Origin of the sequence: Litchfieldella xinjiangensis (genome assembly GCF_000759345.1) — a bacterium.
GTDB lineage: Bacteria > Pseudomonadota > Gammaproteobacteria > Pseudomonadales > Halomonadaceae > Litchfieldella_A > Litchfieldella_A xinjiangensis.
Genome location: NZ_JPZL01000003.1, coordinates 456,376 through 513,227, shown reverse-complemented (window position 1 = coordinate 513,227; position 56,852 = coordinate 456,376). Strand labels below are relative to the sequence as shown.

The 56,852-nt window shown below is 61.7% G+C and carries 56 protein-coding genes (2 of these 56 only partly in view); 29 read left to right on the top strand and 27 right to left on the bottom strand.

The window, feature by feature from the left end:
- Positions 1-689 carry the end of a deoxyribodipyrimidine photo-lyase gene (gene phrB, locus JH15_RS14625; RefSeq protein WP_043531559.1) on the top strand. The gene continues 718 nt to the left of window position 1, outside the view, so only the last 689 of its 1,407 coding nucleotides appear in the window; the start codon falls outside the window, past its left edge; its stop codon occupies positions 687-689.
- A gap of 27 nt (positions 690-716) precedes the next feature.
- Here phrB and JH15_RS14620 read toward each other — a convergent pair whose 3' ends face one another.
- Complete coding sequence (locus JH15_RS14620; RefSeq protein WP_043531558.1) at positions 717-2,543, bottom strand: putative bifunctional diguanylate cyclase/phosphodiesterase; 1,827 nt, start codon at positions 2,541-2,543, stop codon at positions 717-719.
- A 228-nt stretch (positions 2,544-2,771) separates the two neighbouring features.
- Between JH15_RS14620 and fabA the strand changes: the two genes are divergently transcribed.
- Positions 2,772-3,287: a 3-hydroxyacyl-[acyl-carrier-protein] dehydratase FabA gene (gene fabA, locus JH15_RS14615; RefSeq protein ID WP_043531557.1), complete on the top strand. Its 516-nt coding sequence runs from the start codon at positions 2,772-2,774 to the stop codon at positions 3,285-3,287.
- Positions 3,288-3,300: 13 nt separating this feature from the next.
- Positions 3,301-4,518, top strand: a complete 1,218-nt coding sequence (gene fabB / locus JH15_RS14610; RefSeq protein ID WP_043531556.1) for a beta-ketoacyl-ACP synthase I — start codon at positions 3,301-3,303, stop codon at positions 4,516-4,518.
- A gap of 89 nt (positions 4,519-4,607) precedes the next feature.
- Here the strand turns inward: fabB and JH15_RS14605 are convergent, their stop codons facing one another.
- Positions 4,608-4,973, bottom strand: coding sequence for a hypothetical protein (locus JH15_RS14605; RefSeq protein ID WP_043531555.1), 366 nt, complete (start codon positions 4,971-4,973; stop codon positions 4,608-4,610).
- Positions 4,974-5,159: 186 nt separating this feature from the next.
- Here JH15_RS14605 and JH15_RS14600 point away from each other — a divergent pair, with 186 nt between their 5' ends.
- The 8 genes from JH15_RS14600 (at position 5,160) to JH15_RS14565 (ending at position 13,209) form a co-directional block, all read left to right on the top strand.
- Positions 5,160-6,191 carry a LacI family DNA-binding transcriptional regulator gene (locus JH15_RS14600; RefSeq protein WP_052384140.1) on the top strand — a complete coding sequence of 344 codons (1,032 nt, stop codon included), beginning with the start codon at positions 5,160-5,162 and terminating at the stop codon, positions 6,189-6,191.
- Between the two features lie 20 nt (positions 6,192-6,211).
- Positions 6,212-7,195: a sugar kinase gene (locus JH15_RS14595; RefSeq protein ID WP_043531553.1), complete on the top strand. Its 984-nt coding sequence runs from the start codon at positions 6,212-6,214 to the stop codon at positions 7,193-7,195.
- Positions 7,196-7,239: 44 nt separating this feature from the next.
- Positions 7,240-8,223 carry a 2-hydroxyacid dehydrogenase gene (locus JH15_RS14590; RefSeq protein ID WP_043531551.1) on the top strand — a complete coding sequence of 328 codons (984 nt, stop codon included), beginning with the start codon at positions 7,240-7,242 and terminating at the stop codon, positions 8,221-8,223.
- A 109-nt stretch (positions 8,224-8,332) separates the two neighbouring features.
- Positions 8,333-9,406, top strand: coding sequence for a LacI family DNA-binding transcriptional regulator (locus JH15_RS14585; protein WP_043531549.1), 1,074 nt, complete (start codon positions 8,333-8,335; stop codon positions 9,404-9,406).
- A 73-nt stretch (positions 9,407-9,479) separates the two neighbouring features.
- Positions 9,480-10,499: a TRAP transporter substrate-binding protein gene (locus JH15_RS14580; RefSeq protein ID WP_043531547.1), complete on the top strand. Its 1,020-nt coding sequence runs from the start codon at positions 9,480-9,482 to the stop codon at positions 10,497-10,499.
- Between the two features lie 55 nt (positions 10,500-10,554).
- Entirely contained in the window at positions 10,555-11,172 is a 618-nt protein-coding gene (locus JH15_RS14575) for a TRAP transporter small permease (RefSeq protein ID WP_081949049.1), read from the top strand.
- On the top strand, positions 11,169-12,476 hold the full coding sequence (locus JH15_RS14570; RefSeq protein WP_043531546.1) for a TRAP transporter large permease: 1,308 nt from the start codon (positions 11,169-11,171) through the stop codon (positions 12,474-12,476). The genes JH15_RS14575 and JH15_RS14570 overlap by 4 nt, the downstream gene beginning before the upstream one ends.
- Positions 12,477-12,537: 61 nt before the next feature.
- Positions 12,538-13,209 carry an HAD family hydrolase gene (locus JH15_RS14565; protein ID WP_043531545.1) on the top strand — a complete coding sequence of 224 codons (672 nt, stop codon included), beginning with the start codon at positions 12,538-12,540 and terminating at the stop codon, positions 13,207-13,209.
- Between the two features lie 68 nt (positions 13,210-13,277).
- Here the strand turns inward: JH15_RS14565 and JH15_RS14560 are convergent, their stop codons facing one another.
- The 9 genes from JH15_RS14560 to JH15_RS14520 all read right to left on the bottom strand — a co-directional run bounded on the left by JH15_RS14560 (position 13,278) and on the right by JH15_RS14520 (position 22,365).
- Positions 13,278-13,571 (bottom strand): hypothetical protein, encoded by a 294-nt coding sequence (locus JH15_RS14560; protein ID WP_197053328.1) that lies wholly within the window; start codon positions 13,569-13,571, stop codon positions 13,278-13,280.
- 126 nt (positions 13,572-13,697) lie between these two features.
- Entirely contained in the window at positions 13,698-14,873 is a 1,176-nt protein-coding gene (gene uxuA / locus JH15_RS14555) for a mannonate dehydratase (protein WP_043531543.1), read from the bottom strand.
- A gap of 12 nt (positions 14,874-14,885) precedes the next feature.
- Positions 14,886-16,358 carry a mannitol dehydrogenase family protein gene (locus tag JH15_RS14550; protein WP_043531542.1) on the bottom strand — a complete coding sequence of 491 codons (1,473 nt, stop codon included), beginning with the start codon at positions 16,356-16,358 and terminating at the stop codon, positions 14,886-14,888.
- A gap of 45 nt (positions 16,359-16,403) precedes the next feature.
- Positions 16,404-17,684: a TRAP transporter large permease gene (locus JH15_RS14545; RefSeq protein WP_043531540.1), complete on the bottom strand. Its 1,281-nt coding sequence runs from the start codon at positions 17,682-17,684 to the stop codon at positions 16,404-16,406.
- Positions 17,675-18,271 (bottom strand): TRAP transporter small permease, encoded by a 597-nt coding sequence (locus tag JH15_RS14540; protein WP_043531538.1) that lies wholly within the window; start codon positions 18,269-18,271, stop codon positions 17,675-17,677. The genes JH15_RS14545 and JH15_RS14540 overlap by 10 nt, the downstream gene beginning before the upstream one ends.
- An 80-nt stretch (positions 18,272-18,351) precedes the next feature.
- Positions 18,352-19,317, bottom strand: a complete 966-nt coding sequence (locus tag JH15_RS14535) for a TRAP transporter substrate-binding protein (protein WP_043531536.1) — start codon at positions 19,315-19,317, stop codon at positions 18,352-18,354.
- A 67-nt stretch (positions 19,318-19,384) separates the two neighbouring features.
- Positions 19,385-20,407, bottom strand: coding sequence for a Zn-dependent oxidoreductase (locus tag JH15_RS14530; protein WP_043531534.1), 1,023 nt, complete (start codon positions 20,405-20,407; stop codon positions 19,385-19,387).
- Between the two features lie 12 nt (positions 20,408-20,419).
- Positions 20,420-21,631 carry a D-mannonate dehydratase ManD gene (gene manD / locus JH15_RS14525; protein WP_043531533.1) on the bottom strand — a complete coding sequence of 404 codons (1,212 nt, stop codon included), beginning with the start codon at positions 21,629-21,631 and terminating at the stop codon, positions 20,420-20,422.
- A complete protein-coding gene (locus JH15_RS14520) occupies positions 21,631-22,365 on the bottom strand; it encodes a GntR family transcriptional regulator (protein WP_043531531.1) in 735 nt (244 codons plus the stop codon). The genes manD and JH15_RS14520 overlap by 1 nt, the downstream gene beginning before the upstream one ends.
- Positions 22,366-22,642: 277 nt before the next feature.
- On the opposite strand from JH15_RS14520, the gene JH15_RS14515 reads away from it, so the two are divergent.
- The 3 genes from JH15_RS14515 (at position 22,643) to JH15_RS14505 (ending at position 24,857) form a co-directional block, all read left to right on the top strand.
- Complete coding sequence (locus JH15_RS14515; RefSeq protein ID WP_043531529.1) at positions 22,643-23,320, top strand: HAD family hydrolase; 678 nt, start codon at positions 22,643-22,645, stop codon at positions 23,318-23,320.
- Between the two features lie 118 nt (positions 23,321-23,438).
- Positions 23,439-23,813 (top strand): translation initiation factor Sui1, encoded by a 375-nt coding sequence (locus JH15_RS14510; protein WP_043531527.1) that lies wholly within the window; start codon positions 23,439-23,441, stop codon positions 23,811-23,813.
- A 45-nt stretch (positions 23,814-23,858) separates the two neighbouring features.
- Positions 23,859-24,857 (top strand): aldo/keto reductase, encoded by a 999-nt coding sequence (locus tag JH15_RS14505; protein WP_043531525.1) that lies wholly within the window; start codon positions 23,859-23,861, stop codon positions 24,855-24,857.
- 61 nt (positions 24,858-24,918) lie between these two features.
- Here the strand turns inward: JH15_RS14505 and JH15_RS14500 are convergent, their stop codons facing one another.
- Entirely contained in the window at positions 24,919-25,764 is an 846-nt protein-coding gene (locus JH15_RS14500; RefSeq protein ID WP_043531523.1) for an NAD-dependent protein deacetylase, read from the bottom strand.
- 113 nt (positions 25,765-25,877) lie between these two features.
- Between JH15_RS14500 and JH15_RS14495 the strand changes: the two genes are divergently transcribed.
- Positions 25,878-26,789: a nuclease-related domain-containing protein gene (locus JH15_RS14495; protein WP_043531521.1), complete on the top strand. Its 912-nt coding sequence runs from the start codon at positions 25,878-25,880 to the stop codon at positions 26,787-26,789.
- An 11-nt stretch (positions 26,790-26,800) separates the two neighbouring features.
- On the opposite strand, the gene JH15_RS14490 is transcribed toward JH15_RS14495, so the two are convergent.
- The gene (locus tag JH15_RS14490) at positions 26,801-27,550 is read right to left on the bottom strand and encodes a ribonuclease T2 family protein (RefSeq protein WP_081949048.1); all 750 of its coding nucleotides are present in this window, start codon (positions 27,548-27,550) and stop codon (positions 26,801-26,803) included.
- 119 nt (positions 27,551-27,669) lie between these two features.
- On the opposite strand from JH15_RS14490, the gene JH15_RS14485 reads away from it, so the two are divergent.
- Positions 27,670-28,476 carry an ATP-grasp domain-containing protein gene (locus tag JH15_RS14485; RefSeq protein WP_043531760.1) on the top strand — a complete coding sequence of 269 codons (807 nt, stop codon included), beginning with the start codon at positions 27,670-27,672 and terminating at the stop codon, positions 28,474-28,476.
- A gap of 13 nt (positions 28,477-28,489) precedes the next feature.
- Here the strand turns inward: JH15_RS14485 and JH15_RS14480 are convergent, their stop codons facing one another.
- Positions 28,490-29,827: a deoxyguanosinetriphosphate triphosphohydrolase gene (locus tag JH15_RS14480; RefSeq protein WP_043531518.1), complete on the bottom strand. Its 1,338-nt coding sequence runs from the start codon at positions 29,825-29,827 to the stop codon at positions 28,490-28,492.
- 146 nt (positions 29,828-29,973) lie between these two features.
- On the opposite strand from JH15_RS14480, the gene JH15_RS14475 reads away from it, so the two are divergent.
- Positions 29,974-30,153 (top strand): hypothetical protein, encoded by a 180-nt coding sequence (locus JH15_RS14475; RefSeq protein ID WP_043531516.1) that lies wholly within the window; start codon positions 29,974-29,976, stop codon positions 30,151-30,153.
- A 9-nt stretch (positions 30,154-30,162) separates the two neighbouring features.
- Entirely contained in the window at positions 30,163-30,555 is a 393-nt protein-coding gene (locus tag JH15_RS14470) for a nucleoside-diphosphate sugar epimerase/dehydratase (RefSeq protein WP_043531515.1), read from the top strand.
- 59 nt (positions 30,556-30,614) lie between these two features.
- Here the strand turns inward: JH15_RS14470 and JH15_RS14465 are convergent, their stop codons facing one another.
- The 10 genes from JH15_RS14465 to glnA form a co-directional block, all read right to left on the bottom strand.
- A complete protein-coding gene (locus JH15_RS14465) occupies positions 30,615-31,160 on the bottom strand; it encodes a hypothetical protein (RefSeq protein WP_231566448.1) in 546 nt (181 codons plus the stop codon).
- A gap of 86 nt (positions 31,161-31,246) precedes the next feature.
- Positions 31,247-32,416, bottom strand: a complete 1,170-nt coding sequence (locus JH15_RS14460; RefSeq protein ID WP_043531511.1) for a zinc-dependent alcohol dehydrogenase — start codon at positions 32,414-32,416, stop codon at positions 31,247-31,249.
- Positions 32,417-32,567: 151 nt separating this feature from the next.
- Complete coding sequence (glsB, locus tag JH15_RS14455) at positions 32,568-33,524, bottom strand: glutaminase B (protein WP_231566447.1); 957 nt, start codon at positions 33,522-33,524, stop codon at positions 32,568-32,570.
- Between the two features lie 118 nt (positions 33,525-33,642).
- Positions 33,643-35,040: a copper-containing nitrite reductase gene (gene nirK / locus JH15_RS14450; protein WP_081949047.1), complete on the bottom strand. Its 1,398-nt coding sequence runs from the start codon at positions 35,038-35,040 to the stop codon at positions 33,643-33,645.
- Positions 35,041-35,231: 191 nt separating this feature from the next.
- On the bottom strand, positions 35,232-35,513 hold the full coding sequence (locus JH15_RS18655; protein ID WP_422730563.1) for a tripartite tricarboxylate transporter permease: 282 nt from the start codon (positions 35,511-35,513) through the stop codon (positions 35,232-35,234).
- A 5-nt stretch (positions 35,514-35,518) separates the two neighbouring features.
- Positions 35,519-35,671, bottom strand: coding sequence for a tripartite tricarboxylate transporter permease (locus JH15_RS18650; protein ID WP_422730562.1), 153 nt, complete (start codon positions 35,669-35,671; stop codon positions 35,519-35,521).
- Between the two features lie 77 nt (positions 35,672-35,748).
- Complete coding sequence (gene glnG / locus JH15_RS14445) at positions 35,749-37,158, bottom strand: nitrogen regulation protein NR(I) (RefSeq protein WP_043531508.1); 1,410 nt, start codon at positions 37,156-37,158, stop codon at positions 35,749-35,751.
- 61 nt (positions 37,159-37,219) lie between these two features.
- Positions 37,220-38,263 (bottom strand): nitrogen regulation protein NR(II), encoded by a 1,044-nt coding sequence (gene glnL, locus JH15_RS14440; RefSeq protein ID WP_043531506.1) that lies wholly within the window; start codon positions 38,261-38,263, stop codon positions 37,220-37,222.
- A 194-nt stretch (positions 38,264-38,457) separates the two neighbouring features.
- Entirely contained in the window at positions 38,458-39,030 is a 573-nt protein-coding gene (locus tag JH15_RS14435) for a DUF4124 domain-containing protein (RefSeq protein WP_043531504.1), read from the bottom strand.
- A gap of 126 nt (positions 39,031-39,156) precedes the next feature.
- Positions 39,157-40,563, bottom strand: a complete 1,407-nt coding sequence (glnA, locus tag JH15_RS14430) for a glutamate--ammonia ligase (RefSeq protein WP_043531501.1) — start codon at positions 40,561-40,563, stop codon at positions 39,157-39,159.
- A 582-nt stretch (positions 40,564-41,145) separates the two neighbouring features.
- Here glnA and JH15_RS14425 point away from each other — a divergent pair.
- The 3 genes from JH15_RS14425 (at position 41,146) to typA (ending at position 44,778) form a co-directional block, all read left to right on the top strand.
- Complete coding sequence (locus JH15_RS14425; RefSeq protein WP_043531499.1) at positions 41,146-41,706, top strand: glycosyltransferase family protein; 561 nt, start codon at positions 41,146-41,148, stop codon at positions 41,704-41,706.
- 97 nt (positions 41,707-41,803) lie between these two features.
- Positions 41,804-42,793 carry a polysaccharide deacetylase family protein gene (locus JH15_RS14420; protein WP_043531497.1) on the top strand — a complete coding sequence of 330 codons (990 nt, stop codon included), beginning with the start codon at positions 41,804-41,806 and terminating at the stop codon, positions 42,791-42,793.
- Positions 42,794-42,948: 155 nt separating this feature from the next.
- On the top strand, positions 42,949-44,778 hold the full coding sequence (typA, locus tag JH15_RS14415; protein ID WP_043531495.1) for a translational GTPase TypA: 1,830 nt from the start codon (positions 42,949-42,951) through the stop codon (positions 44,776-44,778).
- A gap of 92 nt (positions 44,779-44,870) precedes the next feature.
- Here the strand turns inward: typA and JH15_RS17860 are convergent, their stop codons facing one another.
- Complete coding sequence (locus JH15_RS17860) at positions 44,871-45,656, bottom strand: hypothetical protein (RefSeq protein WP_081949046.1); 786 nt, start codon at positions 45,654-45,656, stop codon at positions 44,871-44,873.
- Positions 45,657-45,873: 217 nt separating this feature from the next.
- Complete coding sequence (locus JH15_RS14405; protein ID WP_081949045.1) at positions 45,874-46,887, bottom strand: PRC-barrel domain-containing protein; 1,014 nt, start codon at positions 46,885-46,887, stop codon at positions 45,874-45,876.
- 302 nt (positions 46,888-47,189) lie between these two features.
- Here JH15_RS14405 and JH15_RS14400 point away from each other — a divergent pair, with 302 nt between their 5' ends.
- The 5 genes from JH15_RS14400 (at position 47,190) to JH15_RS14380 (ending at position 51,634) form a co-directional block, all read left to right on the top strand.
- Positions 47,190-47,510, top strand: coding sequence for a hypothetical protein (locus JH15_RS14400; protein ID WP_043531491.1), 321 nt, complete (start codon positions 47,190-47,192; stop codon positions 47,508-47,510).
- Positions 47,511-47,792: 282 nt separating this feature from the next.
- A complete protein-coding gene (locus tag JH15_RS14395) occupies positions 47,793-48,563 on the top strand; it encodes an ABC transporter ATP-binding protein (RefSeq protein WP_043531489.1) in 771 nt (256 codons plus the stop codon).
- Between the two features lie 63 nt (positions 48,564-48,626).
- Entirely contained in the window at positions 48,627-49,331 is a 705-nt protein-coding gene (locus JH15_RS14390) for an ABC transporter ATP-binding protein (protein WP_043531487.1), read from the top strand.
- Positions 49,332-49,358: 27 nt separating this feature from the next.
- On the top strand, positions 49,359-50,363 hold the full coding sequence (locus JH15_RS14385) for a branched-chain amino acid ABC transporter permease (RefSeq protein WP_043531485.1): 1,005 nt from the start codon (positions 49,359-49,361) through the stop codon (positions 50,361-50,363).
- Positions 50,363-51,634, top strand: a complete 1,272-nt coding sequence (locus JH15_RS14380) for a branched-chain amino acid ABC transporter permease (RefSeq protein WP_043531483.1) — start codon at positions 50,363-50,365, stop codon at positions 51,632-51,634. The genes JH15_RS14385 and JH15_RS14380 overlap by 1 nt, the downstream gene beginning before the upstream one ends.
- Positions 51,635-51,747: 113 nt before the next feature.
- On the opposite strand, the gene JH15_RS14375 is transcribed toward JH15_RS14380, so the two are convergent.
- Complete coding sequence (locus JH15_RS14375) at positions 51,748-52,947, bottom strand: ABC transporter substrate-binding protein (protein ID WP_043531481.1); 1,200 nt, start codon at positions 52,945-52,947, stop codon at positions 51,748-51,750.
- Positions 52,948-53,184: 237 nt separating this feature from the next.
- On the opposite strand from JH15_RS14375, the gene JH15_RS14370 reads away from it, so the two are divergent.
- The 3 genes from JH15_RS14370 to JH15_RS18375 form a co-directional block, all read left to right on the top strand.
- Positions 53,185-53,943, top strand: a complete 759-nt coding sequence (locus JH15_RS14370) for a dienelactone hydrolase family protein (protein ID WP_081949044.1) — start codon at positions 53,185-53,187, stop codon at positions 53,941-53,943.
- Entirely contained in the window at positions 53,943-54,980 is a 1,038-nt protein-coding gene (locus tag JH15_RS14365; RefSeq protein WP_043531479.1) for a C45 family autoproteolytic acyltransferase/hydrolase, read from the top strand. The genes JH15_RS14370 and JH15_RS14365 overlap by 1 nt, the downstream gene beginning before the upstream one ends.
- Before the next feature lie 92 nt (positions 54,981-55,072).
- Positions 55,073-56,852 carry the 5' portion of a methyl-accepting chemotaxis protein gene (locus tag JH15_RS18375; protein ID WP_052384137.1) on the top strand. The gene runs 308 nt beyond the window's last position, so only the first 1,780 of its 2,088 coding nucleotides appear in the window; the start codon lies at positions 55,073-55,075; the stop codon falls past the right edge of the window.

Sequence of the window (56,852 nt, the reverse complement as noted above, 5' to 3'; positions counted from 1 at the left end):
CCTACCTGGCGCTTGGCATGATCTCTGCGCGCCAGTGTCTACAGGCCGTATTGGCCGAGAATCAGGGCGGGCTGGCCGAAGGCGACGCAGGCTTGGTGGCCTGGGTCAATGAGTTGATATGGCGAGAGTTCTACCTGCATCTGGTAGTGGGCTTCCCCGATCTCTGTCGGGGCCGGCCTTTTCAGACGCACACGGAAGGCCTGGCATGGCGTGACGATGACGCTGCATTTCATGCCTGGTGTGAAGGCCGTACCGGCTACCCGCTCGTCGATGCCGCCATGCGCCAACTGGTCGCGACCGGCTGGATGCACAATCGTCTGAGAATGGTCACGGCCATGTTCCTGTCGAAACACCTGCTGATCGATTGGCGACGCGGCGAAGGCTTCTTCATGCACCATCTGGTCGATGGGGATTTCGCGGCCAACAACGGCGGCTGGCAATGGGCTGCCTCGACCGGGACCGATGCAGCCCCCTACTTCCGCATCTTCAATCCCGTGACCCAGTCGAAACGCTTCGACCCGGATGGCACGTTCATCGGCCACTATGTGGAAACCCTGCAAGACGTACCGGGGCGCCTGCGGCACGATCCGTCACAGGAGGTTCGACGACGTACTGGCTATCCACCTCCGATCGTCGACCACAAGGCTGCTCGCGCTCGTGCGCTAGAGGCGTTCAAATCTCTGGGATGAGGCTGGGCAGAGAAGGACGGCCGAGCCTCAGACGGGCTGCGGTTCCATCAAACGTGCCTCGAGCTCGGATGCCGGTTCGGGGCGCGAGAACAAGAACCCCTGAACCAGCGGACACCCGTTGCGCTTCAGGAAGTCGCGCTGGGCAGGTGTCTCGACACCCTCCGCGATGACGACCAGCGACAACCCCCGGGCCATGGCCAGAACCGCACTGACGATCGCGGCATCGGCGCTGTCTTCGGGCAGGGCACGAATGAACGCTCGGTCGAGCTTGAGCTTGTCCACCGGTAAGCGCTTGAGGTAACTGAGCGACGAGTAACCGGTACCGAAGTCGTCGATGGCAATTTCGTGGCCCAGCTTACGCAGGGCTTCCAGGCGCGGGTAGATATCCCCGGCACGCTCGTCGAGTAGCACCGACTCGGTGAGTTCGAGCCCCAGCATGTTCGGCGGCACGCGATGCTGGGCCAGGCAAGCCGCCAGGCGCGATTCGAGATCGCCCTGAATCAACTGCAGCGCGGAAATGTTGACCCACACCGGCACCCGGGGCATGCCTGCAGCGCGCCAGGTAGCAAGCTGAGCCACGGCCCGATCGACGACCCAACTGCCCAGCGACGACATCAAGCCGTGCCGCTCGGCCAGGGGAATGAAATCGGCTGGTGAGATCATGCCATGCTCGGGGTGACGCCAGCGCAGCAGCGCCTCCATCCCGACCAGGGCGCCGTCGTTCAGGGCATGCTGTGTCTGATAATGCAGCTCCAACTGGGTCCCCTTGGCCAGGGCTGCCCTTAGGTCATTGACCAAGCCCAGTTGGCGGTCCCCAGCCACATCCAAAGAGGGGCGAAAGCGCTGATCGTGATTTCGGCCATGGCGCTTGGCGCTGTAAAGCGCCGATTCCATGCGCTGGAACAACACGCCCGAGTCGTTGCCATCTTCCGGCGCCCGACAACTGCCGATCGTCAGGCCCAGACGCAGCGAGTGCCCGTCAATCTCGAAGGGCTCACTGAGATGATCGCGCAAGCCGCTGACCCATTTTTCATGATCGTTGAAGGTCGTCGTGCGAATCACCATGAACTCGTCACCGCCTAGCCGACCCACGACCCCGCCGGCAACATGCCCGGCCAACCGCTGCCCGAACCGCGCCAGCAACCGGTCGCCGCAATCCACGCCCATGGCGTCGTTGATGGCCTTGAATCCATCGATATCGATCAACGCCATGTCGAGTCCTTCACCGGCACGCAGGTGGCGAAGACGAGAGGTCATGAGGTCATGCAATCGGCGTCGATTGGGTAGCCCGGTCAAGGGGTCCTCGAAGCCGATGCGACGCAAGTCCTGCTCGCGCGCCTTGTGTCGGGAGATATCAGTGAACAGGGCAACGTAATGGCTCAGCCGCCCCTTGTCGTCGGGACACGCCTGGACGCGCAGCCACTCGGGGAACTGATCGCCATGCTTGCGCTGGTTCCATATCTCGCCTTCCCAGCGACCGGTGGCTTGCAGCGTCTGCCAGTAGCGATCGTAGAACGCCTTGTCGTGGCGTCCCGCCGAGAGGATGGACGGATCCTGCCCCTTCACTTCATCAATGGTGTAGCCGGTGATTTGCGTGAAGGCGGGATTAACGGCCACGATACGGTTTTGCGCATCGCTGATCACCACCCCGTCGTCCGATAGCTTGAGCGCCTCCTCGGACAGAAGGCGGCGCCGACTTTCGTGACGGATCTGCTGCCAGGCATCGGCAAGCCCGATTCCGACGAAACACAACGCTACGAACCTCAGCCACAGGCTGGGCAGCCAGCCGATCGCCGCCAACGCGGCGAGGCCTGCCCATACCAGCGGGCGATTAAGGGAAAATGGAGGCCACATGCGTTCTCATCGGGTCGGTGAAATGTCATGATTCGAAACAGTTATCGGCATCATGCCCCGTGGCTTGAGCCTGGCGCAACTTGCACATGCCACCAGACACGACCATCTTCATGAGACGCCGGGGCGGCAACGGGCTGGCCCCGGCGTGCAATCGCCGCGGGGTGCCAGTAGAATGCACACACCGTGGTAACACACGCGGCACAAGACAATGCGACTCGGAATGATTCTGTGACCAAGCAACACTCGTTTAGCCTCGAAGAATTGCTGGCCTGCAGCCAGGGCGAACTTTTCGGCCCGGGCAACGCTCAGCTGCCAGCTCCCAACATGTTGATGCTGGATCGCATCACACGGATTCATGAGGAAGGCGGTGCCCACGGCAAGGGCGAGCTCATCGCCGAGCTCGACATTCACCCGGACCTATGGTTCTTCGACTGCCACTTCCCCGGCGACCCGGTGATGCCCGGCTGTCTAGGGCTGGATGCCATGTGGCAGTTGGTGGGCTTCTACCTGGGCTGGCTAGGTCATCCGGGTCGAGGACGCGCGCTGGGCTGCGGAGACGTCAAGTTCTCCGGCCAGATCCTGCCCGATGCCAAGAAGGTCACGTACCATATCCACGTCAAGCGTATCATTACGCGGCGCTTGATCCTGGGTATCGCCGACGGGACCGTGACCGTGGACGGGCGTGCCATCTACCAGGCCAACGACCTGCGTGTCGGCCTGTTCACCTCCACCGCGAATTTCTGACCAGGAGGCTTCCATGCGACGAGTGGTTGTCACCGGCCTAGGCATCGTTTCGTGCCTCGGCAACGACCAACACCAGGTCACCGATGCACTCAAGGCTGGCCGTTCCGGCATCCGTTTCAAGGACGACTATGCCGAACTCGGTTTCCGCAGCCAGGTAGCCGGGGTCGTCGATATCGATCTGGATACCCTGATCGACCGCAAGCTGCGGCGCTTCATGGGTGATGCTGCCGCCTATGCCTATGTCAGCATGGCCCAGGCCGTCGAAGATGCCGGCTTGAGCCTGGAGCAGATCTCCAGCGAAAGAATCGGCCTGATCGCCGGCTCGGGTGGCGCCTCGAGCGCCAACCAGGTCGAGGCGGCCGATGTCCTGCGCGACAAGGGCCTGCGCCGTGTAGGACCGTATCGGGTTACCCGTACCATGGGCAGCACCGTCTCTGCATGTCTGGCTACGCCGTTCAAGATCAAGGGTGTGAATTACTCGATCTCCTCGGCCTGTGCCACGTCCGCACACTGCATTGGCAGTGCGGTGGAGCAGATCCAGCTCGGCAAGCAGGACGTCGTCTTTGCTGGCGGCGGTGAGGAAGAGCATTGGACCCTGTCCTGCCTTTTCGACGCCATGGGTGCGCTTTCGACCGGTTACAACGATCGGCCCGACCAGGCATCCCGGCCCTATGACCAGGCACGTGACGGCTTCGTCATCGCCGGCGGCGGCGGTATGTTGGTCCTCGAGGAGCTCGAGCATGCGCGAGCTCGTGGTGCCAAGATCTATGCCGAGGTCGTCGGTTATGGCGCCACGTCCGACGGTTATGACATGGTCGCACCTTCCGGTGAAGGCGCTGCTCGCTGCATGCGCCAGGCCATGGCCACGGTCGATGGCAAGATCGATTACATCAATACCCACGGCACATCGACGCCGGTAGGCGATGTCGCCGAACTGAGTGCCGTACGCGAGGTATTCGGCGATCGTACTCCGGCCATGAGCTCTACCAAGTCATTGACCGGCCACTCCCTGGGGGCAACCGGGGTGCAGGAAGCGATCTACTCGCTGCTGATGCTAGAGCATGACTTCATTGCCGCCTCGGCCAATGTCGAGACGCTGGACGATAAGGCTGCAGGGTTCGATATCGTCACCGAGCGACGCGATAATGCCGGTATCCAGCGTGTACTCTCGAACAGCTTCGGTTTCGGTGGCACCAATGCCTGCCTGGTGCTCGAGAAATATCGCGACTGAGCGCCTGTCACGACCACGCTGTAACGTCAACGACCCCCGCCATGTGCGGGGGTCGTGCATTCAGGATCAGCGCATGGGCCTGACCAGGGCTACTGATCCTGCTTCTGTTGTTGTTCCTGGCTCTTGTCGTCCTCGCCTTCCTTCATGGCCGAGTCGGGACTCCCGGTGCCCCCCGTACCTGCCTGCATTTCCTCTTTGGACTTCGGCTTTTGCTCGCTCTCTTTCGCGTCGCTGCCCTTGTCCGCTTCGGCTGCCTGGGGCACGGCAGGCGTGGCAGGCTCCTGAGAGGCGCTGCCGGCGTTACCCTGCCCTTCACCCGAGCCTTGTTCCTGCTGGCTACCTTGAGCCTGCCCGCCTGAGGACTGGCCGCTCTGTGCCCGGGTGTCCTGAGCCTGGACTCCGAGAGGCAAGAGCAGCATGCAGGCTAGCAGTGGCATGGTGAGCTTGGATGGCATCGTATTTCATCTCCTTGACCAATAAACGTGTATCAACACCTACAAGGTAGCCGAGTCGGGCTCTGCCGTGCGGTATCGGACGCCGTTTCATGCTTACGGTAGCGACTTATGTCTAACCCGGCTTGCTTGAGCGATAGGGATGTGACCACTAGGATGGGAACGGTTCCATCAAGGAATATGCAGACCATGTCCGCGCCCAGGCTCCGCCCTTCTACGATTCTTGAGGTTGCCCAGGAGGCAGGTGTCTCGAAGACCAGCGTATCGCGCTATTTCGGGCACGAGCGGGATCGCCTGTCACATGATATGCAGGTGCGTATCGCCCTCGCCGCCAACCGGCTGGGCTATCGACCCAACCCCATGGCACGCAGCCTCAAGGCTGGCCAGTCGCAGCTGATCGGTATGCTGGTGGCCGACATACGCAATCCTTTTTCGGTGGCGGTGATGCATGGTGTCGAACAGGCCTGCCGTGAAAGAGGCTTTTCGCTGATGGTAGGCAATACCGATAACGATCCTGCACAGGAGCGAGCCCATTTGAGCCTGCTGGCGTCCTATCGTGTCGCCGGCCTGGTGATCAATGTCTCTGGCCAGCCGAGCCAGGAACTCCAGGCCTTCGCCGCCCAGGGCACGCCACTGGTATTGCTCGATCGCCTCCTGGGCGAGGTCGAAGCCGATGTCGTGGGCCTCGACAATGCTTGCGCCATCGACATCGCTGTCGATCATCTTCATGAGCAGGGCTACCGCCAATTGCTCTACCTCGGTGAGCCCCCGCAACAAGCCAGCTCTCGACAGCTACGCTTGAAACATTTCCAGCACCGATTGTCCCGCGACCCCGACCTCGACGGTGAAGCGCATAGCCTGACACTGCAGAGGGGAGAGAATACGCTGTACGAGGTACTGCGTCGTTTCCTCGACAAGGCCGATCGTCCAATGGCGGTACTCTGTGCCAACGGCAACGTGACGCTGGAGGCTGTTCGGGCTCTGCAACGGCTGGATACGCCGCTGGGCGAGGTGGGGCTGATGGGTATCGACGAGCTGGAGTGGTGCAGCCTGGTCGCACCGGGTATCACCACCTTGGCCCAGCCCACCGAGGCCATCGGGCGCACCGCTGTGGAGAATCTTATGGAGCGATTGAACGGACACCCCCCCATGCCACCACGCCGGACCCATTATTCGCCACAACTCGTGCCTCGCGGCTCAACCCGTCAACGCGCCTCATGACCATTTCAAGGAGAGAACTTATGAGAGATACCGCGTCCGCCCCAGAGATCCTCGCTTTCGGCGAGGCCATGACCCTGTTCGTGGCCGATGCGCCGGGCGCCATGCCGGATATCGAGCATTTCCAGCGCGGCATTGCCGGTGCCGACACCAACGTGGCCATTGGCCTGGCCCGCCTCGGCTTTCATGTCGGCTGGCTGAGCCGCGTCGGCAACGACAGCTTTGGCGACTACATTCACCGTACCCTCGAGACGGAGGGACTGGACTGTCGTTATCTGACCCACGATGAGGAGCACTCCACGGGGCTGGTATTCAAGGAGCGCGCCTCCGGTGGCGCCGACCCCCGCGTGGAGTACTTCCGGAAGGGAAGCGCCGCCAGCCATCTTTCACCCGACGACGCCGCTTCTGTGGATTTCTCGAGCATGCGGCATCTCCATGCCACCGGCATCCCGCCGGCCGTCTCGGCCTCATGTCGTGAGCTTTCGTGGCACATGCTTGACCAGGCTCGACAGCACGGCGCGAGCATCTCCTTCGATCCCAATCTGCGACCCAGCCTGTGGGCCAGTGAAGAGGAAATGCGCGAGACGATCAACGCCATGGCCGCCAAGGCCGACTGGGTGCTGCCTGGCCTGGCGGAGGGCCGCCTGCTGACGGGTCGCGAAGATCCCCATGATATTGCCGACTTCTATCTCGAGCGCGGCGCCAAGGCCGTGATCATCAAGCTGGGCCCCGAAGGCAGCTACTATCGCGGCACCATGAACGGCCACGAGGAGAGCTTCACCGTGCATGGCTTCGAGGTCGACGAGGTGGTGGATACCGTGGGCGCCGGGGACGGTTTCGCGGTAGGCGTTATCAGCGCCCTGCTCGATGGCCTTTCCCCCCGTGAGGCGGTGCGTCGCGGCAACCTGATCGGTGCCGAGGCCGTGCAGGCCCTTGGTGACATGGAAGGCTTGCCGAGTCGGCAACGACTTTCCGAACTCGAGGACGACCTGCCCCCCATGGGGTAAGCCCAGCGCATCGCACCCAGACCAGCCCCGACCGGAGCCCGACCATGAAGAAACGTATCGTCGCCTTTCGCCGCCTCAAGCAAGAGCAGCTAGACCAACTGACCGAGGACTTTCACGTCGACTATTTCGAGAAGCTCGACAGTGCAGACGATCCCGCGTTCCGCGAGGCGCTCGCCGAGGCTCACGGCCTGGTCGGTGCCAGCTTGAAGATTACCCCCCAACTGCTCGACGAGGCTCCTCACCTGGAAGCCATCGCCAGCATCTCGGTCGGCTACGATAATTATCCCGTCGATGAGCTGACCCGGCGCGGCATCCTGCTATGCAATACCCCCGATGTGCTCACCGAAACCACTGCCGACACGGGGTTCCTACTGATTATCGCGACGGCACGGCGCGCCGTGGAGCTCGCCGAATTCGTCAAGCGCGGCGATTGGCAAGAGAGCATCGGTGAAGCCCAGTTCGGCACCGACGTGCATGGCAAGACCCTGGGCATGATCGGCTTCGGCCGTATCGGCGCCGCCATTGCCCGCCGAGGTGCCCTGGGCTTCGGTATGAAAATCCTGTATTCCAACGCCTCGCCCAAGCCGCAGCTCGAGCAGGAGCTGGGAGCGACACGCCGGGAAATGGATGAGTTACTCGCTGAATCCGACTTCGTCTGTGTCACCGTGCCGCTCTCGGCCGAGACAGAGCATTTGATCGGCAAGCGCGAGTTCGCGCTGATGAAACCCTCGGCCATCTTCGTCAATATCGCCCGCGGCAAGGTCGTCGACGAGCCCGCCCTGGTCGCAGCACTGGAGAGCGGCGAGATCCGCGCCGCCGGCCTCGATGTCTTCGAGCAAGAGCCGCTATCGTTGGAGTCGCCCCTGCCCCATATGGCCAATGTCGTTGCCCTGCCCCATATCGGCTCGGCCACCCATGAAACCCGCGATGCCATGGCCCAGCGAGCGGTAGACAACATCGCCCTCGCACTCAAGGGCGAGCGTCCGATCAGCCTGGTCAACGAGGCGGCCTACCAATCGCGAGACTAACCTCAGGACCTTGGCCCGTCACCCTCTTCGACTAAAGGGGAGTTGGTGACGGGCATCGTCTCTTCTAGATTTAGATCAATCCAAAAACGCATTTTTCGACAGGTTCGCCATGACCGATGCCTTTCACGACGCCGGCCCACGCCGCGATTCCAGCAGTGTCACGCTGCAGGATATCGCTGCCCATGCCGGGGTCTCGCGCTCGACGGTATCGCTGGTATTGCGTGAAAGTCCGCTCGTGGCCGAGCGTACCCGTGAGCGTGTGCGGCATTCAATCAAAGCCCTGGGGTATGTCTATAACCGCGGGGCAGCGGCACTGCGTGCCAGCCGTACTTCGACACTCGGCGTGGTCGTATACGACATCGCCAACCCATTCTTCGGTGCCATGGTGGCTGGGATCGATGCTGCCTTGAATCGTGAAGGCTATGTGTCTTTTCTGGCCAATAGCGAGGATTCGCCGGATCGGCAACAACGTTTCCTGGAGCGCATGCGCGAGCACCGTGTCGACGGCATCCTGTTGTGCCCGGCGCAGGGCACCGACCCAAGCCTGATCGAGACCTTGCAGCACTGGAACCTGCCCTGCGTCCAAGTGCTGCGCCATGTCGGCTCGCTCCCGTTCGACTATGCCGGCACCGATTTCCGTCTGGGGGTAAGCCTGGCGATCGATCATCTCGTAGAGCAGGGCCATCGGCGCATTGCGTTCATCGGCGGGCATGCCGAGCACTCGGCTACGCAGGAACGCTGGCAGGGCTATCGAGAGGTTCTCGCCCAGCATGGGTTGGACTACCAGCGCCTGTTGCGCTCGACCGTGACCCGCCGTGACGGCTTCGAGGCGATACGACACTTGCTGAAGGAGCACCCCGCGCCCACTGCCGTAGTGTGCCATAACGACATGGTCGCCTTCGGCGCCATGCTGGGTCTACAGCGACTGGGACTGACCCCAGGTCAGGACTGTGCGGTGATCGGCACCGACGACGTCGAGGAAGCAGCCCTTAGCGCGCCGGCACTGACCAGTATCGCTACGCACCCCTACGCCATAGGACAGGAAGCCGCACGCCTGGCGCTGCGACGTATCAAGAACCCCAACGGGGCGAGGGAACAAGTCGTGCTATCGCCCCAACTTCGGGTACGCGAATCGTGCGGTGCCAGCGCGCACTGCGGCGAGGTGCTACTACCCGTATCGTAAAGCGGCCCCGGCCGCTAAAACGCCAGCCAAGACACCCCGCTATCAGGGTGCCCGATAACAAGAGGTGATATATATGACTCATAAATGGATCGATCCAAACGATGCCCAGCACCGCCCGACCTTGGGCCGAGGCCTGCTGGCCGGCGCCGTATTCACCGCCGCGCTGGGTCTGGCCGGCACGGCCCAGGCCGTTGACCTGCGCTTCGGGCATGGCGGTACCGAAGACACCGCCTACCATCTGGGCGCAACCAAGTTCCAAGAGTTGCTCGACGAGAAGAGTGATGGCGAGATCGGTGTCGAGATTCTCGGCAACTCGGTGCTCGGCCATGAAACCGAGATGTTCGAACAGCAGATGGCCGGGGCGCTGGATATCTCGATCATCAATCCGGGTCTGATCACGGACTTTTCATCCACTGCCAACGTGTTCTCGATTCCGTTCCTGTACCGCGACGAAGACCACTGGCGCACCGTGCTCGATGGCGAGGTCGGCCGTGAGATCGCTGACCGTATCACCGAGGAGACCGATGTTCGCATCCTGGCCTTTTATGGCGGCGGCAAGCGCCAGATCGTCAGTACCGAGCCTCTCGAGAGCCTCGACGATCTGGAAGGCATGAAACTCCGCACCAACCCGACCAAACCGCTGATCACCGCCTGGGAGGCCTTGGGTGCCGATCCCACGGTCATGGAGTGGAGCGAGATCTATACCGGGCTTCAAGTGGGGGCCATCGATGGCCTGCTCAACGAAGCTGAGTGGATTCACCGCATGCGCTTTCATGAGGTGGCGCCGCATATCGGCTTGTCCGAACATGACATCACCGTGCGTCTGCTGACCATGTCGCAGATGAGCTGGGATCGCCTCTCCGAAGACCAGCAGGAGATGGTCATGGCAGCCGCCGAGGAATCCGCCAGCTATGCACGGGACATTCAGCTCGAGCAGGATGCCGAAGCGCTGGACCTGCTAGTGGAGGAAGGCGCCACGCTGCATGAACTGGATCGCGAACGTATGCAGGAACAGGTTCGTAAACCGCTCCAGGGTGTGATCGAGGAGATGGGCCTTAGCGACCTGCACCAGAAGATCGTCAACGCCGAGTAAGTGCGAGGCGCCCGGCTCGGGCGCCCTGCTGCCCGTCTTCTATAGGAAACCCGACATGTCCCGTTTGCTCGATGCCCTGGCATGGCTCAACCGCGTCCTCGAGCGCGTGCTGCATGTCTTGCTGCTGGCGCTTGTTTTCGGCTTCACGCTATTCATCATCTATCAGGTCATGAGCCGAAATATGCCGTTCATGCCCCGTCTCTATTGGACGGAGGAGTTCAGCCGCTTCGCGTTCCAGTGGATGGTCATGCTGGGCGCTGCCGTCGGCGTGCTGCATGCCGATCATTTCGTGCTCGAAGCCTTTCCACGTGGTTCCCGGGCCGACCTCGCGACACGCGTCATTCGCGACCTGGCCTGCCTGACCCTGGGGATCATCTTCGTCTACCACGGCAAGGAGTTCGCACTCTCCGGCTTACGTCGTAACGCCACCGCATCAGGCCTGTCGATGGTCTATGTCTATTCGGCATTCATGGTGAGTGGCGTATTCATCGTCCTGTTCAGCCTCCAGCGCCTGCTTCATGCCGTCCTGCATGGATGGGACGCCATGGAAGAAGCCCTCAATACGCCACAGGAAATCGATACGCTCGACACGGGTGATAGCGAGCCGACCCTTCTCGATAGTCGCTACCCGAGCGCCGACACCACCCATCATGATCAAGGACGCCGCCCATGATGCCTTCGGATTGGATGTTCCTGTTGCCCTGGTTGCTCTTCGGCCTGCTGGGGATACTGATCGTGGCTGGCGTGCCAATCGCCATGTCCCTGATTCTGACTGCCTTCGGCATCATCGTGCTCGATCCCCGGCTGACCTACTGGGTCATGTTCCAGCGCATGTACAACGGCATGGACTCGTTCGTCCTGCTGGCCGTGCCACTGTTTCTGCTGGCCGGCAACCTGATGAATGCCGCTCGTATCACCGATCGTCTGATTACCCTGTGCATGTTGCTGGTCGGCCACTTCAAGGGCGCCCTGGCCCATGTCAACGTCATGGTCAGCATGTTGTTCGCTGGCGTCTCGGGCTCCTCGACTGCCGACAGTGCCGGCGTTGGCACGGTGCTGATACCCGCCATGAAGCGCGAGGGGTATCCCACCCACTTTGCAGTCGCGGTGACGGCTGCGTCGTCGGTGATGGGGATCATTATCCCCCCCTCGATCAACATGATCGTATGGGGCGCGCTGACCAATACCTCGATCGCCGGCCTGTTCCTGGGCGGTATCCTTCCCGGCATCATGATCGGCGTGGCCCAGCTCGCCCTGAACATGGGTTATGTGCGGCGATACCAAGTGCCGGTCAGGCCGCGTGCGTCATTACGTGAGATCCTGCATTCGGGCAAGGACGGCATGATGGCGGCAGGCATTCCGGTGGTCATCATCGGCGGCATTACCCTGGGCATCGTCACACCCACCGAGGCGGCCATGATTGCGGTGCTCTACGCCCTCGCACTGGGATTCATCGTCTACCGGGAGCTCAAGTTGCGTGACGTGCTGGACGCATCAACCGCGACCGTCCGGCTCTGCTCGCTGTCGCTGTTCAGCTTGGTGGGCGCGGCCATTTTCGGTTACCTGATCAGCTTCTATCAGATTCCGCCTAAACTGATGGCCGGAGTGAACATTTCCGACCCCATCGTCCTGCTGTTGATCATGACTGCCGTGATGCTGGTTATCGGCACGTTCATGGATTCGCTACCGGCCATGGCCATCATGGCGCCGATATTTCAGCCCTTGGCAATGCAGGCCGGCATCCATCCAGTGCAGTTCGGGGTGATCGGTGTCATGGCGCTGGGCTTGGGCCTGATTACGCCACCGTACGGTCTATGTTTGATGATCTCAGCCAAGATCGGCGGAATCCCGCTACTCAAGGCATTAGGCACCACGATGCTTTACCTGGGCATCATGCTCGCGGTCATTCTGCTATTGATCGTCTACCCCGAACTGATACTGGCAATACCGCGTCTGCTGGTACCGGACTTTATCTGACCTGTCGTCGCGCCACGCCTTGGGTATCCTGGCGTGACGCGACTTTGATACCGAGGCCCCTATGTCAGCACCGCTGTGTCTGCTCTTCGATTCCGACGGCACCTTGGTCGACAGCGAGATTCTTCTCGCCGAGGTCATGGCCGAAATCCTGCCCCGCTACAGCCTGCCCTTCACAGCCGCCCAGTACATGGACGAGTTTCGTGGCGTGCGTTTCCTTGCCATCGTGCTCGAGCTGGAAAGCCGCTATCAGGCCCTCAGCGATCCACAACGCGATGCCATGGAGGCCGCCATGCGCGACCTGATGGAGATGAGGATGCGAGAGCATCTGCTACCCATCGACGGCATGGGCGACGCATTGGACCAGTTACAGGCCTACCCGCGCGCGGTGGTGTCCAACGGCCCGGAACGCAAGATTCGTTGCGCCATGGAGAGCGTCGGCTTCGCGCATCATTTCGGCGACAACCTCTTCAGCGCCTATACCCTCGGTGTCTGGAAGCCGGACCCCACCCTCTATCTCAAGGCCGCCGAAGGCATGGGCTTCCCGCCGGAGCGCTGTGTGGTCATCGACGATGCCGCCGTGGGTGTGGCGGCCGGGCTCGAGGCGGGCATGCAGGTCATTCACCTGAACCACTTTCCCGATAGCGAAACCACCCCCGAGGGGGCTATCGCACTACGCTACGCGCAAGACCTGCCGGATGCAGTGGCCCGTCTCGCCGCGCGGCTTACTGCCTGAACGCACGGAGCCGCCCCAGGGCGGCTCCTCATTTCACGTGCCTAGTACTGCCGTGCTCGATGATAAGGTCACTCATCGTCCGTTTTAGGCTCTGAGTCGTCTGCATTATCAGGACTGTCGTCCTGCGCCCCGTCAGGGCCATCCTCATCACCATAGGTCCCATCAATAGTGGTACCGGTGGCGCCCCCGTCGGTAATCGCCGCAGCTCCACCGCCTTCCTGGAAGTCGGTATCCCTTTGCTCATGCGCTGAACCGTCCTGCTGATGTTCCTCCTCGTCATCCGCGAAGGACAGCGGGCTGACCATCAGGCCCAACGAAATGCCGAACACGCCTAACACATGGGTAAATTGCTTCGATGTCATGATCGATACCTCCAAAAGTGTGGATTTCAATGGCTCACGCCCTCGCTTTCCTTACACCCTAGCAGGTATTGATCGATTCCCCCGGGTATCGTCATTGAGAAACCATGTCGGCGAGGGCTTCTCGGCTCACGTGAGTTGCCTAACGGCCAGTTCCACCCCGCGTAGCTCCGCCAGACCTTTGAGACGTCCGTAGAGCGGGTACCCCGGCCGGGTGTCGCGGCGCTGATCGTCGAGAATATGGTGACCATGATCCGGGCGCAGCGGCAAACGCGGACCACCCTCTCGCTCACGGCGCCGTTCTTCCGCTACCAAGGCACGAATCACGCCGACCATATCCACGTCGCCCCCCAGGTGATGGGCTTCATGGAAGGAGCGTGGGTGCTCGGCTTCTCGCTGTGTCGAGCGCAGATGCGCGAAGTAGATGCGCGGGCCGAAACGTTGGGCCATCTCGACCAGGTCGACATCCTCACGAACGCCATAGGAGCCCGTGCACAATGTCAGGCCATTGGCTTCACTCGGCGCGGCATCGAGTACCCACTGCGCATCGTCCGCAGTGGAGACCACTCGCGGCAGGCCGAACAGCGGACGAGGCGGATCGTCGGGGTGGATGGCCAGCCGTACGCCGACCTCCTCGGCCACCGGCACGATGGCGCGCAGGAAATCGCCGAGATGGTTACGTAAGCGCTCGGCATCGATGTCTTCATAAGCATCCAGCGCCGCCTGAAAACGCGCCAGGGTGTAATGCTCTTCGGCCCCCGGCAAACCGGCGATGATGGTATTGGCCAAGTGCTCGCGACCGGCGTTATCGAGTCCCGCGAGATAAGCGCGGGCACGTTCCTGCTCGGTCGTAGAGTAGTCATGCTCGGCACCGGGCCGAGACAAGAGATAAAGGTCGAACGCCGCCAGGGCGTTCTGGTCGAAGCGCAGGGCCAGCCCGCCATCGGCCAACCGCCAGGCCAGGTCCGTGCGTGTCCAGTCGAGTACCGGCATGAAGTTGTAGCAGACGGTGTCGATGCCGCAGGTGGCCAGGTCGCGCAGCGTCTCTTGGTAGGCCTCAATGTAGCGCTCCCGCTCGGGCAGCCCCTGCTTGATCGTCTCGTGCACCGGCACGCTCTCGACCACCGACCAGCGCAGGCCGGCGGCTTCGATCAGGGCCTTGCGCGCGGCTATCGCGTCGACAGGCCAGACCTCGCCGTTGGCGATCTCGTGAAGGGCAGTGACGATGCCGGTCGCCCCCGTTTGGCGAATCTCCTCGAGAGAGATCGGATCATCGGGACCGAACCAGCGCCAGGTATGTTCCATGGGGACCTCGTGTCAGTGCGTGGCGTTGAGTGACGACAGGGTGTCATCGAGCCCCTGGCTGTCGAGCTGCCGGTAGGCCTGGATCACCGACTCAACGAACCCAGTATGGCCGGCCAATACCGAAGGAAAGACTGAGTCAAGGCCCAGGAAGGCCGTGACCAGGGCCTCGGCATCCTCGCCATGCGCCTTGTGCAGCCGGGCGAAGGTATCAGCCAACGGGTCGTCGACCTTATAACCGGATCCGTGCAGATCCTGGCCGGCGGTGTAGCGAATCCAGGCGGCCACGCCGAGCGCCGTGCAGGGCACCGCCTCGCCTGCCTCGAGCCGGGACAGGGCGCCTTGCAACCAGCGCTGGGGCAGTTTCTGCGAACCGTCCATGGCAATCTGCTGTGTACGGTGGCGCAGGCTGTCGTTAGCGAATCGCTCCAGCAGTTGATCGGCATAGGCCTCGAGATCGGTGCCTTCCGGCATGCTCAGCGTCGGCGCCGCTTCGCTGAGCATATAACGGCGCAAAAGCGCCGTAATGTCGCTGCGGCTGACCGCCTCGAATACGGTCTCGATCCCGCCCAGTGCGCCCAGGTAGGCAATCAGCGAATGGCTGCCGTTGAGCATGCGCAGCTTCATGGTCTCGAACGGTGCCACGTCGTCGACCATCTCCACCCCATCGGCTTTCCAATCGGGGCGCCCTTGGGGGAAGTCGTCCTCGACCACCCATTGAATGAACGCCTCGCTGACGACGGCATTGGGATCGTCGATGCCCAGGGCCTTCAGACGCTCGAAATCGGCCTCGGTCATGGCCGGCACGATACGGTCGACCATGCTGCAGGGAAAGGCGACCTCGCGCTCGATCCATTCAGCCAGTGCCGCGTCGCGACAGGCCGCCAGTTGGGTCACGGCTGCCCGGGTACGCTTGCCGTTGTCGGGCATGTTGTCGCAACACAGCACGGTGAAGGGCGCCCGCCCTGCGGCCCGACGGCGTGCCAAGGCCTCGACCAGGATGCCCGGCGCCGTCCGCGGCGCCTGGGGGTCAGCGATATCGGCCGCGATTTGCGGGTCGTCACGCAGCAGCGAGCCCTCGGAGGGGCTGAGAAAATAGCCTTTCTCGGTCACCGTGAGCGTGACGATGCGTACCGCGTCGTCGGCCAATCGCGAAAGCAGTGCGTCGAGATCCCGCCCCCAGTGGCCGTCCTCATCGCGCCCGCTGAACAGGGTCTCTTCGATGACCCCGACCTCACGCAGGGTGACATTGTCGCTATCGGCGTATTCCGCTACGTGGTAACGATACTCGGCCTCTCTCAGCGCATCGACCAGAGCCACGCCACCGCGTAGGTTGGCGCTGCTCATCCCCCAGGCCTGATCCTCACTGCGCTGACGATAGCGCTCCAGATAGACTGCCTGGTGGGCGCGATGAAAGGCGCCCAGGCCCAGGTGGACGATCGATACTCGCCCTTCACGGGGAGCAGCGGGAAGGTGGGCTGTGGTCATGGGTAGCTCCCTTTTCATAACTGAGTCAGTGCTGCCAGGCCTTGGCTACTCGCCCATCAGCAGGTTGGGCAGCCAGAGCGAGAATGCCGGAACGTAGGACACCAGCAGTAGCACGATCAGGTTGCACACCAGAAACGGCACGATGGCGCGGGCGACGCTGAGCATTTGAATATTGCCGATACCCGAAACGACGAACAGGCACACGCCAACGGGCGGCGTCGTCAGGCCGATCATCAGGTTGAGCACCGCCATGACGGCAAAATGGATGGGGTCCATACCGATGCCCGTGGCCACGCCCAGCAGCGCCGGGAACAGAATGATCAGGGCGGCGATCGTCTCCATGAACGCGCCGATGAACAGTAGGATCAGGTTGAGGATCAGAATGACGATGATGGGATTCTCGCTGATCGACAGAATCCCAGCGGCCACCATTTGGGGAATTTGCTGGCTGGTCAGAATCCAGCCGAACAGGTTAGCCAGTCCGACCAGTAACAGCAGACCCGACGAGGTCAGCACCGTATCGGTCAATATGGAAGGCAGCTTGCGCCAGGAGAGTCCCTTGTATACATACATGCCGACGATCAGGGCATAGAGGCTCGCCACGATGGAGGCTTCCGTCGGGGTGAAGAACCCGCCAATGATCCCGTAGAGGATGATGGCCGTCATCAGCAGCGCCCAGAAGGCAGTGCGTCCTTCGCGCAGTAGCTCGCGCAGCGTGGAGCGGCGCCCCTTGGGGTAGCCGCGCTTCACTGCCAGGATATAGGTGGTGACCATCATCGCAGCCCCGAGCAGAAAGCCCGGCACGGCGCCGGCCAGGAACATGCGACCCACCGAGACCCCGGCCAGCGAGCCGACGATGATCATCGGCACGCTGGGCGGAATGATCGGCCCGATGGTCGAGGACGCCGCCGTCACCGCAGCGGCAAATGGCTTGTCGTAGCCCGACTTCGCCATGCCCGGAATCATTACCGAGCCGATACTGGCGGCATCGGCCACGGCCGTGCCCGAGATCCCACCGAAGATCATCGAACCGCCGACGTTGGCCAGCCCCAGGCCACCGCGTATATGCCCCATCAGGGCATTGCAGAAGCGCACGATATGCTCGGTGATGTTGCCCACGTTCATCAGGTTGCCCGCCAGCACGAAGCCGGGGATACACAGCAGAACGAAGGTATCGATGCCGGCATACATGCGCTGCGGCACGATAGTCAGCGATATACCTTCGAGCAGCAGGTAACTGAGCGAGGAGATGCCCAACGCGAAAGCGATCGGCATGCCCAGAATCAGCAACACCAGAAAGACACTGAACAGTACGATCACTTCCATGAGCCAACCTCCGGCTTGCGCTGCATGGCCATCAGCCCTTCGATGACCCCCACAACGCTATAGAACAGCACCAGCGCATACAGCACGACGGTGGAAAAGAAGATGTAGAGCATCGGGACCTTCAGGGTCGGCGAGGTCTGCCACGCGCCGTTCTGGGCATATAGCCAGGCATAGGGCAGCACCACGCCTGCGAATGCACCGATCATCAAGCTGATCAAGGCCTGGTAGCCCGCGCGTGCCCGCAACCCCAGCCGATGGTGATAGAGCTCGACGTTGACGTGTCGATTGCGACGGAGGGCGACCCCGGAAGACAGCGCCACCATATATATGAACAGATAGCGAGAGAGCTCCTCGGTCCAGGCCGGTGAATAAGGCAGGAACAGACGGCCCGATATCTGCAATAGCACCGTGCCGGCAATCGCGACCAGTGCCAGGTTGGCGAGTACGAGGAATAGCGTATCGATCCACCCGATCACGCGCCCTACCGCCCCCTTGAGTTTCGGGACCTCGGCCATTGCATCCAGACTGGGCGCCTGCGGCGTGTCTTGCTCCGCTGTCGGCGGGTGTCCTTGGTTAGGGGAATCCATAGTCAACCTCTTGGAGAGCGTGGTCTCTCCCCGGCAAGCATGGAAAACGGGCGCGACGTCTCGCCGCGCCCGCGGGTGGATTAAAGATCCTGGATCGCGTCGAACAGTTCACGCTGCTCTTCGGTCAACGCCTCTTCGACGGCGGGACGCGCCTTTTCGGCAAACGCGTCGGTGTCGACCTCGACGAACTCCATGCCACGTTCCTTGAGCGCGTCTTCCAGGCGCTGCTGATCTTCTTCGAACAGCTCGGCCTGGTAGGTCTGCATCTCTTCGGCGGCGTCCAGTACCACCTGGCGCAGCTCGTCGGACATACTGTCGAGCTGGTTCTTTCCGATCACCACATAGATCCAGCTACGCACATGGCCGGTGCGGTTCACATAGTCCTGAACTTCATAGAAGCTAGCGCTTTCGATCAGGCTCAGCGGGTTCTCCTGCCCCTCGATGACGTTCTGCTGCAAGGCAGTGAATACTTCGCTGAAGGCCATCGGCGTCGGCCGCGCACCCAAGGCCTCCCAGGTATCGACGAACAGCGGCACGTTGGGCACCCGTAGGCGCATGCCGTTCAGCTCATCCGGTTGGGTGATAGGCCGGTTGGACGTAAGATGGCGCGCTCCACGCTCGAACCAGGCGAGCGGTACCAGATTGGTGCGCTCGGTAATCTGCGCTTCGATTTCCTCGCCGATCTCGCCCTCGACCGCCTTGTGCATATGCTCGGAATCGCGGAAGGCGTACGGAACCGCCATCATGGCCGCCTTGGGTGCCCAGTTCTGCAGGCTCTCCCCGGTAATGGTCATATCGGCCGTGCCCAACTGGATGCTGTTGATCACATCCATCTCGTTGCCCAACTGCTCGTTGGGGTAGAGCTGCACCTCGATACGGCCGTCGGAATTCTCCTCGACCTGCGCCTTGAAGCGTTCCGCGGCCTGATGCCAGATATTCTGTTCATTGGCCAGGTGGCCAAAGCGCAGTGTGACGTCTGCGGCGAAAGCCTGGCCGCCGAGCAGAGTGGCTCCCATGAGGGCACCGGTAACGATTCGTTTGATCATGGCGTCTTCTCCTGACTGGCTGTTGTGTTGTCGTGAGTCGTGCTGCGATTACGTGGTGTTGGCGCTCTCAGGCACCGATATCGATTAATACCTTGCGAGCCCTTTCGGGATGATGATCAAGCATGTCGATGGCGCCGGGCATCTCTGCCAGCGGCAGGCGATGGCTTACCAGCGCCAGCGCATCGAGACGGCCCGAGGCCATGAGATCGATCACTTCCGGAAACTTGCGGTTGTTCAGACGTGAACCGACCAGAGTCAGCTCCTTCTTGATCACCTCCAACTGCACCAGGTCGCTGGGGTTGGGATTGAAACCGAGCAACCCGACACGGCCCGCCGGTGAGGCAATGCGCAGGATTTGCGGTAGCAATGCCGGGACACAGGCCGCATCGGCAATCAACGGAATTCCCTCGCCACCGGTCAGTTCTTGCATGGCAGCCTCGATATCGTCCTGTCTGCCATTGAAGGTACGTGACGCACCGAGTTCGCGGGCCGTGGCCAGCCGCTCGTCGATCACATCAGTGACTGTGATGTCTTCGAGACCGAGCGCACGAGCCATCTGTAGAATGGTCAAGCCGATGACACCCGCGCCGAAAATCAGCAGGCGATCGCCGGCAACGGGTTGCATGCGGTCCAGCACGTTGGCAGCAATGGTGTACGGCTCGACCAGGGCGGCCGCATCCAGACCCACATTGTCAGGCAAGCGGTGGGCGTTGGCGGCCGGCACGTTGACCTGCTCCTCGAAGCCTCCGTTGCGATGTACCCCGATCACCTCGAGGGCCGTACACACATTGGGACGACCGATGCGACACGGGTAGCATTCACCGCAGTTGATCACCGGATCGATGCACACTCGATCCCCGATCGACAGCCCCTCGACACCTTCGCCGAGTGCCTCGACCGTCCCGGCGAACTCATGCCCGGTGATGCGAGGGAAACGCACGAAGGCGTTTTCGCCATGGATGATGTGCATATCGGATCCGCAGATGCCCGCATAGGCGACGCGAACGAGCACTTCGCCGGGCGCGGCCTGGGGAGTTTCGATCTCGGTGATGGTGTAGTCCAGAGGCGCGCTAACCTGAAAAGCCTGCATGTCGTTACCTCGTTACCAGTGCCAGAGAGTGCCGTCTTCGAGCCGGTTGACCGGGAGACTGGCACGCTTGTAGGGGTATTGGCTGGCCAGTTCTTCGTCGATGTCCACGCCGTGTCCAGGTGTCTCGCCGACGATGAAATGGCCATCCTCGAAGCGGTAATCGTGGGGGAAGACCTGATCGGTGATTGCCTCGTGGGGCATGTGCTCCTGAATACCGAAGTTGGGAACCCAGGTATCGAAATGCACCGCCGCACCCAGGCATACCGGCGAGAGATCGGTAGGGCCATGAAAGCCGGTACGCACGTGATACAGCGAGGCCAGATCGGCGATGCGCCGCACATGAGTAATACCGCCGCCATGGGTCAATGGGGTGCGTACGTAATCGATCCACTGGTTCTCGAGCAACTCCCGGTAGTCATGGATCGAGTTGAAGACCTCGCCGACGGCCAGCGGCGTGGTGGTATGCTGTCGAATCAGACGGAAGCTCTCCTGATTCTCGGCTGGCACACAGTCTTCCAGCCAGAACAGGTGATAGGGCTCGACTTCCTTGCCCAGCCGCGCCGCCTCGATAGGCGTCAGGCGATGATGGACATCGTGCAGGACGTGCAGATCGTCGCCGAAACGTTCACGCACCGCGGCAAACAACTTGGGCACATGGTTCAGGTACTTTTCGGTGCTCCAGACATGCTCGGCGGGAAGCTCGGCGTCGGCCGGCTCGTAGCGTTCGCCTTCGCGTTTGGCGACCCCATAGATGGTGGGGATACCCGGCACCCCGGCCTGGACCCGCACCGCCCGATAGCCAAGCTTGACGTGCTTATCCACTTCATCGAGGCACGCATCGATGTCGCGCCCGGTACAATGGGCGTAGGTCATCACCCGTTCCCGGCTCTTGCCGCCCAATAGCTGATAGAGCGGCATGTTGGCTGCCTTGGCCTTGATATCCCACAGCGCCATGTCCACTGCCGAGATGGCTGACATGGTCACCGGCCCACGACGCCAGTAGGCGCCACGATAGAGGTAGTGCCAGATATCCTCGATCCGGCTGGCATCGCGACCGATCAGGGCGGGGATCACGTGCTCCTCGAGATAGGCCACCACGGCCATCTCGCGGCCGTTGAGGGTCGCGTCTCCGATACCATAGGTACCTGACTCGGTGACGATCTTCAGGGTGACGAAGTTGCGCCCCGGCGACGTGACGATGGTATAGGCCTGTTCAATCTTCACTAGCTGGGCTCCATGATTTGGGCAGGATTCTGCTGGGTCTCGAACATGTCCGGGAAGCGCCGCATGAGCTCGGGCAGCGAGTGCAGGATCTCACGCTGATGGACCTGCATGGCGAGCGCTGACGCCTCGGGATCGCGGTCGGCGATGGCATCGACGATGACCTGATGCTGGTCGGCAAGCTTGGGAATCGGTGTCGACTCGGGAATGCTCAGGTAGCGCACCCGATCGAGCTGGGCCTTGACCTCCTCGGTGACCCGCCAGGCGACAGACTGGCCGACCCCCAGCGACAGCGCGCGATGGAACGCCTCGTCGAGCTGGAAAAAACGATCGTAGTCATCCCTTTCACTACAGCGTCGCTGGCGCTCGATCAGTTCGTGCAGCTCGCTCAGGATACTGGCGTCCAACCCCTCTTGCGCCGCGGCGCGTGCTACGGCCACCTCGATCGCTTCGCGCACGAACCGTGCCTGTAGTACCGCCTGCTGCGACACTCTCACCACATAGGTGCCGCGTTGTGGACGCACCTCCACCAGCCCCGCCTCGGATAGACGGATGAAGGCTTCGCGTACCGGCTGACGACTGACCGAGAATGTTTCGGCAAGCTCCTTCTCCGAAATGGCCTGACCCGGTGCCAGAACCATCTGGATGATCGATTGGCGTAAGACGCTATACAGCCGCTGGCGAACCGATCCATCAGCCTGTGTGTCGTTCCAGATCGCATGAAGTTGAGAGGACATAGCGTTTCCTGTCGAACATCGGCAGCGAAGCCTGACGGGTGTCGAAGCTGCTGATCCAACTAGTATGGTAGTATGGTTCTCAAGCGGTGTGATGCAAGCCAAAATCGGTGTTTCCCGCTACTACCTTGGTATAAGCGGCAATCCTGGCTTACACTTCAATCAGGTTACGGAACACTGTTCAGAAAATAATAAACGGATGCTAAATATTGGCCGCAGGGGGCCGATAGCGATAACACTAGGTTAAGAAATACTCTGTAGTGACCCGAGAGGTCAGATCATGCCCACACCCCGCTGCCTGTTGTTCGATTGCGACGGCACCCTCGTCGATAGTGAGCCCTTGCTTGCTGCCGAGATGGCCGCCAGCCTCAATGAGGTCGGCCTGCCCTTTTCCCCCAACGATTACATCAATGAATTTCGTGGGGCCCGGTTCGTCAGCATCGTTACCGAGTTGCAGCGACGTCACGGTGAGGTCGACCCCCAACGGCTTCAGCAATCCGAGGCCGAAATGCGGCGCAAGTTCGCCGAGCGTCTGGCCAGTGAGCTGGAGCCTCTCGAAGGCGTGCGCGAGGCGCTCGACCGGTTAGCGCGTTATCCCCGCGCCGTGGTTTCCAACGGCCCCGAGCACAAGATCCGTACCGGACTCGCCGCGACCGGCCTGACCGATTACTTCGGCGATCGGCTGTTCAGCGGCTATACCTGCAAGTGCTGGAAACCCGACCCGTGCCTCTATCTGCATGCAGCCAACGCCATGGGCTATCGCCCTGATGAGTGCGTGGCCATCGACGATGCCCTGGTGGGCGTACACGCCGCGCTCGCCGCGGGCATGACCGTTATCCACGTCAATCGCTACCCCGATGCCGAGATGACCCCAGACGGCGCCATCTGCATCACCAGCATGTATCAGCTGCCGACGGTCATCGGCCATCTCTCCCAGAAGCGCGCTCTAATGTCGTGACGTCCGGTTATCCACACCCGGTCAGCACACAGCTGTGAAGACCCGTTGTGGATAAGCCGACGATGAGACGCTGATCCGTCTGCGCTACCATGGTCGCAACGACCATCAGGAGCATGACATGGCCTCACTACGGGATCAGTTGAGCGGTCTGGTCTACAGTACCGAACATGGCGAGACCTGCCCCGACTGCCGCCACCCTGTCGATGACTGCCAATGCCAGGCCAATGCCGAAAGCGAGCGTCTGGCCTCACTCGACGGCATCGTGCGCATTCGCCGTGAAACCAGCGGCCGCAAGGGCAAGGGCGTGACGACGGTGAGTGGCGTACCATTGGGCGACGACGAGCTCAAGGCCTTGGCCAAGGTGCTCAAGAAGCGCTGTGGCACGGGGGGTGCCGTCAAGGATGGCATCATCGAGATCCAGGGGGATCATCGCCAGGTTCTGAAAGGTGAGCTGGAAGCCAAGGGCTACACGGTCAAGCTCGCTGGCGGCTGAGCGTCCCCTTTCGCACTGACAGACATTCCGAACAAGGAGGATCGAATGGAGACCTACAAGATACCCGGCACCGAGCTCGAGCCGAGCCGCATCGCCCTGGGAACGTGGGCCATCGGCGGCAGACAGTGGGGCGGCACCGACGATGCCCAGGCCATCCGGACCATACATGCCGCGATCGACCGCGGGATTACCCTGATCGATACCGCACCGGCCTACGGCTTCGGCCATTCCGAGGAGGTCGTGGGCAAGGCCATCGCCGAGATCGGCCAGCGTGACCGGCTGACCATTGCCACCAAGGTGGGGCTGGAATGGGGTGACGGTATTCAAGGGGTCGTGCGCAACTCGACGCCGGCCCGCATCGAGAAGGAAGTCGACGATTCACTCCGTCGGCTGGGTGTCGACGCGATCGATCTCTATCAGGTGCACTGGCCCGACCCGAAGGCGCCGATGGAAGACACGGCACGTACCATGGAACGCCTCTACCGCGACGGCAAGATCCGCGCCATCGGGGTCAGCAACTTCTCGCCCGAGCAATGCGATGCTTTCCGCGAGGTAGCGCCGTTGCATGCCGTTCAGCCGCCGCTGAACCTGTTCGAGCGCGACGCAGAGCGCAGTATCATTCCCTATGCCAAGCGCGACGGGTTGGCCATGTTGACCTACGGCGCCCTATGCCGTGGCCTGCTGACAGGCAAGATGCATCGCGACTATGGCTTCAGCGGTGATGACCTTCGCAATAACGACCCCAAGTTCCAGCAACCGCGCTTCGATCAATACCTGGCTGCCGTGGAGGCCCTGGACCGCTTTGCCCAGGAGCGCCATGGCAAGCGTGTGTTGGAACTGGCCGTTCGCTGGTTACTCGACCGCAACGCCAATGGCATTGCCCTGTGGGGCGCACGCCGCCCGGATCAGGTCGATCCCGTCGAGCGCATTGCCGATTGGACGCTCTCCTACGAAGAGATCGAGGAGATCGAGCGTATCGTCGACGAGCACGTCCAGGATCCGGTGGGGCCGGAGTTCATGGCGCCCCCGACGCGCGACGTCTAATCAGCAGCACGCGTACCACTGACGAGACCGGCCGCTTTCGGCCGGTATTCGCATCGGGGTTTTACCCCTGCGAATCCATTCGTGTGATCACATGTTCCAATGTCTGTCCCACCGGGGCTTCGAGTTTAAGCGTATATAACTCATCGGCCCGGGTGCGTCCCAGATTCAGGCAGGCGATGGGCTTGCCGTCCTTCGCGGCCCGGCGCGCGAAGCGAAAGCCCGAGTAGACCATCAGCGACGAGCCAACCACGAGCAGGGCATCGGCGGCCTCCAGTGCGGCAAAGGCCGCTTCGACGCGCAGACGTGGCACGCTATCGCCAAAGAACACCACATCCGGCTTGAGGATCCCTTGTCCACATCGGCCACAGCCGGGGAGCCGAAAACTCGAGAAGTCACGCTCCAGATCGGCATCCCCATCCGGCCCCGCCGCGGCCTCGAGCCCCAGCCAGTGAGGGTTGCAGGCTTCGAGCTCGGCATGCCAGTCGTAGCGCATGCGTCGGGCACCGCACTGCATGCAGCATACGATCTCTGCCCGGCCGTGCAGGTCGATGACTCGCCGGGATCCGGCACGTTGATGCAATCCATCGACATTCTGTGTGATCAGGCGCTCGACATGCCCCATCGCCTCGAGCCTGGCCAAGGCCCGATGAGCGGCGCCCGGCTGAGCGTCGCTCAACGCTCGAAAACCGATCAGCGCCCGCGCCCAATAGCGCTGGCGTGCTGCATGACTGCTCATGAATAGCTGATGCTGCATCGGTGGCGAGCGCTTCCATGCCCCGGTGTCGTCACGGTAATCGGGAATGCCGCTCTCGGTACTGACCCCGGCACCGGTGAGCAGCACGAGGCGAGGGTGACGCTCGATGAACCCGGCCAGTGCCGCGGCACCGGGCAAGGCCGATGCCGTCATGCCAATCTCGCCAACTGGATCGGCAACAAGCGAAGGTTTCATGGCCCTGGAGGGGGCGGGTTGGCTAGAATGGGGCGTCTGCGATTTCATCCCTAGGGCAAGGACTCCTCTCGATGGCCTGGCTGGAATATGTGTTACCGCTAATCTTCCTGTTCCCGCTGGGAGCCATGGCAGTCATTGTACTCGGCCTGCGCAACCTGCACGACGCCCGGGTACGCTCACCGTTCGACGCCCATCCGTTGCGCGAACCCGGCCAGGCCCTGCGCGATCGTCTAGACCGCGCATTCTCCAGTCTGTTCCTCATCGGCGCCCTGGGGCCGGTCGTGACCTTGGCGCCCCTGGTCTATGGCATGGGCCGGATGCTGTTCTCCGATGAGCAGGAATGGATCGAGTGGGCGCTGTACGGCCTGCTGAGCACGGTCCTGGTGCTGCTGTTCTGCTTCCTGCTGATTCGCGACTATCAACGCATTCGCAGGATGAAGCTCGGGCTGGCCTGTGAACTGGCGGTGGGCCAGGAGCTCGAGCGCCTGATCCGCCCCGATGCCCATCCCTACTACGTTTTTCACGATATCCCCGCGGACACGTACACCATCGATCATGTCGCCGTAACGCCGTATGGCGTCTACGTGATCGAGACGCGTGCCCGCAGCCGTCCGATAGGCAACGACGGTCAGGAGCAGAATCAGGTCGCCGTCGAGCACGAGCGGCTGCGCTTCCCCGGTTGGAGCGAGCGCCGCCCCATGCGCAAGACCCGCCAGGCCACGCAATGGCTGCAACGTTGGCTGAGTCAAGAATGCCAGACCGACGTGCCCGTACGTGGCGTGCTGGCGCTGCCCGGTTGGGTCGTGGACACCAGTCAGGCGCCGGATGATCTACTGGTGGTCAGCGGAGAAGGCCTGGCCAATCGGCTCAACGCCCCCGGCGGAACGCGTGTCGATCCGGCGCTTCACGATCGGGTGATCCGCACCCTGATGGAGCGCAGCACATTGGTCGAGCTGACACCGTTGCACCATCCCTCGGTATAAGGCACCGCTGGTCAGTCGAACGTGGCGATACGTACCCGTGTCGCACAACGACCGCGGCCCAGGGGAACCAGTGAATCGGCTGCGGGAAATGCCTGGACGCGCTCGGCAGCGATACCGATACGCACTTCGGTCAGCGTCCGGTTGCCCCGCCCGCGACACTCAAGACGCAGCGCTCGGCCGGTATTGTGACCGAAGGCCGCCTCGAAGGCATCGATCAGGGCGTTGCGATTCACTTCGCCGCCCTGGTTGAGCACCACGAAATCGACGAAGGCGCTCGCATTGATCGTCTCGAGCAACGCCAGCGCCAGCTCGAAATAGGCCGTTTCAGGTAGCGACAGGCAAGCGGCATGCTTGGCGTACTGGTAGCGATCCAGGCAGCTGGCCCGTCCCGGCATGGCTGCATCCAGTTCGCTCGAAAGCCCCTGTGGAAGATCGAACGCCGGTCGCACCCGGCAAAAGCTTCCTTGGGCCCGTGGCCGCTCCAGGAAACACCCTTTCCCCCACCATTGACGACGGTCGACCCCCTGCTCGGCAAAGCGCTCGGGAAGCGACGGCCATAACCCATGCAGCACGAACTTTTGCTGGCTGCCCTCGTGCAGCGACGGTTCGCGACACTCGCGGGGTGGGTTCGATTGGGTAGTACAAAATCCGGGGTGCCAGGTCAGGGCCAGGGTGTAGTGGTCGAACCCCGCGGTGGGGAGCGAGGCCTGGGCGCCGGCCATGGCAGAGCACGCCATCAGGCCAAGCAGCCCCGCCAGCATCAGGCGTCGAGCGTCCTGTTTCCAATCGTTGGAAAATAGGCGCCCAAGGGGTCTTGTCGCCGCCCTGAAGTCGGATAATAATCCGCGCCGCTTCCTTCCTCTCTCGTGGTATGTCACGCGTGAACCTGATCAGTTTCGATGCTTTTCGCACCCTGGGCCTGTCCGGTGTTCGTTATATCAAACCCGAGCGCATGTATGACCATCTCGACGAGATACGCCGGGCCGATTGGGTGCTGTTTCCCGAGTATTGGCAGATCAACACCCTGGTTTACGGACTCAATGTGCGTATCTTCCCGAGTCTGGCGAGTTACCACCTGGGTCACAACAAGGTCGAGCAGACCCGCGCCTTCATGGCGATATGTCCCGAGCACGTGCCACCCACCGAAATCCTGGGCGGTTCCCGCGCCAGCATCGACAAGGTCGAGGCACGTTTCGGCTACCCGTTCATCGCCAAGCGCATCAAGAGCTCGATGGGCGAAGGCGTGCGGCTGATCAATTCCCGCGAGGCACTGCTGGATCATCTCGTGGAAGAGCCGACGCTCTATGCCCAGCAGCGCCTGCCCATCGATCGCGATCTGCGCATCGCCGTGGTCGGTGACGAGATCCTGGCCGCCTACTGGCGCATCACGCCCCTGGGTGGCTATCGCTCGAACGTCAGCCAGGGCGGCGCCGTGAATCATGACGCTATCCCGCCGGCCGCTCTTGCCCTGGTACGGCGCCTGGCCCGCACGCTGGGGATCGACCACGCCGGTTTCGATATCGCCATGGTCGAGGGTCATCCCTACGTATTCGAGTTCAACCGCCTGTTCGGCAACCAGGGCATTCCCGATAGCGGCCGACGCATCGGCGCCGCCATGCTCCGTGTACTCGAGCGTGGCACGCCCCTGGAGCCCGACGGCCAGCCCCCCTTCGGCCTCACGGCCTGATCGTGACGGCGCCTCAATCGCCCTTGAGGCGTCCGCCCATTTCCTGGGCCAGGTCCACCGCGTAGTGATCGGTCATCCCGCCGATGAAATCGAGCATGCGCCGATAGCTGGCATAAAGCGACCACGAGGGGCGTGGCGTATTTTCGCCGATCAGGGCCAGCACCCGTTGATGCTTGAACGTCGAATGGCCGGTGTGGTGCAGTTCGTGGGCCGCTCCGATGAAGGCTTCGAGCAGGATGCCCAGGGTCGTGTAGGCACCGATCTCCAGCTTGGCCTTGCGTTCGTTCTGGAAGATACGTTCACGTGCCAGCTGCTTGGCCGCCTTGACCCCCCAGTCGAGGTCGGGATGACATAGCTCGAGCAGATCCTGCTTCAAGCCGCCGTTGAGCAAGTCCTGCTCATACTGCACGAACACCGCCCCTACATCGTTGACGGCACGCTCCATGGCCGCGCCGCGCAGCGCCGCGATTTGGCGCCGCTGTGAGACGCCCTCGTTCTGCATGTCGCGGTATTCCGGGGGCTCTTCGCCAGCGATCTGCCTCAGCACACCGGTGACCTCATCGAAGCGCAGGATCCCCATTTCCAGGCCATCCTCGAGATCGAGCAGGGCATAACAGATATCGTCCGCAGCCTCGACCAGGTAGGCCAGCGGGTGACGGCACCACGCCCCTTCCCCTCGCGGGCATAGCCCCAGGCGCCCGGCCACTTCGGCCAGGAATGCCTTCTCCGACTGATAAGCTCCGAACTTGCCGGCCTTGCCGCCATGCTCCACCGTCCACGGGTACTTGAGCATGGTGCCCAGCGTCGCGCTGGTCAGACGCATGCCCCCCTTGAACTGGTTGTATTCGATCTGGGTGACGATCCGAAAACCCTGGGCGTTGCCTTCGTAGGTCAGGAGATCGGCCCGCTCGGCCTCGGACAGGCCATCGAGAAAGCCGCTCCCGTCGCGCTCGGCGCGCGCAAACCAGTCACGAATGGCATATTCCCCCGCATGGCCGAAGGGAGGATTGCCGATATCGTGACCCAGGCACGCCGCTTGAACGATCACACCGAGATCGGCTGGAGTAATCCACTCGGGAAGCTTGTCGCGCAATTGCTCGCCGACGATCATGCCCAAGCTGCGTCCCACGCAACCGACCTCAAGCGAATGGGTGAGGCGGGTATGGATATGGTCGTTATCGGTCAGCGGGTGGACCTGGGTCTTGCGCCCCAGGCGGCGGAACGAGCCGGCAAAGACGATCCTGTCATGGTCCTTGTGGAAGGGGCTTCGCCCGATCTCGCCGCGCGCCTCGCGCGGCTTGTCATTGAGGCGTTCGGGCGAGAGCAGCCGCTCCCAGTGCATCTGCGTCATTGGCGTCCTCCTTGGCAGCCCATTCTGGCACTGCACGTCGGCGAAGCGCCATCACGTTTATACTGCCGCCGCGTTTCGCTTGTCACCTCGAGAGCGGCTAACTTGGAATAGACGCATGACCCCGTCCATGACAAGGAGACGCCCCCATGAGTGACAAGCCCGATGATACCCGGCACGAGGCTCCCGGCGACGAAGCCCCACCCGGCACCCCGGGGACCGGCCAGGACCTCTGCCGGCACTGCAACGGAAGCGGTGAAGTGAACGGTGGCAAATGTCCCGAATGCGAGGGCACAGGCTACGTGATCGAGGGTATTGGCGGTGGTTAAATAGGGACCATGAAAACGCTGATATCCCGGCTGCGTTCGCTAGGCGGACGCAGCCGGGATCCCCTACCGCTTATCATCTGTGGGCTGGGCTACCCCCATTACCAGTTACAGGCTCGCCTTGCTGGCTCCCGTCGGTACAAGGTCATTGCCCTGCTCGATGATTACCCCTGGAACCACGGCACCCATGTCGAGGGGGTGCGTGTCTACTACCCCAGCGAAGCCCCCTCGCTGGTACAGCGACACGGTATCGTCGCTACCGCCTTTTGCGAGGATTCGGATCTCATGGTCATCGACGCTGACTTGCGTCAGCGCCTGGAAGCGCTTGGGGCCAAGCTCGTTCGGCTCGATCCTGACGACGATGGCAATCTCGATGCCTGTCTGGATGCACTTCTCCTGACGTAAAAAAACCCGAGGCAATCGCCCCGGGTTCTGCAAGAATCTACCTAAGCGCCACGAGCCGCTTACCCGCTGATGGGGCTATTGGGCTTGCCCGTTTGCGTCCGGGGACCGGGAGAGCTGGCCGGCGACGGCAAGCTCGCCTTCATGTGACCCGGCGTCTCGAAGTCACGGGCCGCGCCGCGGGCCGCTTCCAGGCCCTTGGGAAAGCCGCTGCGGTGACTATAGTCAGGCGTGACGCCAGACTGATAGCCATGTCGACGCGTCTGGGCTTGTGCCACATAAAGATCGACAGCCGTGGTCGCCCCCACCATGGCCACCGCCAGTTGCAGGTTATCGCGCTGGGGGTTGTGCTTGTCACGCAAGGCCGTCGCCAGCGCCGCCAGATCGAGGGCATCTCCCGCCACGCGCGCCCACAGTACCGGCTTGGGGTTGACCGTCAGCGAGCCGATGCCGGTCGCGACATCCCTGGCACCGCAGAGCCGTACCAGGCTCTCACAGCCCTCGAGCCCCAGGGCACGCGTGGTTCTCTTTGCCTCGAACAATTTCCAGAGTCCCAGGCCGATGCCGAACCAGCCAAGCCCTTGGGCCAGGTGGTCGGAGCCCTTCATGGACCGACTCATCGATGATGTGTTCGAACTCATATGCACCTCCATGTTCATTCCCACCTGCGTGTCTATACAAATTCACACGCTATTCAGGGCTTCAGGACGACCTTCACGCAACCGTCCTGCTTGTCGCGGAAGGTGTTGTACATTTCCGGCCCCTGGGACAGGTCGGCAGTGTGCGTTATCACGAACGAGGGATCGATCTGCCCCTCCTCGATGCGCTCAAGCAAGTCATCGGTCCAACGTTTGACGTGGGTCTGGCCGGTACGCACGGTCAAGCCCTTGTTCATCAACGCACCGACAGGGATCTTGTCGACCAGGCCGCCATAGACGCCGGGTATCGACAGCACCCCAGCCGGACGGCAAACGTAGATCATTTCGCGCAACACGTGAGCCCGATCGCTTTCCAGCATCATCGCCTGCTTGACCCGGTCATAGACGGAGTCGATCGAGCGAGGCGTATGCGCCTCGAGCCCCACCGCATCGATACACTTCTCAGGGCCCTTACCCTGGGTCAGCGACTGCAGGCGGGACAGCACACTCTCCTCGTCGAAGTTGATGGTGATGGCGCCACCGGCCTCGGCCATCGACAGCCGTTCCGGCACGTTATCGATCATGATCACCTGCTTGGCACCCAGCAACACCGCACTGCGTACGCAGAACTGGCCGACCGGACCCGCGCCCCAGATGGCCACGGTGTCGGTGGGTTCGATGTCACAAGCCACCGCCGCCTGCCAACCGGTAGGGAAGATGTCCCCCAGGAACAGCACCTGCTCGTCGGTCAGCGTGCTAGGCACCTTGATGTGCGTGGTATCGGCGAAGGGCACCCGGACATACTCGGCCTGGCCGCCGGCATAGCCACCGGTGAGGTGTGAATAGCCGAACAGGCCGGCACCGCCATGACCGAACATCTTGTCCGCCAGGGGCTTGTTGCGGTTGGAGCGCTCGCAGACCGAGAAGTTACCGCGCCGGCATTGATCGCATTCGCCGCAGGAAATGGTAAACGGCACCACGACCCGATCACCGACCTTGAGCGTCTTGGTCTCGGAGCCGACTTCCATGACTTCGCCCATGAACTCGTGGCCGACCACGTCGCCGGATTCCATGGCGGGAATGAAATGATCGTAAAGGTGGAGATCAGAGCCGCAGATGGCGCAGCTGCTGACGTTGATGATTGCGTCGCGAGGATGCTCGATTTCGGGGTCGGGTACCGTATCGTAGCGAATGTCGTTCTTGCCATGCCAGCATAGCGCTTTCATGGACACCTCCCTGTCGTTGGAAAAAACCGGGCTCCATCGCCCTAGACACTCTCTCTAACCATAGTTCAGCGGAGCCTGACGACAGGTAAGCAAATGAATGCATCGGGTAACCTTGAGTAGCCGAGCTCTCAATTGTGCCCCTCACCATACCTCACCCCAACGGGGTCACGTTGAGCCCCGAGACGAGTCCCTCAAGGGCGTGACGACCGGCAATGGAGTTGCCATAGCTATCAAGGCGTGGCGACCAGACGCAGATGCTCATGCGGCGCGGCAGGATGGCGACGATGCCACCGCCCACGCCACTCTTGCCGGGCAAGCCGACGCGCCAGGCGAAATCCCCGGCTGCGTCGTAGAGACCGCAAGTGAGCAATAGTGCGTTGACCTGGCGAGTCTGCACCGGGGTGAGCACGGGTTGGCCATCGAACGGGTTGACGCCCTGATTGGCCAGGAAAGCGAAACTCTTCGCCAGCTCTATGCAATTCATCGACAGGGCACAGCTATGAAAGTAGGTATCCAGCACCATCTCGACATCGCTGTGGATGTTGCCGTAGGCCTGCATCAGGTAGCCCAGCGCAGCATTGTGTGCCTTGTGATCCATTTCCGAACGGGCCACGCGCTCATCGAAATCGACCTCTGGGGTATTCGACAAGCGCCTGATCTGATCACGTAACGTGTTCTGCGGCATCCACAATTTCGACACCAGCATATCGGTGACCATCAGCGCACCGGCATTGATGAAGGGGTTGCGTGGCACGCCGTTCTCCACCTCGAGCTGGACGATCGAGTTGAACGCCTGACCCGAGGGCTCCCGTCCCACCCGGGCCCAGAGCTCATCGGGAGGAAGCTGCTGCATCGCCAGCACCAGCGCGTGGGCCTTGGAGACCGACTGGATCGAAAAGCGCGTGGCCGCATCACCGGCATATTGCACGCTGCCATCGGCATGGCACACGGCGATGCCGAACTGGTCAGGCTCGACTTCGGCCAGGGCCGGGATGTAGCTGGCAACCTTGCCCTCGCCAAAGCAGCGGGGTGCATCGGCAGCCAGGCGTTCAAGCAGCGGCTGCAGCTCCTCGCGGGTAATCGGCTGGGGCGTATCGATATCGAGCACGGGACCTCACGACAAAAGGAATCTGCCGATCAGTCTAGGCAATGTGTTGCCAGGGTGCGCGAAACAAGACGCCCCCGCCGTTCGGCGGGGGCGCTCCTGCAAGTGGCCAAGCGGTGGTTCAGTGGCCGGAGTTGGGATCGTGCGCTTCGCTGGTCTGGAAGACTTCCGGATCCTCGGTGCCATTGACGTGGAGGAAGCCGGCCAGGCCCTTTTCCAGTCGTGACAGGGCGTGATCCACCAGGATGTACTTGCCTGGATAGTCGACTTCGAACTCGACCATGGTGGCCCCACCCGGTGCGACGGTGGTGGTCTGCACGTCGGTCAGCGGCGGGCTGGTCAGCGATGCCTGGTCGTAGACCTTGTCGAAGATCTCGCCGATCACATGGAAGCTCGAGGTCGCGTTGGGGCCGCCCACACCGAAGAAGATGCGTACGTTGTCGCCTACGTCGGCTTCCATCTTGTGCGTCTGGGTCAGGGCATCCATGTTGCCGTTGAACATGAAGTGCTCGGCCCGTTCATCCAGCAGCTTGTCGAGCGAGAACTCCTGCAGCCCCTGACTACCATGACGCTCGGCGGTGTAGAGTTCGCCCTGCATGATGTAGAACTCGCGATCGGCCGGGGAAAGACCGCCCTCCGGCTCGACCAGGATCATCCCGTACATGCCGTTGGAGATGTGCTGGGCGACCATCGGTGTTGCGCAGTGATAGACATAGAGGCCGGGGTTCAACGCCTTGAAGGTGAAGCTCTTGGTCTGGCCCGGAGCCGCCTGGGTGACCGCTGCGCCACCGCCAGGGCCGGTTACGGCATGGAAGTCGACGGAGTGGATATGCGCGCTGTCTTCGGCGTTGGCCATGTTGACGGTCACGGTGTCACCCACACGCACCCGTACGAAGGGACCCGGCACTGTGTTGTTGAAGGTCCAGTAATTGTAGCTGGAGCCATCGGCGAGACGCCCCTCGACTTCGGTAGTCTCCAGATTGACGGTGACCTCGCGCGGGCCGCGATCGCCGACCGGCTCACCTACGTTATGCGGATCCATCGACAGATCCCGGGCTTGTGCCTGGTCCCGGGTATCGGCATCGCCGACGATCAGCTTGCCGAACATGCCGGCGGCCTTGTGGCCCGGCAACGAGCAGAGGTATTCGAAGGTTCCGGCTTCGTTGACACGGAACACCACGGCGGTGGCACTTCCCTTGCCACCGATATCGTCGGAATCGACGTTGAACTCGGGCAAGGCAATATCATGCATCGCCCCATCACCGTTGATCAGGTTGATCTGGACGACTGACCCCACCGGCGCGCGAAGCTCAGGGTTGACCATGCCTTGGATACTGCCCTTCTCGCCGACGAAGACCAAGCGTCCTTCCGAGATATCGGTGCGCAGGGTGTAGGTCACATCGGGCGTGACGGCCGCTGGGCTGGGTTCGCCGTGGTCGGCCAGCACGGGGCTGGAGAGTGCTGCGCTTGAGAGCAGTGCCGCGGCGGTCTTGAGGAAAATTCTGCCTTTACCCTTCATTGTCGTATCCCCTCGTGAGGAACCTTCGTTATGTCTCGTTGACACGCTAAAAGTAGCATTATGGATGAATCTTTAACTTGACCCCGGTCAAGGAATGGAGCGCAGCCAGGCGAAGCGGCTAGCGCACAAGAACAGACCCGAAAGGCGAGCCATGAAGGAGAGGTAAAGGGAACAATGTGGCCCGGGCCGGCTTATCGTGATGCCGAGTATCCTCGAGGAGGATCAGGCAATTCTGAAATGGCAAACAGTCCCCACCAAGCAGCAGCGGCGCGAACAAGGCTAGGCCGATTGCGGCCACCGTAGCGCCCACAAGCGAGGCCACGGCAGAGACCCAGCGCCTCGCCGCCCCGGCCCTTTAGGGCAATGGGGTAGCCATCCAGCGTAGTCATCATGGCCGGCTCATCGCTGGGGATATTGAGCACGATCAAACTGATGCGTCCGCCGTACATGCACCTGTAATAGACATTACCCAATACGATCAACGCCGCCGTGGGTGCCAGGTCGAAATCGAACGACAGGGGATAATCAAGGCTACGCCATTGACCGGTCCCAACCCTGGCAGGGCCCCGATCAACGTGCCGATGGCACAGCCGATCAGCGCCAGCAACAGATGCTGGGGCTCGGTTACCACGGCGAAGCCCTGCATGAGTGAAGCGAGGATGACCTCAGGTTCAACAGAGGGGCGCGCACCTTGGCTCCCTCCCGGCCTCAGTCCTCTGCCAATGCTGGCAGCAGTACCTTGACCTTGCGCGTCAACGTATTGCGCCCCCATCCCAGCAGTTCGGCAGCCTCCCCCTTGCGCCCCCCGGTGTGCTTGAGCGCGGTCTCGATCAGGATCCGCTCGAAATCGGGCACGGCTTCCTCGAGCAGGTGCGTGTGGCCGGCGGACAACGCACGATCGGCCCAGTCACGGAAGGCCGCGCGCCAGTCTCCGGCGGCCCCCTCACTCTCTTCTACGCTGCGAAGTTCCGGGGGCAGGTCGTCGACCAGCACTTCGCGGCCCGAGGCCATCACCGTCAGCCAGCGGCAAGTGTTCTCGAGCTGGCGCACGTTGCCCGGCCAGGAGAGGTGCGTGAGATGCTGCTCAGCCTCCTGGGTCAGCACCTTGGCTTCGGTCGAGAGCTCACGTGCAGCCTCGGCCAGGAAGTGATGCGCCAGACGGGGAATGTCCTCGCGCCGCTCGGACAGGCGTGGTAGATGAACACGGATCACGTTCAGGCGATGAAAGAGATCCTCGCGGAAGCGTCCTTCCTCGACCAGCTGCTCCAGGTTCTGGTGCGTGGCGGCGATGATGCGGACATCCGCTTTCACTGACAGATGCCCCCCGACCCGATAGAACTCGCCATCGGCCAACACACGCAACAGGCGTGTCTGGGTATCCGGCGGCATGTCGCCGATCTCGTCGAGGAACAGCGTGCCGCCATCGGCCTGTTCGAAGCGCCCGCGGCGCTGCGCTGTAGCTCCCGTGAAGGCCCCCTTCTCATGCCCGAACAGCTCGGACTCCATCAAGTCCTTGGGAATGGCTGCCATATTGAGGGCAATGAAGGGCTTGCCGGCACGCGGGCTGTGTTGATGCAGCGCCTGGGCGACGCGCTCCTTGCCGGTCCCCGATTCGCCGTTGATCAGCACCGTGATGTGCGAATGCGACAGCCGGCCGATGGCGCGAAACACCTCCTGCATGGCCGGCGCCTCGCCGATAATCTCCGCCGACAACCCTTCGGGTGCGATCGCCGGACTGCGGCGCTCGCGCGCATGGGCCACCGCGCGGCGCACCAATGCCAGCGCCTCGTCGACATCGAAGGGCTTGGGCAGATATTCGAAGGCACCGCCCTGATAGGAGGCTACCGCACTGTCGAGATCCGAATGCGCGGTCATCACGATCACCGGCAAATCCGGATGGGTCTCGCGGATGCGTGCCATCAGATCCAGGCCGTCCAGGCCCGGCATGCGGATATCGGTCACCAGGACGTCGGGCGGCGACTGTAGCAGACTCTCCAGCGCCGTATCGGCCCGTTCGAAGCTTTGAACGGCCAGGTCCGGCTGGGCCAGGGCGCGTTCGAGCACCCAGCGTATCGCTCGGTCGTCGTCGACGATGACGACACGTGCAGCATCGGTCATAACGGCCTCCTGCAATCTGCGCCGCCTGCGGCGCCATGGATCGTTGTCGGTAAGCTGAGTGTCATGAAGCGGCATCCAGCGGCATCAAGAGGCGGAACTCGGTCCTTCCAGGCTCGGAGTCGCATTCGATCAGTCCTTGATGTTGATGCAGAATCGATTGGGCAATGGAAAGCCCCAGGCCACTCCCTTCGGCGCGCCCCGAGACCATGGGATAGAACAGGGTTTCACGCAGCTGCGGAGGAATCCCCGGGCCGTTGTCGATGATGGCCACTTCACACACCAGGCGGTGGCGCTCGGCCCCCAGCGTGAATTGCCGCCGCGCCCGGGTGCGTAGCGTCAGTTGCGGATCGGCCGTCGCGCTTTCCGACATTGCCTCGACGGCATTGCGCGCCACGTTCAACACTGCCTGGATCAGTTGTGCCTCGTCGCCGATCGGCTCCGGCAGGCTGGGATCGTAGTCGCGCTGGATGCTGACCAGCGGCTGCTCGGCCAGCAGCAAGGTACGTACACGCTCCAGCACTTTGTGAATATTCAACGGCGTGTGGCGTTCGGGCTGGTTGGGGCCGAGCATGCGATCGACCAGATCGCGAAGGCGATCGGCTTCCTCGACGATGATGCGGGTGAATTCCGCCAGTTGCGGATCGGGCAGGTCGCGCTCGAGCAGTTGCGCGGCACCGCGTATGCCTCCCAGCGGATTCTTGACCTCATGCGCCAAACCACGGGACAACACCTTGATGGTTTCCTGACGAGCGATCAGCGCCTCCTCGCGGGAAATACGCAGCAAGCGGTCGCGTGGCTCGATTTCGAGCAGCAGCTCATCGTCGGACAGGGGTGTCACGGTGAAATCCACCGTGATCGTGTCGCCACTGGAAAGTCGCAGTACCGCCTCACGCTGAGTGAACGGATGAAATTCGACGCGTGCCTTGGTCAAGACATCGGCCACTTCACCGTTGACCCCAGCGAGGCACTCGAGACACGAGCCCTGCACCCGGCCGAGACTCACGGCCAGCAGCGCTTCAGCGGCGGGATTCAGCCAGCGCACCCGCAGGGCACCATCCAGCAGCAACACCGCAGTGGTCAGGTGTTCGATCAAACGTTGATACATGGTGCATCCCGGTTAGGTCGCATTCACTACTGCTGTGCAAAAAGCGCGCCAGCCAGGGACTCACGTATTCATCGGGATTTCAGGCCTGGCGCCTTTCTCTTGCGCACCAATTTAGTGCATTGCACCGCCGGGTGACTATTACAATGGCGCATCGTGGCGCAATGAGCAGGAACGAACGCGAGAACGCGCTCCGACTAGTTGGGATTCTGAGGCAGGTTGACGCTGGCGCGTTGGACATGGAGAGTCACCGGCGCACTGCGGTGGCGCACCTCGCCAGAGGCATCGAGCAGTTCCGCCTCGAGGACGTGCTCACCTCGCGCCAGATTGGTGAGCATGAACGCGGCCGTGTGCATCGCCGATTGGCTGATGCTTCCATCCACAAGCAGGCGCACCCGGTGGTCTTCGCGCAATGGGGGGTCGACACCCAGTTGTACCTGAACGTTGCCTGCCTGGCCTGTGGGCACGGTGGCCTCGTCCTGCGGCGAGACGATCCGAAAACGCGAATACGGCATGAATGGCGAGCCGGAATTGGCCGGCGACGCCGCATTGTCCTGGCCGGCATCTGCCTGGGTGGCCGCCGATGGAGGCGTCGCCCTGGGGGCCGGAACCACCGTCACCGCCGGCAGTTCGATGCGCTCGCGCCCCTGGCCGGGCTGGTCCGTGAAGACCACATTCCCCTGTGCATCGGTACTGCGATAGACCGTCGCCGCCAGACTGGCAAGGGGCAGGCAGAGTCCCAGGGTGAATAAGACAAGACGCCACGTCATCGCCATTCCTCTGTGCGCGGAAGCGTTTCCGGATTCGAATGCCAGTGTACTGCAAAATAAAAAAAGGGGCGCCACCGATGGTGGCACCCCTTCTGTCGCAGCGAGAACGTCCGCTGCAAGAAGCGCTTAGCAGCTGTAGTACATGTCGAACTCGATCGGATGCGTGGTCATGCGCAGACGCTCGACATCTTCACCCATCAGCTCGATGTAGGCATCGATCATGTCGTCGGTGAACACACCGCCTTCGGTCAGGAACGCACGATCCTTGTCGAGGGCTTCCAGCGCCTGGTCGAGGCTGCTGGCGACCGTCGGCACCAGCTTGCCTTCTTCCGGCGGCAGGTCGTACAGGTTCTTGTCCATGGCATCGCCAGGATGGATCTTGTTCTTGATGCCGTCGATACCCGCCATCAGCAGAGCGGCGAAAGCCAGGTAGGGGTTGGCAGTCGGGTCGGGGAAGCGACACTCGACGCGCTTGCCCTTGGGGCTGGCGGTGTACGGAATACGGATGGAGGCGGAGCGGTTGCGGGCACTGTAGGCCAGCATGACCGGCGCCTCGAAGCCCGGCACCAGGCGCTTATAGGAGTTGGTGGACGCGTTCGTGAAAGCGTTCAGGGCACGGGCGTGCTTGATGACACCACCGATGTAGTACAGCGCTGTCTCGGAGAGGCCTGCATACTCGTCACCCGCGAACTGGTTCTCGCCATCCTTCCAGAACGACTGGTGAACGTGCATGCCGGAACCGTTGTCGCCGACCAGCGGCTTGGGCATGAAGGTCGCGGTCTTGCCGTACGCGTGGGCCACATTGTGGATCACGTACTTCATTTCCTGAACTTCGTCGGCCTTCTTCACCAGCGTGTTGAACTTGACGCCGATTTCGTTCTGCCCGGCATTCGCCACCTCATGGTGGTGCACTTCGACGCTCTGGCCGATCGCTTCCAGGGTGTTACACATCGCGCTACGGATGTCATGGAAGCTATCCACCGGCGGTACCGGGAAGTAGCCGCCCTTGACTCGCGGACGGTGGGCCAGGTTGCCACCTTCGATCTTGCGATCGGTGGACCAGGCACCCTCTTCGGAAGAGATCTTGTACATGGCGCCTTCGATATCGGCTTTCCAATGCACTTCGTCGAAGATGAAAAATTCAGGCTCCGGACCGAAGAAGGCGGTATCGCCCAGGCCGGTGGACTGCAGGTAGGCTTCGGCACGCTTGGCGATGGAGCGCGGGTCGCGCTCGTAGCCCTGCATGGTGGCCGGCTCGATGATGTCGCAGCGCAGTACCAGGGTGGCGTCTTCGGTGAACGGATCGAGGAACGCGGTCCCGTCTTCGGGGCGCAGGATCATGTCGGATTCGTTGATGCCTTTCCAGCCGGAGATGGAGGAACCATCGAACATCTGTCCGTTCTCGAAGAACTCCTCGTCGACGGCGCTGGACGGGATGGTGACATGCTGTTCCTTACCCTTGGTGTCGGTAAAGCGCAGGTCGATCCACTTGATGTCATGTTCTTCGATAAGGGCGAGGGTCTTCTCAGACATGCTGTCCTCCACTAGTGAGCGATGGCTCGTCTCGTTGGCGTTGAGTATCCCGCGTCGTTTGTAGCATGCCCGGGGCGACTTGCCCACGTCAGCCATGACGACGTTAAGGGGGTAATGACTCTGTAGAGTGCAATGCAGACAGCGTGCCAAAATGGCGCATTTTCTTGCAAGCGCAACATAACCTCATGATTTGTAATAACTTTCCTGTCTTAATTGAAAGTGAGCCGGCCAGACGAACCTAGGCGGGGGCGCCCAGTGACCCGCCACCATGCACCATATCCGCGCTTTATTTCCCGGTTTTGCACTTTAATGGTGCAAAGCACTGCGCCACCATGTGGCAAAGACGGCCAGTGCCATGACATTTAGCGAGATCGCCATTGTAAAAAGGGATAGATGACAAGCGGAGATACCAGAAAAATCAGGCGGTCCGTCAATTGCTACTTTATGTAATCCAAGACTACCCTTCATTACATGGCCTGAAGCCGCGCGGCCCGACTGCGCTACCTGCCCGGCCCTTCTATCGCAAAATCCACTGCCCACTGGAAAGCGTGGCACTGGCTAGCCTCGAGAGACCTTTCCTCGATGAATGCCTACTGCATCGTAGTCGATACGCGCCTGATGGCCTCCCGCCTGCCGCGCTGCCTGGCCACACTTGATACTGCCATCCGGCGCTTTCCCGGCCGTGTGGAAGTGCATGTCGTTGCCGATGCCGCCAGCCCCCGCCTGTATAGCCTCAGCAAGCGTTACGGGGCGCGCTTCGAGACAATTCCATGCCCCTCTGTCGGCGCCCGCAGTAACGAAGCGGTGCATCGCAACCCAGGCGAGACATTGGTCTTCCCGGCGCCTCGCGCCCGCCTTGCCGACGGCTGGCTGGCCAGCGCCGATTTGCTATTGCGCGGCCAGCATTGGGATGCCGTGCTGTTCCTGCCCCGCGTGCCGCCCTTGTCCTGCAGCCTGATACACTTATGGCGGCAGCGCCCCCCGGCGGGGACGTTGTGTGTCCATCGCGAGTGGTTCGAGCGAATCGGCGGCTTCGATCCCCTGCTCGACGAAGCAGCGGGGGACGACCTGGTGCATCGCTTGCGGGCATGTCAGGCCAGGGTTCTGGAAGTGCCTTTTTCCCAGATTTCATTGAGATCATAGGGAGGCGGCCCGCCCCGGCCCAACCTCCCTCATCCTATTGTGCAGGGGATCCGAGAAGGACATATAATTTGCAGATAGCTCCGCCGGGAGACACTTCATGAACGGTTTCGGTCTGGCACGTGATATCGCTCAACGACTGCGTGGCCACTGGCGCCGCAGCCAGGCCGAGCCCTTGCGTGGGCGTAGCGCCATCCTCATGCTGCATCGGGTCATCGAGGACGAAGAGGCCGCCCGCCTGCCACATCGAGCGCCGTATTGCCTGGGGCCGCAGAGCTTTGATCATCTGCTGATGAGCGTGAGTGAAGTGGCCCGTATCGTGAGCCTGGATACGGCGCTGAAACCCCATCGCGACCCACGTGCCGCGATTGCGTTGACCTTCGACGATGGCTGGCGCGACAACGCCGAGGTCGCCGCGCCGATCCTTGAGCACTATGCCCTGCCCGCCAGCATCTTCGTCACCACGGGGCTACTCAATCGCCCTCGCGGCTTCTGGTGGGAGGTCATCGGGGAGTCGCTATGGACACGCCAACATCCCGAATGGACCCGCGACGCATTGGGAGACGCCGGCCTGCCCCTGCCCCCCATGCCTCCGGCGCATCCCGACGAAGCCTACAGCCATGCCCTACGCCGATATTTGCAGGTCCTGGAAGGTCACTGTCCGCAGACGCTCAACCGGGTTGCCGACGCACTGCACGGCCAGCTTGGTCTCCCTCCGCACGGTATCGATCCCTTTACCCTGCGGCGCCTGGAGCATGGCGGCCTGATTCGCTTCGGCGCCCACGGTGTATTGCCGGAGCGTCTCGAACCCCTGTCCGACGAGCGGGTATGCTGGCATATACGCCGTTCGCGCAGCGACCTGCGCCGCCTGTGTCGCGAGCCCCTCGAGGCCTTCGCCTATCCCGATGCTCAGCCGTCACCTCGCCTGAAACAGCTTGCGAGCCGCTGTGGGGTTCAACTGGCCCTGGCCGGTGCCGGGGGCTGGCTGAGCCAGCGGGACGCCCCCCTGGCCCTGCCGCGTATTCCCATTAGCCAACCGGTGGCCAACAGTCCCGGGCGTCTCTTCGATTGGATGCTGGGCTTTTCCTGACCACGGAACTCAACTATCGATCGTTGATCCAACGCCGTAACCAATTGATCCCGCGTACACTGACGCGGGATTGGCTATTTTTTGTTCGACAAAGCTGGTAGCCGTCATGGCCCAGCCCCTATAATGCGCCCCACTTTTGACTGCAGGATCCCGTCGTGATCGAGAAACTTCGTAATATCGCCATCATCGCCCACGTTGACCATGGTAAAACCACCCTGGTCGACAAGCTCTTGAGCCAGTCCGGTACGCTGGACCGCAAGGCCGAGGGTCAGGAGCGAATCATGGATTCCAATGACCAGGAAAAGGAACGCGGCATCACCATCCTGGCCAAGAATACAGCGATCCGATGGCAGGCTCCCGGTTCCGACGAGGTCTATCACATCAATATCGTCGACACCCCTGGACACGCCGATTTCGGCGGCGAGGTCGAGCGCGTGATGTCGATGGTCGACTCCGTTCTGCTGCTGGTCGATGCGGTCGACGGCCCCATGCCGCAAACCCGCTTCGTGACCCAGAAAGCGTTTGCCCAGGGGCTCAAGCCGATCGTGGTGGTCAACAAGATCGACCGTCCCGGGGCGCGTCCTGACTGGGTCATCGACCAGATCTTCGATCTGTTCGACAACCTCGGCGCGACCGACGATCAGCTCGACTTCCCGATCATCTACTGCTCGGCACTCAACGGTATCGCCGGCATGGATCCGGAGGAGCTGGCCGAGGACATGACTCCGATGTTCCAGTCGATCGTCGACATCGTCGAGCCGCCCAATGTCGTGCTCGATGGCCCGTTCCAGATGCAGATCTCGGCACTCGACTACAACAGCTACGTGGGCGTCATCGGGCTGGGCCGTATCAAGCGCGGCGCCGTGCGTCCCAACCAGCAAATTACCGTGGTCGACACCGACGGCACCACCCGCAAGGGCAAGATCGGCCAGGTCATGACCCACCTGGGCCTGGATCGCGTCCAGACCGAACAGGCCACCGCGGGCGACATCGTCTGCATCACCGGTATCGACGATCTGTCGATCTCCGATACGTTATGCGACCCGGCGGCACCCGAAGCGCTGCCGCCGCTGTCGGTGGACGAGCCTACCGTCTCGATGACCTTCCAGGTCAACGATTCCCCGTTCGCCGGTCGCGATGGCAAGTACGTCACCAGCCGCAACATCAAGGATCGTCTCGACCAGGAGTTGATCCACAACGTGGCGCTGCGTGTCGAGCAGGGCGAGACCCCTGAGAAGTTCAAGGTGTCCGGGCGTGGCGAACTGCACCTCTCGGTGTTGATCGAGACCATGCGTCGCGAAGGCTTCGAACTGGCCGTGGGCCGCCCCGAAGTGATCATCAAGGAAATCGACGGCACCAAGCAGGAGCCGTACGAAGAGGTGATCATCGACTGCGAGGAGCAGCACCAGGGCGCGATCATGGAAGAGCTCGGCTACCGCAAGGGTGAACTGACCAACATGAATCCCGACGGAAAGGGCCGCGTGCGCCTGGACTTCATCATCCCCGCACGTGGGCTGATCGGTTTCCGTGGCCAGTTCCTGACCCTGACCTCGGGTACCGGCATCCTGACCAGCCGTTTCGACCATTACGGCCCGCTCAAGCCCGATGCATCGATCGAGCGTCGCAACGGCGTGCTGGTATCGATGGTTCCCGGCAAGGCGCTGGCCTACGCGCTCTATGCGCTGCAGGAGCGCGGCAAGCTCATCATCGATCACGGTACCGAGGTTTATGAAGGCATGCTGGTGGGAATCAACAACCGTGCCAACGACATGGTGGTCAACCCCACCAAGGGCAAGAAGCTCGACAACATGCGCGCTTCGGGTAACGATGAAAACATCGTGCTGACCCCGCCAGTACGCTTCTCGCTGGAGCAGGCGATCGAATTCCTCGACGACGACGAGCTGGTCGAAGTCACGCCGAGCCATATTCGCCTGCGCAAGAAACACCTCACCGAGAACGAGCGCAAGCGAGCCAGCAAGAACTGAGAGCGCACCAGCAAGAACTGAGTCGCTCGAGCTGAAAAAAAGCCCGCCTTATGGCGGGCTTTTTCGTCCTTCTCTACGCTCTACGGTAACGCTTATTGCTGCGATTGCTCTTCGGAGCGCTCGACCTGCACATCGGCATTACCCTGATCTTCTACCGATACATCGGGCTCGCCCTGCTGTACGTCGACCTCGGGATCAGCCTGGTCAACCTGTACATTAGCATCCTGTTGGTCAACTTGAACATTAGGGTCCGTCTGGTCCACTTGGACATTCGGCTCGCCCTGCTGCACATCGACGTTGGGGTCGGGCTTATCAACCTGTACCTCCGGGTCCTGCTGCTTCACCTGAACATTCGGATCCGATTGGTCGACCTGTACATTCGGCTCCTGCTGGCTCACCTGAACGCTCGGCTGCCCCCGCTGTACATTGACCTCAGGGTCAGGCTGATCTATCTCCACTTGCGGCTCCGGCTGTTCCACAGTGACCTTCGGTTGCCGCTGCTCGACGGTGATCGTCGGGGCTTCGGTCGTCACCTTGATTTCCGCACCCTTCTCCTGCACATCGACCTGCGTGCCTTGGCTACCCTGTTGCTGGCCTTGTTGGCCTTGTTGGCCTTGCTGCTGGCTGCCTTGGCTGTCCATGGCAGTAAGGAACTCATCCAGGCTCAGCCGGCCATCATCATCGGAATCAGCCTGGTCAAACGTATCCTCATCCAGCTCGGATATATCTTCCGCTTCCTGCTCGCTCAGGTAACCGTCCTCGTTACGGTCAGCCTCGATGAGTCTCTGCTCGAGACTCTGCTGGTCCTGGGCCACGGCGCCGCTTGCGATACCGGCACTGAACATGCCTACGGCAATGGCTATCGCTGTCCTTTTCATGATTTCTCCTTACTGACGGCACTTCATATATGAGAGCGAGGACATTAGGGCAAGTGCAAGATGCCATAAAGTCAATAACTAGCTTGGCCCGTTATTTCCAGCACGCTCATCAAATATTGGAAGTTAAACTCATGCTTTTTCAGTATGAGTCTTGAAAACCGAAATATGGCGCGGCGAGAGCCGCGCCCTGGTAAACATCATTCTACGAGCTACACGATCAGTTACCGCTTCCTGCAGCTTCCTGAAGCGTTTGACCGCTTTCCAACTGGGTATAGTTATCTTCGTTGTACTGCTCAGCGGAATTTTTGATCTCGTCTTCGCCACGGTCGGTCTGCATGACGAGTTGATCGTTCTGGAGTTGCATCTCTTCCAGGGGAAGCGCGATCTCTTCAGCGCCAATGCCCCAGAAGCCGCCAACGGTCACGATGCCGTAGAGCTTGTTGTCCTGTGTATGTTGGGCAACGTGCTCGATGTCACCGATCTCCTGGCCGTTGTTATTGACGACCTGCATGCCCTCCAGATCATCCACCTGCATGGACATCAACGAAGTCGCTTCCGATGACTGACCGGACTGCTGTTGCTGGTTCTGCTGTTGCTGGTCTTGCTGTTGCTGGTCCTGCTGTTGCTGATTCTCTTCGTCTTCAGGACGAACCACCTCTACATCGGCTTCGTCCCCTTCCTCGATATTGACTTCCGGCTCACCCTGCTGCTCAACCGTCACGTTAGGCTCGGCCTGTTCGACGTTCACCTCGGGTTCGGCCTGCTCGACCTGTACGTCCGGCTCGGACTGTTCGACGGTGACATTCGGCTCCTCCTGCTCGACATTCACGTCCGCCGCTTCTGACTGGACGTCAACATTCGCAGGCTGTTCCTCAACATCGACTTGGGTGCTTTCCTGCTGGTTCTGCTGCTGGTTCTGCTGCTGGTTTTGCTGTTGATCTTGCTGGATCTGCTGCCGATCTTGCTGGCTCTGGTCCTGCTGGCCTTCCCGTTGCTCGATGGCAGTCAGGTATTCATCCAGGCTCAGGCGATCATCATCGTTGGTATCGGCTTGGTCGAAGGCGTCCTGGTCAAAGCCGGAAATTTGCTGGGCTTCTTCCTGGCTCAGGAAGCCGTCACCATTACTATCCGCATTGACGAATTGCTGTTCCTGTTGCTCCTGCGCCAAGGCGCCTCCAGCGATACTTGCACAAAGAGCGCTCACGGCGATGGCAATTGCTGTCCTTTTCATAAAACCTCCCTCAGTTAGCTGGCTCTTTCAAGCTAGACCATACAGGCGGGTTTACGAGTACGAAGTAGAAATTAAAAAACAATATTTACTTACTGTTACTTTCTATTTCAAACGAGGTTTGAAAATTCAGCCTGATTTCAATTTGCGAAAGGCTTATAAAGCGAAGCGCATGTTAAGTGCCAATATACCAGTAATGTCGAATGATCAAACGGAACAGAACCCAGGCGGACGAAGACGTCATGGGATGGGCTTATTCATGGCTGCTACAGTACTGATACATCAATCCGTAAAAGGAGTGCGCCATGCACAAGCACGTCGAATGGGATGCCCCGGGACGCGACAGCGTGATCGACCACTATGCCCAGTCTCCCAATACCAATCCCGAGCCGGGGCCCGGCGATATCCTGTCCACCCGCTACAAAGGCAAGGTAGTACGTATCAAGGTGCAAGCCTATGTCGACGGCACCAGTATCGGCGACGTGGCTGCGCTGATCGACCCGCAAAGTGGCGAGCGGCTAAAAGCCCTGGGTGAGCTGACGGTGGGCGACACGGTGCGCGTACCGGACGGCAAGCGCGCCTTCGAGCCCCAGCCTCGGCATGGGGACGACAAGGACGACGATTGAGCGCCGGCACCAGACTCGCCCAGGCGCGCCTAGGGCACCCGACCAACGCCTCATAAACGCTTATCGACTGGTCAAATTCACGCTGCTGGCGCACAGTTGGCCTTTATCATGGCAGGCGCTCGGCTTGCCTGGGGCCACGGGGCCCACTACGGGTAACGGCTAGCTCAGGATTCACACAACAATGATCATGCTTAATGCCAGGCCGCCCCGGCCGGGACGGCTGCCGGCGGCTGACAGGACAAGTGGGGCTATAACAACGGGCCTATCGAGGGGAGACGGGCAATGAGCGCCATCATCGAGGTGCAGCATGCCCGCAAGGCCTTCGGAGGACTGACCGTCATCGACGACTGCTCGATTCAGGTCGAACGAGGCTCCATCACCGGCATGATCGGTCCCAACGGGGCTGGCAAGTCGACACTCTTCAATATCATCGCCGGCACCCTGCCGCTGGATTCGGGCCGGGTACTGCTCGACGGCGAAGACATCACCAGCCTGCCCGCCGACGTGCTGTTCCACAAGGGATTGCTGCGCACGTTCCAGATCGCGCATGAGTTCTCGCACATGACGGCGCTTGAAAACCTGATGATGGTGCCGCCTCGCCAGGAGGGCGAGAGCCTGTTCAGCGCCTGGTTCAAGCCCGGTGAGGTGCGGCGTCAGGAAGACGAGGTGCGCCGCCGCGCCCTCGAGGTGATCGACTTCATCGGTCTCGCCCACGTCCGCAACGAGCTGGCCGGTAACCTGTCCGGCGGCCAGAAGAAACTGCTCGAACTTGGCCGCACCATGATGACCGAGGCTCGCGTGGTCCTGCTCGACGAGATCGCCGCCGGGGTCAACCGTACCCTGCTCGGGGACCTGATGACCAACATCGAACGGCTCAATCGCGAGCTGGGCTACACCTTCCTGGTCATCGAACACGACATGGACATGATCGCGCGGCTGTGCGATCCGGTCATCGTGCTCGCCCAGGGCAGCGTGATGATGGAAGGCTCCATCAAGGACGTACAGAACAATCCCGAGGTCATCGAAGCCTACTTCGGGGCACCTACAGAATAGCGCCACTATAGAACAACAGGGCCGCCCGGGCACCTGGCCCGGCGGCGATACGGGAACGTACGCATGGCATTACTGGAAGCGAGCGATGTGCATGGCGGCTATGGCGGCATGAACATTCTGAACGGGGTCAATATAGCGATCGAGGCCGATCAGATCGGCGTCATCGTCGGGCCCAACGGGGCCGGCAAGTCAACCATGCTCAAGGCCATCTTCGGCCTGCTGGAAGTCAACCAGGGCGAGATTCGCCTGCGTGGCGAGCCGATCACCAACCTGGCGCCCAACAAACTGGTGCATAAGGGCATGGGGTTCGTTCCCCAGGAGAAGAACATCTTTCCCAGCCTCAGCTTGCAGGAAAATCTCGAGATGGGCACGTACATCCGCCCCAACAATTTCCGCCGCATGCTCGAACAGATCTACGACTTCTTCCCGCCTTTGGTCGAAAAGCGCCACCAGCCGGCCGGGGAACTCTCCGGTGGTCAGCGGCAAATGGTGGCCATGGGGCGCGCGCTGATGGCCGAGCCCAGCGTGCTGCTGCTCGACGAGCCCACCGCGGGCCTGTCCCCCATGTACATGAACGAGATCTTCGAACGGGTAAAGACGATCAACGCTGCCGGGGTCGGCATCCTGATGGTCGAACAACACGCCAAGCAGGCATTGGCGATCGCCCACAAAGGGTTCGTCCTGGCCGCGGGCCAGAACCGCTTCACCGATACCGGCGAGGCCCTGCTCAACGACCCCGACGTCGCCAAGAGCTTCCTTGGTGGCTGATACCCCGTTCCCTGCGGAGACGATGTCTTGAACGAACTGGTGTTCTTCCTCAATAACGTGGTGGTGTCGGGTGCGGTGGCCGGCTCCATCTATGCCATGGGGGCGATCGGCGTCACCCTGGTATTCAGCATCATGCGCTTCGCCCATTTCGCGCATGCCGACATGATGACCCTGGGGGCGCTGTTGGTACTCGCCCTGACCACCCTGTTTCCGGAAGCCGGCCTGGCGATCGGCCTGCCGACCGCGATCGTCATGCTGCCCGTGGCCATGGTCATCACGGCAATCGCCGCGGTAGGCATCGACCGGGTGTTCTACAGGCCCTTGCGGGCGCACAAGGTCAAGCCGATCGTCATCGTCATCGGCTCGCTGGGCGTTACGCTGATGCTGCAGGGCTTGATCCGCCTGTTCGCCGGCACCAGCGCCCAGAGCCTCTACATCGCCGAGCGCAAGGCCATCTTCCGCCTCGAAATGCCCTTCGAGCTGGCCTCACGACCGGTCATCATCACCGAGCCGCAAGTCATCCTGTTCGTGCTGACGCTGGTGGCGGTGGTCGGGCTGCATCTGTTCCTGAGCCGCTCACGACTGGGCAAGGCGATGCGTGCGATGTCCGACAACCCTGATCTGGCACGGGCCTCGGGCATCAACACCGATACCATCGTCGCCGTCACCTGGATAATTGCCGGTGGCCTCGCCGCCGTCGCGGGCACCCTGCTCTCGCTGGATGTCGCCTTCAAGCCCGACCTGAGCTTCTTCCTGCTGTTGCCGATCTTCGCCGCGGCCATCGTCGGCGGTGTCGGGCATCCCTATGGTGCTATCGCGGGGGGCTTCGTGATCGGCTTTGCCGAGACCCTGGCGGTCTTCAACTGGTCGGTATTGCTGCGTCCGCTACGCGACAGCTTCCCGACCTGGCTGGAGTTGCCCAATAACCTGGCGCTGGTGGGTACCGAGTACAAGATCGTGGTGCCCTTCTTCATCCTTGTCGCCATTCTCGTGTGGCGCCCCACCGGCATCTTCAAGGGGAAGGTGATCTGATGAATCGTACACTTCCTGTCCGCGAAACCGTCCTCTTCAGCGGCTTGCTGGTCGCCGTTGTCCTTATCTACCTGAGCATGGGCAGCGCCTACAGCACGCGCATGCTGGTCGAGGCCGCCTGCTACGCCATCCTGGCCCTGGGCCTGACCATTCAGTGGGGCTACGCCGGTCAGTTCAATGCCGGGGTAATGGGCTTCGTCGCACTTGGCGGCTTCGCTGCCATGTTTTTCAGCGTGCCGACCAATCCCGACTTCTGGAATACCGATCTACCCGGCCAACTGGGTATCGTACTGCTCATGCTGGTGGTATCGATCGCGCTGGTCTTCGTCGCCTCCCGGCTCGACCGGGTGGGGCTGCCCAAGCGGCTACGTACCATCGTCACGGTCGTGCTTGCGTTGGTGCTTTATCTGGTCGTAATCAGCGCACTGCGCGAGGTGACAGGCGAAATAGAATCCCAGGCCGGTTTCATCGGCGGTCTGGGGTTACCGGCCTGGACCGGCTGGATCGTCGGCGGCGCTCTGGCCGGTGGGCTGGGTTATTTCATTGGCCATATCTGCCTGGGGCTGCGTAGCGATTACCTGGCCATCGCCACGCTGGGCATCGCCGAGATCATCAAGGCGTTTCTCAAGAACTCCGACTGGCTGACCCGCGGCACTGCCACCGTCTCTCCCTTGCCGTGGCCGACCCCGGGGCCGAGCGAACTGGGCTTCACTCTGTCGCGCGCGCTCTACCTATCGATTACCGCCGTGCTGATCGCGGTCATCTTCTTCCTGCTGCATCGTGCCTATCACGCCCCATGGGGCCGCATGATCCGCGCCATCCGCGACAACGAAGTCTCGGCCGCGGCCATGGGCAAGGACATCAATCGCCGTCGCCTGGAGATCTTCGTGCTGGGCTGCATCCTGATGGGCATCGGCGGTGCCGTGCTGACCAGCTTCAACGGTCTGTTCGACCCGCAGGGTTACCTGCCGCTGAACCATACGTTCCTGGTGCTGGTGATGGTCATCCTGGGCGGGCCGGGCAATAACCTGGGCACGATCTTTGGCGCGGTGCTGGTCTACATCATCTGGATCATGTCCGAACCCTTGGCGCTTTTCCTCATGCAGGGCGCCGTCACGCTGGGTGAGGCCTGGTTTGGCTGGGACGCCCCGAGCAACTTGGATAGCCGCGCCCTGCAGGCCCGGGTGTTCGTGATCGGGCTGCTGATCTCGCTGGTGCTGCGCTATGAGCCCAAGGGCCTGATTCCCGAAAAGGTACCCGAGCACGATTGATGCCGTGCCTTGCATCGCTCCCGGCCTTGTTGAAGGCGTAGGGCCCAGAAACGCGGAAGGCCTCGGCATATGCCGAGGCCTTCTGTTTTAGAGGAACGATCTCCAGTGAGTGCTTACTGGCCCAGGAAGCCCTTGGTCACGAAGCTGCCATCCTCGACGGCCATTTCGACGACCACCCCGGGCACGTCGCCGTTGTCATCGAACTCGTGGGTGCCCGAGGCGCCCTCGTAGTTGATCTCCTGACCATCGGCGAGCAGCTGCTTGGCCTTCTTCCACTCACCGGGAAGGATGGTCTCCCCGGGCGCCATCGCCACATCGCGCAGCGCCTGAGAGAGCCCCTCACGACTGTCGCTGCCGTTCTTCTCGATAGCCAGCGCCAACAGGAAAGTCGCATCGTAGGCCTGGGCAGCGAACACCGCGCTGGGGTCGACGTCAGCCGCGTTGGCCATTTCGGCGAAGACTTCCGCCCCCGGAAGGTCGGGCGAACCGGGACGCGTGGCAATCATGCCCTCGAGCACATCGGCACCCACCGCCCCGACCAATGAGTTACCCACCATGCCGTCGGCGCCCACGTACTGGGTGAAGACACCGCTCTCGTAGGCCTGGCGCAACAGGGTCTGGCCGGACGTATCGGCATAAGCCAGCACGACCAGTGTCTCGGCGCCACTGGAAGAGAGCGAGCCCAGCTCGCTGCGGTAGTCGGCGCGATTATCCTCATGCGCCTGGTTGGCCGCAATGGTGCCACCCTCGTCCTCGAAGGTGGTGGTGAACGCATCGGCCAGGCCCTGACCATAGTCATTATTGACGTAGGTGACGGCCACGTTGTCGATGCCCTTCTCGAGCAGCAACTTGGCCAGCATTTCACCCTGGAAGGCGTCGGAAGGCACGGTGCGGAACACCAGGTCATTGTCGTCGAGCTCAGTCACTGCCGGGGCCGTGGATGCCGGCGACACCATCACCACTCCGCCGGGGATAGCGGCATTGTTGGCTGCGGCCACGGTGGCACCGGTACATAGGGCACCGACGATAGCGGTGACCTTCTCGCTGTTGACCATGCGATCGGCTGCGTTGGAGGCCGCCGAGGCATCGGCACAGGTGGTGTCGGCGTTGGGCATGACCAGCGTCTCGCCGTCGAGAATCCCGCCCTGCTCGTTGATCTGGCTGACCGCTAGCTGGGCACCTGCGTAAATGGGCGGCGTCAGGCTCTCGATCGGCCCCGTGAAGCCTCCCAGGAAGCCGATCTTGACATCGGCCTGCGCGACGCTTGCGACGGTAGCGGCAGCAACCGCCACGGCTAACAAAGCTTTTTTCATGTGTTGTTCTCGCTATGGTTGCCAGTAAGAAAAATGCCGTCTCAACTCTGGGATCGTTTACTCAAAAACACAAGATGGCCTCGCCAACGCAATATTCGCTCACACACGCTCATCGCATTGTTTCATCGAGGTTTCTCGTGACGAACGCCAAACGATGACGTCTCAACGTTAATGAACGTCTCGTCTATGCTTACGTCTATCGTCACGATCTCGATTCACCTTCGACAGGAGCCCACCATGGCGACCCATCCGACGCGCTTGAAGACGCTATCGTACATATTCTCCGCGCTGCTGCTGGCCCCCGCGGCTGCGCTGGCCGGCGAGTCGGTGACCTATGACGTCGACGGGGAACGTTTCGAAGGCTACTTCGCCCCTGCCCAAGGCGAATCCCGTGGTGGCGTTCTGCTCATGCACGACTGGGACGGCCTGACCGGGTACGAAGAAAAACGGGCCGACATGCTCGCCGAACTCGGCTATGACACCTTTGCCATCGACCTGTACGGGCAAGGCAACCGCCCCGCCGAGGTCGATGCCCGCAAGGAAGAGACCGCCAAGCTCTACGACGACCGCGAGCGCATGCGCACACTTACCTTGGCAGGGCTCGAACAGGCCCGTGAGCAAGGCCTCGATGAGGTGGTCGTGATGGGCTACTGCTTCGGCGGTGCGGTTATCCTCGAGCAAGCCCGCTCCGGTGAAGCCGATAACATCCAAGGCTACGCCAGTTTCCATGGCAGCCTGGGCACCCCCGAGGGCCAGTCCTATCCCGAAGATACCCCGCCGCTGCTGATCGCCCATGGCGGTGCCGATAGCTCAGTCAGCCTGGATGATGTCGCCACACTTGCAGGGGAACTTGAAGAGGCCGGCGCCACCTATCAGATCGAGATCTACTCTGGCGCGCCCCATGCGTTCACCGTCTTCGATGGCGACCGCTATCAGGAGCGGGCTGATATCCTCTCGTGGAATGCCTTCACCGCGTTTCTCGAGCGTCAGCTGTAATGACAGTCACCCGGTTGAGTGGCAGCCGCAGCGCGATCGGCCGGGCCCACGGTCAACGGCACGCAGCGCAGATCATCGATAGCCTCGAGGTCTATGCGCGGCTGTTTCGTGATTTCGCCGGTCTCGACTGGCGCCAGGCGCAGCACGAAGCGCGCCGGTTCCTCCCGGCCATCGAGCGCGGTTTTCCGGCGATCCTCGACGAAATCGAAGGCATCGCCCAGGGGGCGGGCATCGCCTTCGACGATGTCCTGGCCCTCAATTGCCGTAGTGAAATTTCCCTGACCCGCGCCAGTGGCGGCTGCTCGGCCTTCACGCTGCATCGCCAGGGCCAGCAGTGGCTGGCCCAGAACTGGGATTGGCGGCCCGATCAGCAAGCCAATGTCGTCGTGCTCGACATCGAGGCCGACGACAAGGCCCGGCTGGCCAGCGTCGGCGAGGCCGGCATGGTCGGCAAGATCGGTCTCAATGCCCATGGCATCGGGGTGGGGCTCAATGCCATTCGTTCCCAGACCTGCGGCGACGGGCTGCCAATCCATGTTGCCCTGCGCAAGATGCTCGAATGTACCGACTTCGAGAGCGCACGCCGCGTCGCACATGACGACCGGGTGGCTTCGCCCGCTCATATCCTGCTGGCCAGCGCCGGTGGGAAAGCGGTCGGCCTCGAGGTCCATCCCGGGCCACCCGGCGAACTCACGCCCCGACGGGGCTTGGTGACACACACCAACCATCTCTATTCAGAAGGGGCGACAGAAACCGTTCGCGACTATCCCAAACCCGATTCCGCAGTACGCCTGCGTCGCCTCGATGCGCTGTTGAGCGAGCCGACCGAGCCCACGCCCGAAGCCCTGTTCGACCTGCTCAGCGATCACCACAACACCCCGATGTCGATCTGTCGTCACCATGATGCTCAACTGCCCGAGGCGGAGCGGATGGAGACGTTGTTCGGAGTCGTCATGAACCTGGACCGGCGTGAGCTGCACCTGCGACTGGGCAAGCCCTGTCAGAATATTCAGGCCTTACGCTTATCGGTCAGTTAGAACCCGGGCCGATTAAGAAAACAGCCTTCGACTAAAGGCGTATGCCAACCTGCCGATATACGTTAGCCCTAGTCATAAAAAACAGGCCCCCCATGAAGACCCTGACTCCCCTCCTCCGCCGCACCAGCGTCGGAGGTAAACTTTCATCGTTCATCCTGGTCCTGCAGCTTGCTGGCTTCGTAGGCCTGGCGTTTTTCCTATCGCAATCCAGTCTCAGGCAGATCAACACCGAAGTCGGCCAAGGCATTCAGCAGCAACAGGAACAAGTTGCCAACATGATGTCGCTGTTCGACGAGACCCTTCAGCAGCAAGCCGGTAATATGCTGCATCTCCTGCTTGGTGATCTGAGCCCCACCTTCGAGGTCGATACGCGGCGACGCATCGAAGTGGCTGGAAGGCAGACCCCCACATTCAGCAACGGCGGCGAGCCACTGAATGGTAATTACACCCTGGCAGACGAATTCACCGTCCGGACAGGTGCACCCGTCACCTTCTTCGCCCGCGATGGCGACGATTTCGTGCGTGTTTCGACGTCGGTAAAGAATGCCAGCGGAGAACGTGTCGTAGGCACGCTGCTCAATCGTGAAAGTAAAAGCTATGCTCGGTTAATGGCCGGTGAAACCTACAGCGGTATCGCCGAACTCTTCGGTACGCCTTACATCACCATATACGAACCCGTGCGCAACCGGCAGGGCGAGGTGGCCGGCGCCGCGTTCATCGGCATCGACATCGTCAAAGAGCTAGCCATGCTGCAAGAGAGAATACGCGGCATCAGCTATTACCAGAGTGGCTACGCCATGCTCGTGGATGCCGCCATTCAGCAAGGCCGCATCATCGCAGGCGGCCCCTATGAAAACGAGTCGCTGGAGTCACTCAAGACCACTGACAATCTGTCCATCTTTTCGGAGCTGACCTCCTCTCCCTCAGGACAGTTCGAATACGCCTTGGAAGGCCGCGACAGCCGACCACAAACGATGTATTTCCAGCACTATCCCGCGTGGAACTGGATCATTACCGGCACGGTATTCGTCGACGAAATGGAAGCGGGCATCATCACGATGCGCAACTGGTCTCTGCTCGCGGCGTTACTGTTGGCCTTGGGTTTTGCTGCGCTGCTCTATTTCTACCAACGCAACCTCATCAGCCGTCCCCTTGAGGCCATAGTCGGCATGGCTCAGCAGTTGGCCAAGGGCGATCTTTCACAACGCCACCCCACCCAGCGCGAAGACGAAATCGGAAAACTCCTGGTCGCCATGAATGGTATCGGGGAAGGACTCTCTCGCACCGTCAGCCAGGTACGCAACAGCACCAGCAGCGTCAATCATGCCGCGGCTGAAATCGCCCAGAGCAGTCAGGACCTGGCATCACGCACCGAGCAATCCGCTGCCAACTTGCAAGAAACCTCGGCCTCGATGGAAGAGATCACCGCAACCGTTCAGAACACGGCGCATTCTGCCCAAGAAGCCAACCAGCTGGTAGCCGATACCGCTGAGATCACTAAACAGGGCAACCAGGACATGATTCAGGCCCAGCGCACCATGGATGACATCAACACCTCGGCCGCCAAGATCGGTGAGATCATTACGCTCATCGACGGAATCGCCTTCCAGACCAATATCCTGGCGCTGAATGCCTCGGTCGAAGCGGCTCGGGCCGGTGAGCATGGCCGCGGCTTTGCCGTGGTTGCCCAGGAGGTCCGCACCCTCGCGACACGCTCCAGTGACGCCTCCAAGGAGATTCGCGGGCTGGTCGATGAATCGATCAAGCATACCCAATCCGGGGCGGCGTTGGTCAGCGGTGCCGCACAGACCATGGAGTCGATCCTGCACGGTGTGAAACGCGTCAGCGACATGATTGGTGAGATCAGTGCCG

Excerpts from the sequence above, each read along its gene's own strand:
- JH15_RS14375 (WP_043531481.1), bottom strand. The coding sequence starts at position 52,947 with ATGAAAAAAGCTTTGTTAGCCGTGGCGGTTGCTGCCGCTACCGTCGCA.
- JH15_RS14575 (WP_081949049.1), top strand. The coding sequence starts at position 10,555 with ATGTCCCGTTTGCTCGATGCCCTGGCATGGCTCAACCGCGTCCTCGAG.
- JH15_RS14565 (WP_043531545.1), top strand. The coding sequence starts at position 12,538 with ATGTCAGCACCGCTGTGTCTGCTCTTCGATTCCGACGGCACCTTGGTC.
- JH15_RS14590 (WP_043531551.1), top strand. The coding sequence starts at position 7,240 with ATGAAGAAACGTATCGTCGCCTTTCGCCGCCTCAAGCAAGAGCAGCTA.
- JH15_RS14605 (WP_043531555.1), bottom strand. The coding sequence starts at position 4,973 with ATGCCATCCAAGCTCACCATGCCACTGCTAGCCTGCATGCTGCTCTTG.
- JH15_RS14500 (WP_043531523.1), bottom strand. The coding sequence starts at position 25,764 with ATGACGGCATCGGCCTTGCCCGGTGCCGCGGCACTGGCCGGGTTCATC.
- JH15_RS14370 (WP_081949044.1), top strand. The coding sequence starts at position 53,185 with ATGGCGACCCATCCGACGCGCTTGAAGACGCTATCGTACATATTCTCC.
- JH15_RS14460 (WP_043531511.1), bottom strand. The coding sequence starts at position 32,416 with ATGAAAGCGCTATGCTGGCATGGCAAGAACGACATTCGCTACGATACG.
- nirK (WP_081949047.1), bottom strand. The coding sequence starts at position 35,040 with ATGAAGGGTAAAGGCAGAATTTTCCTCAAGACCGCCGCGGCACTGCTC.
- JH15_RS14540 (WP_043531538.1), bottom strand. The coding sequence starts at position 18,271 with ATGGATTCCCCTAACCAAGGACACCCGCCGACAGCGGAGCAAGACACG.
- glnG (WP_043531508.1), bottom strand. The coding sequence starts at position 37,158 with ATGACCGATGCTGCACGTGTCGTCATCGTCGACGACGACCGAGCGATA.
- JH15_RS14400 (WP_043531491.1), top strand. The coding sequence starts at position 47,190 with ATGCACAAGCACGTCGAATGGGATGCCCCGGGACGCGACAGCGTGATC.
- JH15_RS14620 (WP_043531558.1), bottom strand. The coding sequence starts at position 2,543 with ATGTGGCCTCCATTTTCCCTTAATCGCCCGCTGGTATGGGCAGGCCTC.
- JH15_RS14405 (WP_081949045.1), bottom strand. The coding sequence starts at position 46,887 with ATGAAAAGGACAGCAATTGCCATCGCCGTGAGCGCTCTTTGTGCAAGT.
- JH15_RS14420 (WP_043531497.1), top strand. The coding sequence starts at position 41,804 with ATGAACGGTTTCGGTCTGGCACGTGATATCGCTCAACGACTGCGTGGC.
- JH15_RS17860 (WP_081949046.1), bottom strand. The coding sequence starts at position 45,656 with ATGAAAAGGACAGCGATAGCCATTGCCGTAGGCATGTTCAGTGCCGGT.
- JH15_RS14425 (WP_043531499.1), top strand. The coding sequence starts at position 41,146 with ATGAATGCCTACTGCATCGTAGTCGATACGCGCCTGATGGCCTCCCGC.
- glnL (WP_043531506.1), bottom strand. The coding sequence starts at position 38,263 with ATGTATCAACGTTTGATCGAACACCTGACCACTGCGGTGTTGCTGCTG.
- JH15_RS14505 (WP_043531525.1), top strand. The coding sequence starts at position 23,859 with ATGGAGACCTACAAGATACCCGGCACCGAGCTCGAGCCGAGCCGCATC.
- JH15_RS14490 (WP_081949048.1), bottom strand. The coding sequence starts at position 27,550 with ATGCTGGCGGGGCTGCTTGGCCTGATGGCGTGCTCTGCCATGGCCGGC.
- JH15_RS14395 (WP_043531489.1), top strand. The coding sequence starts at position 47,793 with ATGAGCGCCATCATCGAGGTGCAGCATGCCCGCAAGGCCTTCGGAGGA.
- JH15_RS14465 (WP_231566448.1), bottom strand. The coding sequence starts at position 31,160 with ATGAAGGGCTCCGACCACCTGGCCCAAGGGCTTGGCTGGTTCGGCATC.
- JH15_RS14435 (WP_043531504.1), bottom strand. The coding sequence starts at position 39,030 with ATGACGTGGCGTCTTGTCTTATTCACCCTGGGACTCTGCCTGCCCCTT.
- JH15_RS14470 (WP_043531515.1), top strand. The coding sequence starts at position 30,163 with ATGAAAACGCTGATATCCCGGCTGCGTTCGCTAGGCGGACGCAGCCGG.
- JH15_RS14480 (WP_043531518.1), bottom strand. The coding sequence starts at position 29,827 with ATGACGCAGATGCACTGGGAGCGGCTGCTCTCGCCCGAACGCCTCAAT.
- JH15_RS14545 (WP_043531540.1), bottom strand. The coding sequence starts at position 17,684 with ATGGAAGTGATCGTACTGTTCAGTGTCTTTCTGGTGTTGCTGATTCTG.
- JH15_RS14365 (WP_043531479.1), top strand. The coding sequence starts at position 53,943 with ATGACAGTCACCCGGTTGAGTGGCAGCCGCAGCGCGATCGGCCGGGCC.
- JH15_RS14495 (WP_043531521.1), top strand. The coding sequence starts at position 25,878 with ATGGCCTGGCTGGAATATGTGTTACCGCTAATCTTCCTGTTCCCGCTG.
- JH15_RS14520 (WP_043531531.1), bottom strand. The coding sequence starts at position 22,365 with ATGTCCTCTCAACTTCATGCGATCTGGAACGACACACAGGCTGATGGA.
- JH15_RS14510 (WP_043531527.1), top strand. The coding sequence starts at position 23,439 with ATGGCCTCACTACGGGATCAGTTGAGCGGTCTGGTCTACAGTACCGAA.
- uxuA (WP_043531543.1), bottom strand. The coding sequence starts at position 14,873 with ATGGAACATACCTGGCGCTGGTTCGGTCCCGATGATCCGATCTCTCTC.
- glnA (WP_043531501.1), bottom strand. The coding sequence starts at position 40,563 with ATGTCTGAGAAGACCCTCGCCCTTATCGAAGAACATGACATCAAGTGG.
- JH15_RS14570 (WP_043531546.1), top strand. The coding sequence starts at position 11,169 with ATGATGCCTTCGGATTGGATGTTCCTGTTGCCCTGGTTGCTCTTCGGC.
- JH15_RS14585 (WP_043531549.1), top strand. The coding sequence starts at position 8,333 with ATGACCGATGCCTTTCACGACGCCGGCCCACGCCGCGATTCCAGCAGT.
- JH15_RS14535 (WP_043531536.1), bottom strand. The coding sequence starts at position 19,317 with ATGATCAAACGAATCGTTACCGGTGCCCTCATGGGAGCCACTCTGCTC.
- JH15_RS14515 (WP_043531529.1), top strand. The coding sequence starts at position 22,643 with ATGCCCACACCCCGCTGCCTGTTGTTCGATTGCGACGGCACCCTCGTC.
- JH15_RS14380 (WP_043531483.1), top strand. The coding sequence starts at position 50,363 with ATGAATCGTACACTTCCTGTCCGCGAAACCGTCCTCTTCAGCGGCTTG.
- fabB (WP_043531556.1), top strand. The coding sequence starts at position 3,301 with ATGCGACGAGTGGTTGTCACCGGCCTAGGCATCGTTTCGTGCCTCGGC.
- JH15_RS14595 (WP_043531553.1), top strand. The coding sequence starts at position 6,212 with ATGAGAGATACCGCGTCCGCCCCAGAGATCCTCGCTTTCGGCGAGGCC.
- JH15_RS14600 (WP_052384140.1), top strand. The coding sequence starts at position 5,160 with ATGTCCGCGCCCAGGCTCCGCCCTTCTACGATTCTTGAGGTTGCCCAG.
- JH15_RS14550 (WP_043531542.1), bottom strand. The coding sequence starts at position 16,358 with ATGACCACAGCCCACCTTCCCGCTGCTCCCCGTGAAGGGCGAGTATCG.
- JH15_RS14560 (WP_197053328.1), bottom strand. The coding sequence starts at position 13,571 with ATGACATCGAAGCAATTTACCCATGTGTTAGGCGTGTTCGGCATTTCG.
- JH15_RS14475 (WP_043531516.1), top strand. The coding sequence starts at position 29,974 with ATGAGTGACAAGCCCGATGATACCCGGCACGAGGCTCCCGGCGACGAA.
- JH15_RS14530 (WP_043531534.1), bottom strand. The coding sequence starts at position 20,407 with ATGCAGGCTTTTCAGGTTAGCGCGCCTCTGGACTACACCATCACCGAG.
- JH15_RS14390 (WP_043531487.1), top strand. The coding sequence starts at position 48,627 with ATGGCATTACTGGAAGCGAGCGATGTGCATGGCGGCTATGGCGGCATG.
- JH15_RS14580 (WP_043531547.1), top strand. The coding sequence starts at position 9,480 with ATGACTCATAAATGGATCGATCCAAACGATGCCCAGCACCGCCCGACC.